The 51,514-nt window shown below is 33.9% G+C and carries 38 protein-coding genes (1 of these 38 running past the window's edge); 25 read left to right on the top strand and 13 right to left on the bottom strand.

What is annotated here, in order from left to right:
* Nucleotides 1–418 precede the first annotated feature (418 nt).
* Together Q1A01_RS15785 and Q1A01_RS15780 are read right to left on the bottom strand one after the other, a co-directional pair.
* The gene (locus Q1A01_RS15785) at nt 419–1,168 is read right to left on the bottom strand and encodes a C40 family peptidase (protein WP_299682941.1); all 750 of its coding nucleotides are present in this window, start codon (nt 1,166–1,168) and stop codon (nt 419–421) included.
* 18 nt (nt 1,169–1,186) lie between these two features.
* The gene (locus tag Q1A01_RS15780; RefSeq protein ID WP_299682939.1) at nt 1,187–2,365 is read right to left on the bottom strand and encodes an acetyl-CoA C-acyltransferase; all 1,179 of its coding nucleotides are present in this window, start codon (nt 2,363–2,365) and stop codon (nt 1,187–1,189) included.
* Between the two features lie 385 nt (nt 2,366–2,750).
* On the opposite strand from Q1A01_RS15780, the gene Q1A01_RS15775 reads away from it, so the two are divergent.
* From Q1A01_RS15775 to Q1A01_RS15765, 3 genes are all read left to right on the top strand, one after another.
* Nucleotides 2,751–4,799 (top strand): HDIG domain-containing metalloprotein, encoded by a 2,049-nt coding sequence (locus tag Q1A01_RS15775; protein ID WP_299682937.1) that lies wholly within the window; start codon nt 2,751–2,753, stop codon nt 4,797–4,799.
* A 151-nt stretch (nt 4,800–4,950) separates the two neighbouring features.
* A complete protein-coding gene (locus Q1A01_RS15770) occupies nt 4,951–5,538 on the top strand; it encodes a hypothetical protein (protein ID WP_299682935.1) in 588 nt (195 codons plus the stop codon).
* Nucleotides 5,535–6,542, top strand: a complete 1,008-nt coding sequence (locus Q1A01_RS15765) for a hypothetical protein (RefSeq protein ID WP_299682933.1) — start codon at nt 5,535–5,537, stop codon at nt 6,540–6,542. Before Q1A01_RS15770 ends, Q1A01_RS15765 begins: the two co-directional genes overlap by 4 nt.
* Before the next feature lie 69 nt (nt 6,543–6,611).
* Here the strand turns inward: Q1A01_RS15765 and Q1A01_RS15760 are convergent, their stop codons facing one another.
* The 7 genes from Q1A01_RS15760 to tsaD form a co-directional block, all read right to left on the bottom strand.
* Nucleotides 6,612–9,023: an alpha-ketoacid dehydrogenase subunit alpha/beta gene (locus tag Q1A01_RS15760; RefSeq protein ID WP_299682931.1), complete on the bottom strand. Its 2,412-nt coding sequence runs from the start codon at nt 9,021–9,023 to the stop codon at nt 6,612–6,614.
* A 225-nt stretch (nt 9,024–9,248) separates the two neighbouring features.
* Nucleotides 9,249–12,077: a metalloprotease gene (locus Q1A01_RS15755; RefSeq protein WP_299682929.1), complete on the bottom strand. Its 2,829-nt coding sequence runs from the start codon at nt 12,075–12,077 to the stop codon at nt 9,249–9,251.
* Nucleotides 12,078–12,306: 229 nt separating this feature from the next.
* Nucleotides 12,307–13,002 (bottom strand): TIGR00730 family Rossman fold protein, encoded by a 696-nt coding sequence (locus Q1A01_RS15750; protein ID WP_299682927.1) that lies wholly within the window; start codon nt 13,000–13,002, stop codon nt 12,307–12,309.
* A gap of 24 nt (nt 13,003–13,026) precedes the next feature.
* A complete protein-coding gene (gene uvrA, locus Q1A01_RS15745; protein WP_299682925.1) occupies nt 13,027–15,873 on the bottom strand; it encodes an excinuclease ABC subunit UvrA in 2,847 nt (948 codons plus the stop codon).
* 100 nt (nt 15,874–15,973) lie between these two features.
* Nucleotides 15,974–16,960, bottom strand: coding sequence for a hypothetical protein (locus tag Q1A01_RS15740; RefSeq protein ID WP_299682923.1), 987 nt, complete (start codon nt 16,958–16,960; stop codon nt 15,974–15,976).
* Nucleotides 16,961–17,164: 204 nt separating this feature from the next.
* Nucleotides 17,165–17,872 carry a 16S rRNA (uracil(1498)-N(3))-methyltransferase gene (locus Q1A01_RS15735; protein WP_299682921.1) on the bottom strand — a complete coding sequence of 236 codons (708 nt, stop codon included), beginning with the start codon at nt 17,870–17,872 and terminating at the stop codon, nt 17,165–17,167.
* A 2-nt stretch (nt 17,873–17,874) separates the two neighbouring features.
* A complete protein-coding gene (gene tsaD, locus Q1A01_RS15730; protein WP_299682919.1) occupies nt 17,875–18,912 on the bottom strand; it encodes a tRNA (adenosine(37)-N6)-threonylcarbamoyltransferase complex transferase subunit TsaD in 1,038 nt (345 codons plus the stop codon).
* Between the two features lie 125 nt (nt 18,913–19,037).
* Here tsaD and Q1A01_RS15725 point away from each other — a divergent pair, with 125 nt between their 5' ends.
* The 5 genes from Q1A01_RS15725 to Q1A01_RS15705 all read left to right on the top strand — a co-directional run bounded on the left by Q1A01_RS15725 (nt 19,038) and on the right by Q1A01_RS15705 (nt 27,030).
* The gene (locus Q1A01_RS15725) at nt 19,038–23,402 is read left to right on the top strand and encodes a translocation/assembly module TamB domain-containing protein (RefSeq protein ID WP_299682917.1); all 4,365 of its coding nucleotides are present in this window, start codon (nt 19,038–19,040) and stop codon (nt 23,400–23,402) included.
* 99 nt (nt 23,403–23,501) lie between these two features.
* Entirely contained in the window at nt 23,502–23,705 is a 204-nt protein-coding gene (locus Q1A01_RS15720; protein ID WP_299682915.1) for a hypothetical protein, read from the top strand.
* 382 nt (nt 23,706–24,087) lie between these two features.
* On the top strand, nt 24,088–25,074 hold the full coding sequence (gene pfkA, locus Q1A01_RS15715) for a 6-phosphofructokinase (protein WP_299682913.1): 987 nt from the start codon (nt 24,088–24,090) through the stop codon (nt 25,072–25,074).
* A 14-nt stretch (nt 25,075–25,088) separates the two neighbouring features.
* Entirely contained in the window at nt 25,089–26,090 is a 1,002-nt protein-coding gene (gap, locus tag Q1A01_RS15710) for a type I glyceraldehyde-3-phosphate dehydrogenase (RefSeq protein ID WP_299682911.1), read from the top strand.
* A 73-nt stretch (nt 26,091–26,163) separates the two neighbouring features.
* Nucleotides 26,164–27,030, top strand: coding sequence for an N-acetylglucosamine kinase (locus tag Q1A01_RS15705; RefSeq protein ID WP_299682909.1), 867 nt, complete (start codon nt 26,164–26,166; stop codon nt 27,028–27,030).
* 158 nt (nt 27,031–27,188) lie between these two features.
* Here Q1A01_RS15705 and Q1A01_RS15700 read toward each other — a convergent pair whose 3' ends face one another.
* Both Q1A01_RS15700 and Q1A01_RS15695 read right to left on the bottom strand, forming a co-directional pair.
* Entirely contained in the window at nt 27,189–27,569 is a 381-nt protein-coding gene (locus tag Q1A01_RS15700) for a RidA family protein (protein ID WP_299682907.1), read from the bottom strand.
* Between the two features lie 92 nt (nt 27,570–27,661).
* Complete coding sequence (locus tag Q1A01_RS15695) at nt 27,662–30,415, bottom strand: putative LPS assembly protein LptD (RefSeq protein WP_299682906.1); 2,754 nt, start codon at nt 30,413–30,415, stop codon at nt 27,662–27,664.
* Between the two features lie 185 nt (nt 30,416–30,600).
* On the opposite strand from Q1A01_RS15695, the gene Q1A01_RS15690 reads away from it, so the two are divergent.
* From Q1A01_RS15690 to Q1A01_RS15660, 7 genes are all read left to right on the top strand, one after another.
* The gene (locus Q1A01_RS15690) at nt 30,601–31,719 is read left to right on the top strand and encodes an N-acetylmuramoyl-L-alanine amidase (protein ID WP_299682904.1); all 1,119 of its coding nucleotides are present in this window, start codon (nt 30,601–30,603) and stop codon (nt 31,717–31,719) included.
* A gap of 62 nt (nt 31,720–31,781) precedes the next feature.
* Nucleotides 31,782–32,732 carry an MlaD family protein gene (locus tag Q1A01_RS15685; protein WP_299682902.1) on the top strand — a complete coding sequence of 317 codons (951 nt, stop codon included), beginning with the start codon at nt 31,782–31,784 and terminating at the stop codon, nt 32,730–32,732.
* Between the two features lie 21 nt (nt 32,733–32,753).
* Nucleotides 32,754–34,088: a (Fe-S)-binding protein gene (locus Q1A01_RS15680; RefSeq protein WP_299682900.1), complete on the top strand. Its 1,335-nt coding sequence runs from the start codon at nt 32,754–32,756 to the stop codon at nt 34,086–34,088.
* Complete coding sequence (locus Q1A01_RS15675; RefSeq protein ID WP_299682899.1) at nt 34,078–34,404, top strand: hypothetical protein; 327 nt, start codon at nt 34,078–34,080, stop codon at nt 34,402–34,404. The genes Q1A01_RS15680 and Q1A01_RS15675 overlap by 11 nt, the downstream gene beginning before the upstream one ends.
* 8 nt (nt 34,405–34,412) lie before the next feature.
* Nucleotides 34,413–34,847 carry a phosphoheptose isomerase gene (locus tag Q1A01_RS15670; protein ID WP_299682897.1) on the top strand — a complete coding sequence of 145 codons (435 nt, stop codon included), beginning with the start codon at nt 34,413–34,415 and terminating at the stop codon, nt 34,845–34,847.
* 107 nt (nt 34,848–34,954) lie between these two features.
* Entirely contained in the window at nt 34,955–35,746 is a 792-nt protein-coding gene (locus Q1A01_RS15665) for a (Fe-S)-binding protein (protein ID WP_299682895.1), read from the top strand.
* A gap of 160 nt (nt 35,747–35,906) precedes the next feature.
* Nucleotides 35,907–36,395 (top strand): ABC transporter ATPase, encoded by a 489-nt coding sequence (locus tag Q1A01_RS15660; RefSeq protein WP_299682893.1) that lies wholly within the window; start codon nt 35,907–35,909, stop codon nt 36,393–36,395.
* 12 nt (nt 36,396–36,407) lie between these two features.
* Here Q1A01_RS15660 and Q1A01_RS15655 read toward each other — a convergent pair whose 3' ends face one another.
* The gene (locus Q1A01_RS15655; RefSeq protein ID WP_299682891.1) at nt 36,408–37,868 is read right to left on the bottom strand and encodes a M20/M25/M40 family metallo-hydrolase; all 1,461 of its coding nucleotides are present in this window, start codon (nt 37,866–37,868) and stop codon (nt 36,408–36,410) included.
* Nucleotides 37,869–38,160: 292 nt separating this feature from the next.
* On the opposite strand from Q1A01_RS15655, the gene Q1A01_RS15650 reads away from it, so the two are divergent.
* A complete protein-coding gene (locus Q1A01_RS15650) occupies nt 38,161–41,082 on the top strand; it encodes a glycoside hydrolase family 3 N-terminal domain-containing protein (protein ID WP_299682889.1) in 2,922 nt (973 codons plus the stop codon).
* Between the two features lie 33 nt (nt 41,083–41,115).
* Nucleotides 41,116–42,246, top strand: a complete 1,131-nt coding sequence (gene bshA / locus Q1A01_RS15645) for an N-acetyl-alpha-D-glucosaminyl L-malate synthase BshA (protein ID WP_299682887.1) — start codon at nt 41,116–41,118, stop codon at nt 42,244–42,246.
* A gap of 68 nt (nt 42,247–42,314) precedes the next feature.
* Here the strand turns inward: bshA and Q1A01_RS15640 are convergent, their stop codons facing one another.
* Nucleotides 42,315–42,806, bottom strand: a complete 492-nt coding sequence (locus Q1A01_RS15640; protein WP_299682885.1) for a hypothetical protein — start codon at nt 42,804–42,806, stop codon at nt 42,315–42,317.
* 84 nt (nt 42,807–42,890) lie between these two features.
* On the opposite strand from Q1A01_RS15640, the gene Q1A01_RS15635 reads away from it, so the two are divergent.
* The 8 genes from Q1A01_RS15635 to Q1A01_RS15600 form a co-directional block, all read left to right on the top strand.
* Entirely contained in the window at nt 42,891–45,797 is a 2,907-nt protein-coding gene (locus Q1A01_RS15635; protein WP_299682883.1) for an FAD-binding and (Fe-S)-binding domain-containing protein, read from the top strand.
* A gap of 128 nt (nt 45,798–45,925) precedes the next feature.
* Entirely contained in the window at nt 45,926–46,093 is a 168-nt protein-coding gene (locus Q1A01_RS15630; protein ID WP_299682881.1) for a hypothetical protein, read from the top strand.
* A gap of 99 nt (nt 46,094–46,192) precedes the next feature.
* Nucleotides 46,193–48,310, top strand: coding sequence for a sensor histidine kinase (locus Q1A01_RS15625; RefSeq protein WP_299682879.1), 2,118 nt, complete (start codon nt 46,193–46,195; stop codon nt 48,308–48,310).
* Nucleotides 48,311–48,323: 13 nt separating this feature from the next.
* Nucleotides 48,324–48,974 carry a response regulator transcription factor gene (locus tag Q1A01_RS15620; protein ID WP_299682877.1) on the top strand — a complete coding sequence of 217 codons (651 nt, stop codon included), beginning with the start codon at nt 48,324–48,326 and terminating at the stop codon, nt 48,972–48,974.
* 364 nt (nt 48,975–49,338) lie between these two features.
* On the top strand, nt 49,339–50,277 hold the full coding sequence (locus Q1A01_RS15615) for a caspase family protein (protein ID WP_299682875.1): 939 nt from the start codon (nt 49,339–49,341) through the stop codon (nt 50,275–50,277).
* On the top strand, nt 50,274–50,627 hold the full coding sequence (locus Q1A01_RS15610) for a hypothetical protein (protein ID WP_299682873.1): 354 nt from the start codon (nt 50,274–50,276) through the stop codon (nt 50,625–50,627). The genes Q1A01_RS15615 and Q1A01_RS15610 overlap by 4 nt, the downstream gene beginning before the upstream one ends.
* Before the next feature lie 6 nt (nt 50,628–50,633).
* Nucleotides 50,634–51,398, top strand: coding sequence for a toll/interleukin-1 receptor domain-containing protein (locus Q1A01_RS15605; RefSeq protein WP_299682871.1), 765 nt, complete (start codon nt 50,634–50,636; stop codon nt 51,396–51,398).
* A gap of 7 nt (nt 51,399–51,405) precedes the next feature.
* Nucleotides 51,406–51,514: the 5' portion of a hypothetical protein gene (locus Q1A01_RS15600; protein ID WP_299682869.1), read on the top strand. 590 nt of this gene lie beyond the right edge of the window; the window shows 109 of its 699 coding nt (coding positions 1–109); its start codon is at nt 51,406–51,408; its stop codon lies off the right edge, out of view.

Raw genomic sequence — 51,514 nt, 5'->3', positions numbered from 1 at the left:
GCTTTTCATTGTGACAGTTTGAATTTAAAGTTAGTAAATTCGAATTTTAAACTGTCCTATTTTTAGGGAAGCCTACATTTTTAGGGAAGCCTACACAGTAGGTTAGCAATAGTTTTTAACCCTAAGACACATAACTACAAAAAGGAGGTTGTCGAAAGGTTTTATACATCAAGATATAGGAAACAATAAAAGGATGTTGGACAAACGAGATATAAAGTATTCAATTTTAGGATTCAACATATGGTATTTAACCTTGATCCCTTTTCGCGAAAGCGGAATTTTAAAAAAAGAATATAGAGAATAGAACAAAGGGAAAGAATCTCATCACTAGCGATTCTTAAAGTTTAGCGGAATTATTGTGTGTGGAGTTCTGAAATAAACTCGAGTTTAGTACATAAATCAGTGTGATGAAAAGAGATCATACTACCTTCTTAATGACACGCAATTTATGCGTATGTTTCTTTTGGTGTACATTATAAATGCCTGAATGATCCAAACGATCTATACGTACTTCACCATGAGCGTGGATGATATAATTGTCTTCCATGATCAAACCTACATGTACAATGGTACCTTCATCATTATCAAAAAAGGCAAGATCTCCAGGCTCGCTTTCTTCTATAAAACTTAGAGCCTCTCCTTGTGTTGCCTGTTCAGAGGCATCTCGTAACAGGCGATGCCCATTTAGTCTATAAACCATTTGTGTAAAACCAGAACAGTCAATACCAAAAGGCGTGCGACCACCCCATAAATAGGGTGTATTTAAATACTGTAAGGCTGTTTCTATAAGAAGGCTTTTGTCTTTTTTGCCTGCGGTGCTAGGACCATCATAGGTGCTATTCAATATAGAAAGCGTGTGTACAGAAGTACCTAAGAGAATGGTTTGTAATTGCCCGTGTGTATCTGATATAAATTGTACAGGATCAGAGACAAGTGAAGGGGTTTGTGCTTTTGCGAAAGCGTATTCCTCTTCACTGATCTCTTGATACTGTTTATTATCAATCCATCCTACATAATTGTCATGTGCCAAACGAATACGACTCCATGATTTCCTTTTTTCAGGTACCTTGAAGACCTCTCCATATAGAAGCTGATTCACCATCTCACTACGATCAGAAGGTTCTAATCGCATAGGGATGCTACTTAAATGACAAATGCCGTATTTCATATAGGAAGGGAGGTCGTACTATAGATTTTCTATTACGATGGCAGAAGCACCACCACCACCATTACATATAACAGCAGCTCCTAGCTTTCCATTGTTTTGTTTTAATACATTGAGTAACGTAATTAGTATACGTACACCGCTACACCCTAACGGATGCCCTAGTGATACAGCACCACCATTTACATTTACATTCTTATCCGTAAGTCCTAATATTTTCATATTGGCAAGACCTACCACAGAAAAAGCTTCGTTAAATTCGAAGAAATCAACTTCGTCTTGTGTAACACCAGCTTTAGCAAGTGCTTTTGGTAATGCTTTTGAAGGGGCTGTTGTAAACCATTCTGGTTCGTGTGCAGCATCTGCAAATCCTTTAATGACACAAAGAGGCGTAAGACCTAATTCCTTTGCTTTATCTTCACTCATTAACACCACAGCACCTGCACCATCATTAATAGTAGAAGCATTGGCAGCTGTTACGGTTCCTTCTTTTGTAAATGCAGGACGTAATTTTGGAATTTTATCCATACGTACGTTTGAGTACTCTTCATCCTTGCTTACAATAACATCATCTCCACGACGTTGTGGTACCGCAACAGGGACTACTTCATCATCAAACTTTCCAGCTTCCCAAGCAGCAGCACTACGCTCATATGATTGGATGGCAAATGCATCCTGATCTTCTCTTGAAAATTCATATTCGGTCGCACATTGGTCTGCACAAACACCCATTGCATTTCCATCATAGGCATCTACAAGGCCATCTTTTTGCATGCCATCTATCATTGTTTGTGGACCAAACTTATGACCATTACGTAGGTTTACGTAATGTGGGATACGGCTCATATTTTCCATTCCACCAGCAACTACGATATCGTTATCACCTAGCATAATAGACTGTGCGCCTAGCATAACAGCTTTCATTCCTGAAGCACATACTTTATTTACAGTTGTACATGGTACAGTATCTGGAATACCAGCACCAATCGCAGCTTGTCTTGCAGGAGCTTGTCCTACACCAGCTTGTACTACATTACCCATTAATACTTCATTTACAGAAGCTGGGTCTAAATTTATTTTATCCATTGCTCCTTTAATAGCAACAGTTCCTAATTTGCTGGCAGATACAGAAGAAAGGCTTCCTAAAAAGCTTCCTATTGGGGTACGTGCAGCAGCAACAATAACTACGTTTTTACTCATACTAGGTTGTGTTTATGATATGAAAAAATCACTACGCGAAAGTACTAAAATTTACCATATCTGTTTATGATTATATGCTTGATTTACTAACATAATTTCTATAGTGTTGGTAATTATTTTTTGAATGACCTTACAATAGATTAGGTGTTATTTATATGCTTTCATACTTCTACGGGCTCAGTATAAACTTCTTCGTCATTTCTCTACTTGAAAGCATATATAGATAGCATGCAGTTATGGTTGTGCCAGATAGGAGTTTTGTTTCTTTAGTACAGAAACGATTTAACACATTTACGAACTTTCTTCTTTTTGAGCGTTAGAGGGCTTGGCTTTCATTTTGGGGGTTAGGGGGAATTAGAGTACTTTAGCTCTGTTAGAAAAAACTATGGCGTCTGTTGTAAAAACATTTTATAAAAATCAAGATCTACTTTATAAGCTATTATTAATAGCTGTAAGTTCGGTATTGATTGTATATTTCTTTCCAAAGAGTGGGAAATTTCAATACGATTTTCAAAAAGGATTTCCGTGGGCAAGTGAAAACTTATACGCCGATGAAGATTTTGCCATTTTAAAAAGTGAAGAAGCATTAGTTAAAGAGCGTGAAGAAATACGCTCACAGGCATTTTTGTATTTTGATTATAATACTACTGTAGTAAATGATGTTATAACAGGATATGACACTTCATTTTCTAATGTGTTTAAAGATTCTTTAATCACCAATGAAACCAAATACCGTCTCAAGAAGTTTGGACGTACCTTACTTACAGATATTTATAAAGCGGGTATCGTAAAAGAGAAACCTGCATTCACGTCAAGTAGGCTTGCTTATTTAAAAATTGGGAGTGAAGTCACGCAAGTAAATCTAGGTCAAATTTATGAAGCTAGTGAAGTGCCTTCCTTTTTGGAACGGAAACTAAATGAAAGTAGCTATGCCGAATATAAAAACCTCTTTTTGCAGTTATTTTATGATAGTATTTTACCCAATGCGGTTTATAATGCAACGCTAACAGAAAATGCAATTACGGAAGAGTTATCACAGTTATCCCCTACACGAGGCGTGGTGACTAAGGGAAGCCGAATCATTGCTAGGGGAGAACTTGTAGAAGGGGAGGCGTTACAAAAAATGCTTTCGCTTAAAGCGAAATATGAGACGCAAAATTTTAGTGACTCTCGCTATAATTGGATTGTTGCAGGATATATTCTTCTAGTAGTTTTAGCATTGGTTATGCTCTTATTATTTATTAGAAATTATCGTCCTAAAGTATATGAGAATAATACGCAGATTACATTTATATTGTTTAATGTACTCTTAATGGTATTGCTAACTACAGCTGTTGTGAAGTATAATTCTGCTTATGTATATGCAGTGCCTTTGTGTATACTCCCATTGATTCTTAAGGCCTTCTTTGATGCTCGTTTAGGATTGTTTACGCATGTAATTACAATTTTGTTACTAGGGTTTATTGTACCCGATAGTTTTGAGTATTTCTTTTTACAAGTAATAGCAGGGATTGTTACGATTTTAAGTACACAAGAACTTTACAAAAGGGCTAATCTCTTTATTTCTGTTGGGCAGATTACTTTGATATATATCATTGCCTATTTTGCGTTTAATAGTATTCATCAAGGTGGTGTTGAAAACCTAGAGTGGGAAAACTTAGGACTTTTTGTTCTTGCAGGGTTAGCTACATTATTTGTACAACCACTGATTTACATTTATGAAAAAATCTTTGGGTTAGTCAGTGATGTGTCTTTATTAGAACTTTCGGATACGAATTCAAAATTATTAAAACAACTTGCAGACAAAGCACCAGGAACCTTTCATCATAGTTTAAATGTAGCTAATCTGTGTGAGGCAGCGGCCAATGAGATTGGGGCCAATGCCATGCTTGTTAGAGTAGGGGCTTTGTATCACGATATTGGAAAGATGAATAATCCTACTGATTTTACTGAAAATCAGGCAACGGGGGTAAATGTACATGATGATCTTTCTCCTAAGGAAAGCGCGCGTATCATTATTGATCATGTCATAGATGGTATAGAAATCGCGCGTAAGAATAAGCTTCCAGATCGTTTGATTGATTTTATACGTACGCATCACGGTACTAGTACAGTACATTACTTCTATATGAAGGAAAAACAAACCAATGAAGATGCATCTATTGCAGATTTTCAATATCCAGGACCTTTGCCTTTTAGTAAAGAGACAGCGATCTTAATGATGTCAGATAGTGTAGAGGCCGCAAGTAAGAGTTTAAAAAACCCTACGTCTATACTTATTGACTCTTTTGTAGAAAAGATTGTCAAAAAACAAATGGATGACGGCCAGTACTTAAATGCTGATATTACTTTTAAGGAGATTCAACAGGTGAAGAAGGTGCTTAAGAAAAAGCTAAATAATATCTATCATCTTCGTATCGAGTATCCTGAGTGATTTCTAGCTTTCAGGCGTGAGCTGTTAACGCATAGTCTTTAGCTGTTAGTCAGCAGTTTGTTGTCAATTTATTTCTAATGTTTCTGGGTATGTTTTCGCGAAAGCGTTTAGTAGATATGTTATAGGGAAGAGAAGTGATCTGATTTATATAATGAAAGAAAAATTTGAATTCAATCCTTTTGCTGGAGTTTTAGAAGAAGATTTGGAACAAATTATTGTTCCTGTATTTGATATAGATGCTATATCAAATCAAATAGAATGCACTGATTCATTAGCGATAGAATTTATTGGAAAACAGGGGAGAGGGAAAACAACGCATTTACGATACCTCCAAAAGCAACTCAATTCTTATCCTATTTTTTTGCTAACAAAAACAACTGCGAATCTCTCTAATATACTAGAGCATGATGCAGATGTTGTATTTGTAGATAGTATTCATCACTTATCTGTTTTTGAAAGATTACAGCTTTTCAAAGCAAAGCGAGTTGTTATATACACAACACATTGGAGTCGAAAGTATACTTGTGTATTAATTAATAAGAAGTATTATTCAATTCCCTTTAAAGGGATCACAGTAGCTGTATTACGAAGTATTATAGATAAACGACTACGACTTGCATCTAACAATAGCATACATATAGATGATGTATTTGTAAATAATGACTTGCAACTTTTAATCAAGAAATTTGGAGATAGCTATCGAGGTATTTTAAACTATTTATATGAACAATATCAATGAGTAAAGTAGCATTAGAAAGAGATATTATTATAGAAGAAAGTGACAATAACTATAGAGTCCGTGGTTATGTGTCAATTTCTTGCTCTGAAATTGTAGATGTAGAACTTATAGAAGGATTTGTCTATTTGGAGGTTAGAGGCAGAATGGCCAGTCAAAAACACCATGTTGTATCTTTTACGATCTCAGATAAAAAAAGATTACAAACTGCAGAAACGTATAAGTTTCCATTTTCATTTGAAATGCATGATTTAGATATCGGCACTTATAAAGGAAAGAACGTTAATTTTACATATAAGTGTGAAGCTAAAATACATATAGAAGATGATGATATAGATAAGATTGATAGAAGTTTTTTTTCAAAAGTAAAGTCATTTGTAACTTCAGATGATTCTCTTAAGGTGTCTACTTATTTTCATGTAGATGATAGTTTAAGTACCTATCAAATTGAAGAGACAACGACTTCGCTTGACTTTAAAACTAATTTTTTGATGTCTTTTATAGCATCACTTCTAACAGGTGGAATATATGCATTTTTGATACCAGAGTTTAATGCGCCGTATATGGTTTTTGGTGTATTTCTTATTATAGCTGTTATCATTAGTATTAAGTTACTCGTTGGAAATGCGTTAGGAGAAGTGACTATGGAAACACTAAGAGATGAAGATGCATTTTTGTGTACGATTAAAAAAACAAAGAAATTTAGCTTAGTAAATCAATATCTATATTACCAAATCATAGAAAAAGTAGTCGATGATAGAGGGACTTCCTCTAGTACTGTTCGATCAACAATATATACATCTAAAAAGGAAAAAATATCTACTAGAAATAATGATGTTCAAGTTAAATTCTCATATCCAGAAATTAAGAACATACATTCTAATTACTTAGGAGATGTATCTATTTATTGGGTAATGAATCTTAAAGGAACTACTTATTTAGGGTTTATACTTAAATATCAATGTGAATTTACAGTAAGACAACGTAGACAAGTATTGATGTCTTAATTATGAAATATATAGTTTTACTTTCTTGCCTATCAATAAGAAAGTAAACATTTAATACTGAACTCTAAATTACCTCAATGCAGGATATGTCTCAGGATCTACCTCGTGCATCATTTCATATACTTTTTCAAAAATATCTTCAGCAGATGGTTTAGAGAAATAATCTCCATCAGTACCATAGGCTGGTCTATGAGCTTTTGCAGTCAGTGTTTGTGGTTTGCTATCTAGATATTGATATGCGTTTTGATCGTCAAGTATGTGTTGTAATAAATACGCGCTAGCGCCTCCAGGCATATCTTCATCAATAACTAAGATACGGTTGGTTTTTTGTATACTTTTAACCACATCGTGATTGATATCAAATGGCAGTAAAGATTGTGCATCAATTACTTCGGCGTTAATGCCTACGGTTAGTAATTGCTTAGCAACATCTTGTACAATACGTAAAGTACTTCCATACGAGAGTAACGTAATATCAGAGCCTTCTTTTACGGTTTCGACAACACCGATAGGGGTGCGTATCTCACTTAAGTTATCTGGCATCTGTTCTTTAAGACGGTACCCATTAAGGCATTCTACGATTAATGCAGGTTCATCACTTTCTAAGAGTGTATTGTAAAAACCAGCAGCTTTGGTCATATTACGAGGTGTAAGAATATACATTCCTCTTAATAAATGAATAGCCGCAGCCATTTGTGATCCACTGTGCCAGATACCTTCTAGCCTGTGGCCTCTCGTACGAACAATAAGTGGTGCTTTTTGACGTCCATGTGTACGGTAACGTAGGGTTGCCAAATCATCACTCATGATTTGAATAGCGTACAGTAAATAATCTAAATACTGTATCTCAGCAATAGGGCGTAAGCCTCTCATCGCCATTCCTATTCCTTGTCCTATGATCGTAGCTTCACGTATTCCTGTATCAGATACGCGTAACTCTCCGTATTTTTCTTGTAATCCTTCTAGTCCTTGATTTACATCACCTATAGTTCCCGCATCTTCTCCAAAAACAAGCGTATTAGGTTGAGTATTGAAGATATTGTCAAAGTTCTCGCGTAAGATTACACGTCCATCTACCATCGTACTCTCATCTGTATAGATAGGTGCTACTTCTGAAATTTTAGTAGCGTTACTAGCTGTTTCGCTATATAAATGTGCACTATAATCAGGTTGTGTTTTTTCTATATAAGACGAAATCCAATCTTGTAGTAGGCTTTTTGGAGCTGATGATTCACCTATTACGTAATGTAATGCCTTACGAGCTGTGCGTAAAAGATCACTTTTAAGCGGTTCTTTGTTTTCAGCAAGTTCTGTATGTAAAGGTTGAATAAAACTTCCATTAGATGAAGTTTGTATTACATCTTCAAGGATCGTAAGTACTTTTTGTTGCTCTGTTTGTGTAGGGTATGAAAATGCTTTCCAAGCAGCTTTTTTACCATCACGAACTTCTTTTTTAATTCCTTTATCTATGGTGTCAAGCTCTTCTTGTGTCGCCAGTCCTTGACTGATAATCCACTCTTTAAACTTTAAGTTACAATCATGCGCTCTTTCCCATGTAAGGCGCTCTTCATTTTTATAACGTTCATGTGATCCTGAAGTAGAGTGTCCTTGTGGTTGTGTTAACTCTAGTACGTGTACAAGTACTGGAACATGTTCTTCACGTGCAATTTTTCCTGCACGCTCATAGGCTTCTATAAGCGCTGGGTAATCCCAACCATTTACGCGTATGATTTCATATCCAGCTTCTTCTTCATTACGTTGAAAACCACTTAGTATTTCAGAAATATTTTCTTTTGTAGTTTGATGTTTAGCGTGCACTGAGATTCCGTACTCATCATCCCAAACATTAATGACCATGGGTACTTGTAATACCCCTGCTGCATTAATAGTTTCAAAGAAAAGACCTTCACTTGTACTTGCATTCCCAATAGTTCCCCAAGCAACTTCATTTCCGTTATCAGAAAAGTTTTCTTTTTCTGTACTTGTTACTTGGCGATATATTTTTGATGCTTGTGCTAGTCCCAATAAACGAGGCATTTGTCCTGCGGTAGGAGAAATATCTGCACTTGAGTTTTTCTGTTCAAGTAAGTTATTCCAATTACCATCTTTATCTAGACTATGCGTAGCGAAGTGACCTCCCATTTGCTTTCCAGCACTCATAGGATCAAAATCTATATCCGTATGTGCATATAAACCTGCAAAAAATTGTTCTATAGATAGATGATCTATAGCCATCATAAAGGTTTGATCTCTATAATATCCTGATCTGAAATCTCCATTTTTAAAAGCACGAGCCCAGGCAAGTTGTGGTAATTCTTTACCATCACCAAAGATTCCAAATTTTGCTTTTCCTGTAAGTACTTCACGTCTTCCTAATAAGCTACACTCCCGACTCGTTACCGCAATTTTATAATCTGAAAGTACAGATGTTTTAAAATCTTCAAAGGAAAGCTTGGTATTTTGAGTCTTAGTTGTTGCCATAGGATGTATGTGAAAAGTTGTGCAAAATTACAAAAAACAACCCTCAAAAGCAAGGGCGTTTTGCGTTAACATTTTAAATATAATTCATTGTAGTCGCTTTTTGAGTGAGAATATTTCAAAAAAACACAAATAATTGGGTTTTTGTTAAGAAAATGACAATGAAATAACGGTGGTTGTATACGCTTTCGCGAAAGCGTACTTAGAAAAATTAGAACTCGTTGATTGTTAATACCATCTACGTTGAAATAGACGTACTAAGGTATCGATGTCTAAAGAGACGATAAAGCGTATTTTTTGGTCATAGTTAGGTTGGGCAATTTCCCATCCTAAGTTTGAATATACTGGCAGGAAAATTTCAAAATAGTCATCAAGTAGACTTACTTGAACACCTGTATCATATACAGGTTCAGGATCGAACCCTCTATTTTTTACAAGGCCTATATCACCATATGCATAAATATACTTCCAGAGTGTTGTACTAGCATTTATGGTTGTAATAAATTGATTGGCAAAAGCAGGTTGCAATCTAGATTTAAATCCTCCTTCTGCAAATATAAACTGCTGACTAAAAATCCCACTGTCTTCCGAGCGACCATAGTAGTTAAAGTCAAAGAGGTAATCTGTAGGTCTATCTAATGCAAAACTAAAGAAGTCTCCACTGTCTCTTGTGTTATTTCTTAAAAATGCGCCTGCATAAAAGCGTAAATTAAGCTGGCGATTATTTAAATATAGATGTCTGTAAAAGAAGGTGGAGGATACCTTTGCAAAATCTTTGGCTATTTGTAAATCTGCATTGTAGCTTACCGTATTAATAATAGCCCTGTCAAAGTGAGAAAAGCGTAAGTTAAATACAGAGTAATCTGGATCTTGTGATTCTTGTCTAAAGTCTTCATCTCGTTGTACACGCACAAATCGGGTTGATAAGTTAGAGCCTTTATTTGCTCTGAAGTCTCTTGGTTTAAAACTAAAATTAAGAAATGGTACAAAACGTTCAAAGAATAAATCAGGACCAAAGGAAGACCTATTTCCAGAAATTCCATAACGTACACTAAAGAGCTTACTATCTTCTAAAAAGTGTGTATACGATAATGATGCTTTTCCTATGATAGCTTTAGATCGTAGTCCAAATTGTGGTTCAAATTTATATCTAAAGTTTTTACGTAAAATGGTATTGTTATATAATTTTAAACCAGGACTTAATCCATCATAGATATTAAATTCTGCTGTAGGAATAATAAATGCCTGATTTTTAGAGGGATTCTCAAAGTCTTGAAGAAACTTAAGTTGTATCGGTTTATTAAGGCCTAAAAACCCATTAGGGTTATGGTAGCTATCTCTGAGATTATATTCAGGGATGATTTCATCATAGTTTAATATAACTTTGTCAATACTATCTGCCGCAAGGGCTACTGTTTTTGTTTTATCTATATTTTCAACCCACGTTTTAGAAACGACTTCTCCATCTTTTAATCCATATACTGAAATAGGAGCAGGGTTGTCTCTTTTATTTTTAATAGTTACTAATAGAGAGTCTCCTTCTCTTTTAGAGTTTTTAATTTTAAAATCAAGTTTACGCCTTGTGGTTACATATTCATCAAAAAACCAATCGACATCTTTGGAAGTGTTTTTTCGAATAAGATTTTCGAAGTCTTTTGAGCTTATACCTTGTTGTAAGTTATAGGTAGTATAAAACTCTTTAATAGAAGTATTAACGATATCGTCTTCTAAAAAATCACCTAAATATCTAAGTCCTGCACCACTTTTGTAAGCGTTTGCTATTTGTACATTATACTTAATAAGTGAATCATAAGGTTTAGATAATGGTTGATCTAAGTTGAGTCTCGCTATATTCATGTATAGGAGATTGTACTGATCATTAAATTCTAATTTAGAGAGATAAAACTGTCTAACTAACCAGTATTTATCTAGATTACCAACAACTTTTAAATCAGGATAAAAGGTGTCAATGTATCGCTGCATTAAGTTTACTTTAATTCCATCAATAATCCATCGATCTGTTCTAGGGTTTACAAGTAATGTATTGTCTACATATTTGTTTATGATTGTTTTTACGAGCTTAATTTCATATTTAAAACCTTCAGGGAATGGGCGAATAAAGTCTGGTAATTGATTGAGTCCATATACTTGATTTTCTTTATAATCAAGTTTAGTGATAAGTAATTTTTTATGAGGATACTTGCCAAGGTTTTTTTCCATAAAACCAGCAATACGATCTACAATAAGTGCACGAATAGGATCACCTACCATACGATCTTCTATATTAGAATGTAAGGTTAAAAAGTCAGTTTCAATTTTTTCAAAATCTGAATTTTTAGTAAGGTATACTCTTGGATTGATTCGATCTTTCCCATTAAGGATCGCTATTTTTTCTTTGGTATTATAGGAAGTATTTTCTATACGCGTTTCAAAGTCTGTAATAATTTCATATTCCTTAGGAAAGGAAAATGTAATTTGAATATCACTATTTGGATAGTATCTATCTACGAGATTTTTATTACTATAATAGTGCCATTCTCCGTCATATATTGCAGGAGTAATGTACCAATATCGTAGATTATAATCTTTAGTTTTTGTTACACCGTAATTTGTAAAACGTGTGTATGGTAATTTAACTTTATAGACGAGTTTAAGGTTATACGATGTATTAGGAAGTACTTCTTTTTTTAGGTGTATTTCAATGATATCTTGCGCTTTATCGAGTCTTTTGTATTGCAAATAAGTATTTCCATCGTAGATAGATTTAATATCTGTAAAACCTCGTTCTTCGTCTTTTGCTAAATGGAATTTTTTTTCAAAATCCTGAGCAAACCTTACAGCTAATGGGGTTTCTTTAGATGAAAAACTATGAGCCCAATCATTAAGATAAATAGTTTTTAAGGTATCCTGAGAGTTATTTTGATAAGTGATTGTCTGTGTAATTTCAATAGTATCATTATCAGGCACTAGACGTGCATTTACGCCAATGGTATTTTGTGCTATTGCACTTGTGCATAAAACGCACCAACATAAAAAAGCTTTAAAGAGATTTTCCAACAATCAATTATAATTTCAAAGGGTTACATACGATATCATTTTCTATTTTTCTGATATCATTTGATAGGGTAGCGTTAGAAGTTTTTGCTTAAAGATATGTTTTTTAGATATGATACTAGTAACTATTTACAAAAGGATACCTATCTGTCATAACATATTTTCTATTTAACAAGTTTTAAGCCAAACTGTTTTTGCTACTTCATAAAAAATAGTTAATTAAAATTATACATTAAAAATTAGGGCTTAACTCATATTTCTCATAGAAGTTATTTAATACTTCAATGACTTCGTCTGGTGTGTCTACAAGATGAATAAGATCTATATCTTTTGCACTAATATTTCCAAATTTGTCTAACAATATTGTTTTTACCCAATCTAATAGACCACCCCAAAAATCTTTACCAACTAAAATAATTGGGAATTTTTGGATTTTATGTGTTTGAATAAGTGTAATCGCTTCAAAAAGCTCATCGAGTGTCCCAAAACCTCCTGGCATTACAACAAATCCTTGAGAGTATTTTACAAACATGACCTTACGTACAAAGAAGTAATCAAAGTCTAAGCTTTTATCACTATCTATATAGGGATTGTCATGTTGTTCAAATGGAAGTTCTATATTAAGACCAACAGAAGTTCCTCCGGCTAGATGGGCTCCTTTATTTCCAGCTTCCATAATACCAGGTCCGCCACCAGTAATTACTCCGTAGCCATTTTCTGCAATTTTTCTAGATACGTCTACTGCTAATTCATAATAAGGATCTTCAGGTTTGGTACGAGCACTTCCAAAAATAGATACACAAGGTCCTATTTGACTCATTTTTTCAAATCCATTTACAAATTCTCCTACAATCTTAAATATTGCCCAAGAGTCATTTGTTTTTATTTCATTCCATCCTTTTGGTCTTGTTTCGCTATGTGTTGTCATAGTATGTTATTTTTTAAGCAACTTTTATGTAGTCACTGTTTGATTCATTTCTTTTTTTAAAAACTGAGCAGTATAGCTCTTTTTGTTTTTGATAAGTTGTTCAGGAGTTCCTTTTGCGACAACTTCTCCGCCGCCTTTTCCTCCTTCATATCCTATATCAATAATGTGGTCGGCCATTTTTACAACATCTAGATTATGTTCTATAATCAAGATCGTATTTCCCTTATTGACCAATCTATTTAATACTTCCATTAAGACACGTATATCTTCAAAATGCAATCCAGTAGTTGGTTCATCTAAAATATAAAAAGTATTTCCAGTATCTCTTTTACTTAATTCAGTGGCAAGTTTGATGCGTTGTGCTTCTCCTCCAGAAAGTGTGGTAGATTGTTGTCCTAACGTAATATATCCTAAGCCTACGTCTTTTATAGTTTTAAGCTTTCTATAAATCTTTGGAATATGTTCAAAGAAATCTGTAGCTTCTCGTATAGTCATTTCTAATACGTCAGCAATCGATTTTCCTTTATAACGTATTTCTAAAGTCTCTCTATTAAAACGTTTTCCTTGACATGTTTCACATTCTACGTATACATCTGGAAGGAAATTCATTTCTATTACTCGTAATCCACCACCTTTACAGGTTTCACATCGTCCTCCAGTTACATTAAAACTAAAACGACCAGGTTTATAACCACGAATAAGTGCTTCTGGAGTCTTTGCAAATAATGCTCTTATTTCGCTAAAAGCACCTGTATATGTAGCAGGATTAGAACGAGGAGTTCTTCCTATGGGTGATTGATTAATATCTATTACTTTATCACAGTGTTCTAATCCCTTAATACTTTTGTATGGCATTGGTTTTTTTACGCCATTAAAGTAATGCGCATTCATAATAGGATAGAGAGTTTCATTGATGAGTGTAGATTTTCCACTTCCTGAAACACCCGTTACAGCGATCATCTTTCCTAGAGGAATAGATATATTTACATTTTTAAGGTTATTTCCAGTAGCACCTTTAAGTTCTATTTTTTTTCCGTTACCTTCTCTACGTTTTTTAGGAACTGTAATTTCTTTTTCTCCGTTAAGGTATTGTGCTGTAAGTGTACTATGGTGTAATAATTCATCTGGCGTCCCTTCACTAATGATTTCACCTCCATATTTGCCAGCTCTAGGACCGATATCTATAACATGATCAGCTCGCTCAATCATATCTTTGTCATGTTCTACTACAATAACAGAGTTTCCTATATCTCTTAATGAAATTAAAGAGTTAATTAGTTTTTGATTATCGCGTTGATGTAATCCTATACTTGGTTCATCAAGTATATAAAGAACACCTACTAATTGTGAGCCTATTTGAGTAGCTAAACGAATACGTTGCGCTTCTCCTCCTGAAAGTGATTTAGAGTTGCGATGTAATGACAGATAGGTGAGTCCTACGTCTACTAAAAATTGAATTCTGGTTTTTATTTCTTTAATAATTTCAGAAGCAATTTTAAGTTGCTTTTCGGATAATTTTTTTTCTAACTGCTCAAACCATTCTTGCAACTCTAGAATATCCATGTGAGCAAGCTCTGAGATGCTTTGGTTTTCAACTTTAAAGAATAATGATTCTTTACGTAACCTTGATCCTTTACATTCTGGACAAGAAATTTTATCCATATATCCTTTTGCCCATCTTTTAAGGGAGGTTGATTCGCTACTATTAAATGTGTTTTCTATAAAATTGGCTACACCTTCAAAATCTATCTTATAATCACGCGTGACTCCTAGTTCTTTAGATTGTATCGAAAACTTTTCATTTCCTCCATAAAAAATAAACTCGAGCGCTTCTTTAGGAATCTTTTCTATGGGATCGGTGAGTTTAAAATCAAATCGATCTGCAATGAGTTGTAATTGTTTAAAGATCCAATTGTTTTTATGAGGTCCATGGGGTTCTAATCCTCCATTTTGAATAGATTTCTTTTTGTCTGGAATAATCTTATCTACATTTACTTCGTAAAGTTCTCCAATTCCATTGCATTTAGGACATGCGCCTTTGGGTGAATTGAAAGAGAAGTTATTTGGCTCTGGATTTGGATACGATATTCCTGTAGACGGACACATTAAGTTTCTACTAAAGTAGCGTACTTCTTCCGTGTCTTGTTCTAAAACCATCAACACATCATCACCATGGTACATAGCGGTGTTTATGCTTTCGCGTAAGCGTTTATCATCATCAGTACCAGCTTGAATGGCTAGACGGTCTATTACGATCTCTATATCATGTGTTTTATAGCGATCAATTTTCATTCCTTTTACAATATCTCTGATCTCTCCATCTACACGTACTTTTACGAAACCTTGTTTAGCAATTTGTTCAAAAAGCTCTCTATAATGTCCTTTACGAGAGCGTACAATGGGAGCTAAAATATTAATGCGTTTTCCATGAAAGCTATCAATAATCAAATCTTTTATTTGATCATCTGTATAGCTTACCATTTTTTCACCAGTATTATAACTATAAGCATCACTAGCTCTGGCATATAGTAAGCGTAAGAAATCATAAATTTCAGTAATAGTTCCTACGGTAGATCTTGGACTTTTACTTGTTGTTTTTTGTTCTATAGCAATTACAGGCGAAAGACCTTGAATTCTGTCAACATCAGGACGTTCTAGTCCACCTAGGAACTGACGTGCATATGCAGAAAAAGTCTCAATGTACCTTCGTTGTCCTTCTGCGTATATCGTATCAAAAGCTAAGGAGCTTTTTCCACTTCCTGAAAGTCCAGTAATCACTACAAGTTTTTCTCTAGGAATAATTACATCAATATCTTTAAGATTATGTGCTCTTGCTCCGTAAACTTCAATGATTTCTTCTGTTTGTGTCATAAATTTACCAAAAGTCGCAAAGTTACTTATTTGCCAGCAGATTAGAAAGGTTGAGACGTTTATGTATTGTTAATCTTACATATATAACGTTTTGTAGAAACTATCTGCTTGTATTTATTTCTTTTATGACAAATGGATAGATGGATAATGTCATAAATAATAAGATACTACATACAAATCCTATGGATATAAAACTAAAGAACATCGGGAGTTGAAACAATAAAATGCTTATGGGTAGAAATACTCCTAACGTAGTAAGGAGTATAAGTAAAATAAATGCAAAGTTTATAATCTTAGGAATACGTTGTTGTGATTGGATTGTAATACTGAATAGTCTAGGAATAACCTCTTCAGACATCTGTTCTCCTAATTTAGATAGTAAGTCTTCACTAAAACCCATATCTTGATAACGATGGGTGTCTAATTGAACCGCGTAGCTTAGAATTTTTTCTTGATGCCTCTCGAAGATACGGTTTACATCAAGTTCATCTTTATAAGACGCATATTTATAACCAAAATAGTACCAGATACCAGAACCACATTTATGCTCTAACCACTTCTTAAGTATACGAGGAGAATAGTTTCGAGGGTTTGAAAAAGTTTCTACTTTACTTTTTGAAGGATCATTTAATAATAGAGATTTTGCTTCTAAATATAAATTTTCAGAATCTCCATATCTATTATTTTCTTCGATATACTCTAATGCCAATTTAGATCGACCTTTGTAAAATTCTTTCATTGTAAAGAAGTTAAGATCTCCAAACTCTTTATCTATGTATTCTTTAAGCCCTGTATTCCATACGTCAGAGCGAACTAAAATATCTATGATATTTCTAAAATGATGCATTTTTTGAGTTAATGTATTTAACTCGGAACTGAGTGTATTACTACTAAAACGAATTTGATTGGTTTTATTTAGTATGAATACAAAAAGTACAATAACTAGCAGAATACTTACGATACATAAAATAAATAAAATAGTATCAACCTTATCTTGAGAGAGTGTTTGTTTAGGAGTCCAAACATGAAGACCATACACAATGATAATGCATCCCAATATGCTAACTAAAGCGGGGATGTAAGGCACAACGTATTTGATAAAATTCCTTAATTTCATCTAGATTATTCACTATCAGTAAGTTGGGCCTTTGTTCCTGTTTAAGGGAATAAGGTCGTAAATAAACAACTATAAATAAGATTCACAAAATAAAAAGGGATAATTTGTAAGAAAATTGATTAGTTTAAGTGCGGATTTGATGTATTTTTTATCCAGAAACGTAATCTTTACACCTTATTGATGTAGAAAAGCAATACTATGACAGGCAATAATACCAGCAGTTTCTGTACGAAGTCTACTGTCGCCAAGACTTATTTGTGTAAATCCAAGATCAATCGCTTGTTGTATCTCGCTTATTGAAAAATCTCCCTCAGGACCTATTAGAATTAGAATATCCTTTGAATCGGTCAATTCTTTTGTAAGGGGTGATTTTTCTGATTCTTCACAATGAGCAATACCAGAAAATGAAGTATGAGTGTTTGATTTTAGAAAATCTTTAAAACTAGTTAATGGATGTAATATTGGAAGATGTGTTTGAAGTGATTGCTTCATTGCACTTTGTAATATTTTATTAAAGCGTTCTTCCTTTATTTGTTTACGTTCGCTATGATCACATAAAATAGGTGTGATTTCAGTAATCCCAATTTCTGTAGATTTTTCTAAGAACCACTCAAAACGATCATTTCCTTTTGTAGGAGCAATAGCAATATGTAATTTATAAGGTCGTGGCTCTTGAAATACAGCACTATGTAGCTTTATACTACATTTATTAGGATTATTAGTTATAATTTCTCCTTTAAATAAGTATCCTTTACCGTTTGTAATCGTTACATGATCTCCTATTTGTTTTCTTAGTACACGCACAATATGTTTACTTTCTTCTCTAGGAAATGTATATACATCAGATGTTGGTGTAATAGATGCGCTATAAAATAATTGCATACTTATATTTTGAGGCGTGATTGTGCTTGAATTCCAGTGTCTATATAGTTGTTTTTGTCAACGAGTTCTTCTGTATATTTCAAATAGCCTACAATACCTATCATTGCAGCATTATCTGTTGTATATTCAAATTTAGGTAAATACGTTTTCCATCCTATGTTTTTTTCAGCTTCTTTAAGGGCGTGTCGTATTCCTTTATTAGCTGAAACACCGCCTCCAATAGCAATTTGAGTGATGCCTGTTTGCTTTACCGCTTTTTTGAGTTTATCCATTAGAATCCCTACAATCGTATATTGTATAGAAGCACAGATATCTGCAATATTTTCTTCAATAAAATTTGGGTTTTGCTTCACTTGTTTCTGTATGAAATACATGATTTGCGTTTTTAATCCGCTAAAGCTAAAATTAAGCCCCTCTACTTTTGGTTTAGTAAATGGAAATTTTTTAGGATTTCCTTTAGCAGCCCATTTATCTACTAAAGGTCCGCCAGGGTAGGGAAGACCAAGTAATTTTGCACTTTTATCAAAGGCTTCTCCCACAGCATCATCTATTGTTTCTCCTATCACAGACATCTGAAAGTAGCTATCTACTCGTACAATCTGTGTGTGTCCTCCGGAAATGGTCATTGCTAAAAAAGGAAAAGAAGGTTTTTCATATCCTTCTTCATCAATAAAATGAGCTAGGATATGTGCCTGCATGTGGTTTACATCAATTAGGGGTATGTTTAAACCGAATGCAAGTGACTTGGCAAATGAAGTTCCAACCAACAAAGAACCCATTAGTCCAGGTCCGCTTGTAAATGCTATGGCACTTAGCTCTTTTTTATCGATATTTGCTTTCCGTAAAGCAGCCGTAACCACAGGTACAATATTTTGTTGATGTGCTCTAGATGCAAGTTCAGGAACCACACCTCCATATTGTTCGTGTATTTCCTGAGTTGCAACAACATTAGAGAGTACTTTGTCGTTGTGCAATATAGCAGCTGCAGTGTCATCACAAGAAGATTCAATAGCAAGTAAATAACAATTTGTCGAGTTCATAATCATATTAGGCACACATATTGTAAATAAAGAACAAAGTTAAAACAATAAGCCGTATCAAGAAATTTAAAAAAATAGTAGTACGTACAATAGTTTATCTATTGCTATTCTTTGCGCTTTTGTTATTGATCTTTTCAATACCAGCAGTACAATCTAAAGTTGCTTCTATTGTAACCAACAAAGTAAATGCAAAATACGGAACCTCTATTCATGTTGATAAAGTTGGTCTGAAATGGAATGGAGATCTTAACCTCAAAGATATTTACATAGAAGATCATCATGAAGATACACTTATCTATGCACGTTCTTTGGCAACAAGTGTATTGAGTGCAAAAAAAGCAATAGATGGCAATCTAGAACTAGGAAGTATCGCATTAGATGGTGCCAAATTTTATTTGAAGTTCTATGCTGGAGAGGAGAGTGATAATATTTCTATTTTTTCAAAGAAATTTGTTCCTAAAATTCCGAATCCCAATGCACCTCCTTTTGTAATGACTGCTTCTAAAATTACACTAGAAGATGCTGTTTTCAAATATATAGATGAAGATTTGGATGATCAAGTAGTGATAGACTATAGAGGATTAGAGGGAACGCTTGATGATTTTAAGTTGGTAGATGACGTTATTGATGCGCATATAGATCATCTTGCGTTTAAAGCTAAAAGAGGATATGGGATCTCTTCTTTAGATGGAGATTTTCATTATGATACCAATGCGATTAATCTAAACGATTTTAAACTAAAGACGGAGTTTTCAGCTTTAGAGGGTACTATTGCATTAGATACTTCGGGAGATAAGATGTCTGATTTTATTCATAAGGTGGTTATTGAGGCCGCTTTCGCGAAAGCGGATATCTCCACCAATGATATTAGACCATTTTATAGCGGTTTTGCTAAGGATAAGCGTTTTTCTTTACAGGGAAATGTCACGGGGGTTCTTAATAATTTTAGCGCAGAAGGTTTAGAAGTAAAAGGATTAAATAACTCTATTATTAACGGAGATATACAATTCACAAACCTTATTGAGGGTGATGACTTTAAAATAGAAGGAAATTATAAGGAAGTACAAACCACCTATTTTGATTTAAAATCTTTATTACCCAATGTACTTTCAACATTGCCTAGTAGTATGGCAAAATTGGGAACCATAGAATTAATAGGGTTTGCAACAATTACAAATACCGTTCTTGATACGGAAGGTGTTGTCACTTCCGCCCTAGGGAACGGATATATTGATTTGTTACTTACAGATTATCAAAATACCGATGTAGCTACTTATACAGGAAATATAGATTTAGAAAATTTTAACCTTGGTAAGTTTATTAATGATCCTAGAGTTGGTAAAACATCAATGGATTTAGATGTAAACGGAAAAGGATTTATTCAAGAGTATCTTGATACCAAGCTTTCAGGAATTGTCTATAATATTACGTATAATGACTATACATACAGGGATATTAATGTTTTTGGAGATTTAAAGAGCCCAGTTTTTAATGGAGAAATCATTATGAATGATCCTAATCTGAAAGCAAAGGTAGATGGCCTTATAGATATTTCTAAGAGTATAAATAGTTATGATTTTGAAGCAGATATTGCATATGCAAATCTTGTAAATCTTAATTTCGTTACTGATAGTGTTTCCATTCTTAAAGGAAACGTAATTATGGATATGAAAGGAACAGGCATAGAAGATGCTTTTGGGAAGCTTTCATTTTATGATGCTGTTTATCAAAATAAAAATGACACATACTATTTTAAAGATTTTGATATAACGTCAGTTTTTGATGATAAAAACGTTAGAACGATTGCTATTAATTCTTCAGATATTATTGATGGTTCTGTAAGTGGTGTTTTTAAATTTAATGAAGTAGTTCCATTATTTAGAAATGCATTAGGAAGTTTGTATACAAACTATCAACCAGAAGTATTGACAGAAAATCAATTCATGGATTTTGATTTTACCATCAATAATAAGATTGTTGAAGTATTTATTCCTGAAATAGAGTTTGAACCAGAAACGATTATCAAAGGAAGTGTGGTTTCTGATGATTCTGAGTTTAAACTTACATTTAAATCACCTAGAATAGAAGCTTTTGGTAATATGGCACAAGCTATAGAAGTAAAGGTAGATAATAAGAACCCTTTATTTAATACCTATATCGCTGCCGATAGTGTAGATGCAGGGTTTTATGCAGTTTCAGATTTTAATTTAATTAATGTAACCTTAAAGGATACGTTATTTATGAAATCTGAATTTACAGGAGGAACACGTAATGATGACAGTTATGATTTATCATTATATCACACGATTAACGAAGATGGGAATTCTGTGGTAGGGTTTAAGAAATCTCAAGTTGTTTTTAAAGATAACCGTTGGTACATTAATAAGGAGAATAATAATCGTAATCGTATTGTTTTTGACAACAACTTTAAAGATATAGATATACAGACTATTGTATTAAGTCATAAGGATGAACGAATAGATCTTAAAGGCGTTGTAAGAGATAGTACATATAAAGACATTAAAGCACAATTTACTAATGTAGATCTCGCAAAGATTACACCAGCTATAGATAGTTTAGACTTACAAGGTCGTGTTAATGGAAAACTAGATATTCTTCAAAAGGAAGGTGCATACTATCCTAATTCTACAGTGGCAATAGATCAATTTACAATTAATGACTATCTATTGGGACAATTTGATTTAACGGTCCAAGGAAATACCTCCTTATCTTCTTATGAGATCAAATCTAAATTAGAAAATCAAGAAGGAGCTCCTTTGGTGGCTAATGGAAATATCATTGTAGGTGATGGAAGTGATGCAACTATAGATTTAGATGTAGCACTCACTAATTTTGATTTAGCGCCATTTGATCCTTTAGGGGAAGGTGTTATTACACGAATAAGAGGCTTTGTAGATGGAAATGCTACAATCACGGGTAATTATAAAAATCCTGATATAAATGGAGATTTAACCGTCCTAGATGGCGGTCTTAAAATACCCTACTTAAATACAGACTATGATTTTAGAGGTGTTTCTAGTGTAACCCTAGAAAAGCAGAAATTTATTTTTAATGCCATCCAATTGGAGGATGTAAAGTATGAAACCCTTGGTGCCTTAAACGGAACTATTTCTCATAATGCATTTAGTGATTGGAAACTTGATTTAGGGATTAGTACAGATAGATTGGTAGTTTTAGATACCGAAGAAGATTTAGAGTCTCTATATTTTGGAACGGCATTTATAGCTGGCGAAGCTATGATTAAAGGCCCTATTGATAATTTGGTGATAGACGTTTTTGCCGAGACAGAAGAAGGTACCGTATTTAATGTGCCCATAGACGACTCAGAATCTATAGGAGATAGTTCATATATACACTTTTTAAGCCCTGAAGAAAAAGAAGCTAGAATTAATGGAGTTGTGTCAGAGCTTACAGAGATAAAAGGACTTTCTGTAAATTTTGATTTAGATGTAGATGCAGATGCACTTATCGAAATTGTAGTAGATAAAGAAAATGGCAGTACCTTGAAAGGTAGAGGAGGAGGAACTCTTTTAATACAGTTAGACACCAATGGGAAGTTTGATATGTATGGAGATTTTATTGCCTATGAAGGAACCTTTAACTTTAAGTACAAAGGACTTTTTCAAAAAGAGTTTAAGTTTCGACCTGATGGTAATATACGTTGGGAAGGAGATCCAGCAGGCGCTTTATTAGATATAAGTGCAGTATATAAAGCAGAAGCAAATCCAAGTATTCTATTAGAAAACCCATCTGTAAACCGTAAAATCCCTGTAGATGTAATTATAAATTTAGAAGGAGAACTTTTAAAACCAGATATTACATTTGATATAGAATTTCCAGCAGCGACAAGTACCGTTGTTTCTGAGTTAGAATATCGTCTTAGTGATAAAAACGCTAGAGAGCTTAATGCAATCTCATTAGTTTCTCAAGGTGTTTTCTTAAGTAATGCTTCTATTTCTACGGCAGGAGCGGTAAATAACTTATTTGAAACTACATCTTCCTTTCTTTCTGATCTCTTGTTTAATGATGATGATAGTATTTTTGATGTAAACCTCGACCTTGTTCAGGCAGATAATACACCAAATCTTCAATCTGCAGGACGTGTAGGAATTACACTCTCTACACAGATTAGCAATAGAGTTCTTATTAATGGAAAAGTAGGTGTGCCTACTGGGGGTATTAGTGAAAGTGTGATTGTGGGTGACGTAGAGATAGACTTTCTATTAAGTGAAAATGGTGCTTTAAGAGCAAAAGTATTTAATAGACAAACCGATATTCAATTTATTGGAGAGACCGAAGGATATACACAAGGCGCAGGTCTTTCCTATGCTGTAGACTTTAATTCTTTCAAAGAACTTATCAGAAAGATATTTAAAGGAAAATCTGAAGAAGCAATAGAAACACTTAAAGAACAACAGCAAACTACTTCAGAAAAAATCGGTCCAGACGGCGTTACGTTTAAAAACTAATATCAATATACTTTTTATAACAAATTATTAAAGAGAGTATTAACAGTTTTTTATGCTTTGAATATGTATATTTAAAGTAATTAATTAAAAACAGTTTTTATGAAAAAATTAAAAAAATTAGGAAACGTTTTAACGTCTAAAGATTTAAAAAAAATTAATGGAGGTGCATTATGTGATACAGGCTTTGCTTGTATGTGTAGTTTCCACTTTGTAGGTTGCTTTACAAGTATGGGAGCTTGTGAACATCAATGTGAATCTAGTTTTCCAGATGGTCATGGCGGAGTTCCCTTAATTATTCTATAATGATATATAATTTCATTAAAACACCTCTGTTGAGGTGTTTTTTTTTGCTCTTTTTTATAAAGTACTTGCTTAGAAAAATAAACCTAAATGACATTACGTATCAAAGTAATGAAATTATCAACTTATTAATTTGCCTATAGAAAAATCTACTATTTTGGTAAATTATGAAATTTGCCCTCTCTTTATTATGGATATTCTTAAAAAGTACGCTTTCGCGAAAGCAAAAAAAGCCATTTTCTCCTCTTTTTTATCCCGAATATCAAACGACTGAAAAAAAGTTGTTAAACGAAAACGTTTGAAATTGTAAATAGTCGAAAATGAGGATGAAATACTTGAATAATCTAGGCTAAGTTTCCTAAATTTATTTTTTATTTGTTACCATATGAGCCAAAATATTAAGAAAATCGCAGTTTTAACATCAGGGGGAGACTCCCCTGGAATGAATGCTGCTATTAGATCTGTAGTACGTACATGCGCCTATCATAAAATATCTGCTGTAGGAGTTTATAGAGGATATGAAGGACTTATTGATGGTGATTTTATAACACTAGATGCACGTAGTGTAAGAGGTGTTATAAATAAAGGAGGAACATTTCTTAAATCAGCAAGAAGTAAGCGTTTTATGACCAAAGAAGGCCGTAAAATCGCCTATGATAAATTACGTGAAGAAGAAATTGATGCGATTGTCCTCATAGGAGGAGACGGAACGTTTACAGGAGGACTTGTCTTTAATGCAGAATATAATTTCCCGGTAATGGGTATTCCCGGGACTATTGATAATGATATTAATGGTACCGATAGAACATTAGGATATGACACCGCTTTAAATACAGCTGTAGATGCGATAGATAAGATACGTGATACGGCACACTCTCATGACCGTTTATTCTTTGTTGAGGTGATGGGGCGTGATGTAGGACATATTGCATTAAATGCAGGAGTAGGAGCTGGAGCCGAAGAAATTCTGATCCCAGAAGAAGATATGGGAATTGATAGACTTGTAGAATCGCTAGAGCGAAGTAAAAAAAGTGGCAAATCTTCCAGTATTGTTGTCGTAGCAGAAGGTGATAAAATAGGAAAAAGTGTATTTGAACTTAAAGACTATGTAGATCAAAATTTAGAAGAATATGATGTGCGTGTATCTGTTTTAGGACATATGCAACGAGGAGGGTCTCCAACTTGTTTTGATCGTGTTCTGGCAAGTAGAATGGGTGTAAAAGCAGTTGAGTCTCTTCTCGAAGGGAAAAGTAATTATATGGTAGGGACTATTCATGATAGAATGGAACTTACCCCGCTTGAAAAAGCAATAAAAGGAGAATCAAAAATTAATAAAGAATTGATACGTGTGTCAGATATAATGACCACATAATTTAATACAAACACATGGGAAATTTAAAATTAGGAATTAATGGATTTGGCCGTATAGGTCGTATCGTCTTTAGAGCAACTGTAAAACGCAGTAATGTAGATGTAGTTGCGATTAACGATTTACTAGATGTAGATCATCTAGCTTATCTATTAAAATATGATTCTGTACATGGACGTTTTGATGGTGATGTTTCTGTAAAAGATGGAAACCTTATCGTAGATGGAAAAACAATACGTGTAACCGCAGAGCGCGATCCTAAAAATTTAAAATGGGATGAAGTTGGAGCTACTGTCGTTGCAGAATGTACAGGAATATTTACAACCTTAGAAACAGCAGATTACCACTTGCAATCTGGAGCAAAGAAAGTAGTGATTTCTGCACCTTCTAAAGATGCTCCTATGTTTGTGATGGGTGTAAATGACGAGAAGCTTACCGCAGCACATACAATTGTATCTAATGCATCTTGTACAACAAATTGCTTGGCACCTGTTGCAAAAATTGTAAATGATAATTGGGGTATTAAAGAAGGATTAATGACAACTATTCATGCTGCAACCTCTACACAACTTACAGTAGATGGTCCTTCTAAGAAAAATTACCGATTAGGAAGATCTGCTATAAACAATATCATTCCTACATCAACAGGAGCTGCAAAAGCAGTAGGAAAAGTAATTCCTGAAGTAGATGGGAAATTAACAGGAATGGCATTTAGAGTACCAACAGCAGATGTTTCTGTAGTAGACTTAACGGTAAGTACAGAAAAAGAAACTTCATTAGAAGAAATTAAAGCCGCTTTTAAGAATGCAGCAGGAGGAGCTCTTAAAGGAATTGTAGGATATACAGATGAAGGTGTTGTATCTCAGGATTTTGTGAGTGATGCTCGCACAAGTATTTTTGATGCAGATGCTTCTATAGAATTAAGCCCAACATTTTTCAAATTAGTTTCTTGGTATGATAATGAGTTTGGATATTCAAATAAACTTGTTGATCTAGCCGAAAAAGTAAATGAACTATAAATAACAGATGTTTTCTTATACGAATCCTCTGTGGATTCGTATAAGAAAATGATTTGATAAGTATTCATACTCTATGATTTTAGTAGTTGATAGCGGGTCTACCAAGACCGATTGGATTGCCCTTAGTGATGAGGGTACTATGTTATTCCAAACACAAACGTTGGGATTAAATCCGCAAGTATTATCACAAGAAATATTAACAGAGCGTATTGTAAATAATTTTGAGTTATATAAACATAGAAATGAGGTAAGTCGTCTTTATTTTTATGGAGCTGGTTGTGGTGTAGAAAAGCCTCGAAAACTAATAAAAGAAGTCTTTGAAGAGTTTTTTAAAGAAGCACAGGAGATTATTATTAAAGAAGACACGTATGCTGCTCTGTATGCAACTATAGACACAGAACAAGCAGAAAAAGCTATTGTATGTATATTAGGAACAGGTTCTAATTGTAGCTACTTTAACGGAAGCGAAATTGAACAAAAAGTAATTTCACTAGGATATATCTTAATGGATGATGCCAGTGGAAATTACTTTGGAAGGCAATTATTGAGAGATTATAAATTCAATAATATTCCAAGTGATTTGTCTGCCAAGTTTGGAAATGCATATGATCTAAGTTCAGAAAATATAAAAAACCATTTATACAAGAACCCTAATCCAAATACCTACTTAGCAACCTTCGCACGTTTTTTAATAGAAAATAAAGATCATGATTACTGTCAGAAATTGATACGAAAAGGACTTTCTTTATTTATAGAAAATCAAATTTTCCAATTTTCAGATGCAAAAGAAGTGCCTATACATTTTGTAGGTTCTATCGCTTTCTATTTAGAGAAAGAGCTTGTAGCGTTGTTAGATGAGTATGGATTGATAAAAGGTAAAATATTAAAACGTCCTATAGATGGACTTGTATTACATCATAAAGATCATATTCTTTATTAATGTAATATCGTAAGAAATATGTACATTTTTGTATGTATACTAGGTGTTAGAAAAAATCCCATTCAATATAATGAATGGGATTTTTTATTTTACAGAATTTTAAAACTCTTTATTGGATCACTAAAGGGTTTTACACTTTAAAGCATGCCTTAGGCAGTTTATTTAATTGCAATTACAGAGATTTCTACATTTACATATTTAGGTAGATTTGCAACTTCTACAGTTTCTCTAGCAGGGGCTGTTGCATCATCAAAATAAGCTCCATATACTTCGTTAACTGCTGCAAAATCATTCATCTTGTTTACAAAAATGGTAGATTTTACAACGTCTTCAAAAGTCATGTTAGCGGCAGCTAATACTGCTTTTAGATTCTGCATTACAAGTGTTGTTTCATCTTTAATAGTTCCTTCAAAAAGTTTTCCTGTCTTTGGGTCTATGGCAATTTGTCCAGATGTATATAAGGTATTTCCAGAAAGTACAGCTTGATTATAAGGTCCGATAGGAGCAGGAGCATTTGGTGTTGAAATTATTTTTTTCATAATAGTATTTCGCGAAAGCGGAAATTTTATAATTAATTATATGTGTATTATCGTTGTTTAGGATTACAATCTAATATAGTAAAGATACTGAATTAGAGTCGCTCATCTGGTGCACGACGCTTATCATATTTTATATCACTGAGTAAGTTTCCTTTAATTCCTATAAAGAAATTCCAAGAGGATCGTGTACTGAAAGGAACCCAATTAAAACGTAAATTCCAACTTTCTAAGTCTCTACCAAATTGTAACGAAGTAAATGTAAATCCAGGATTTGCTAAGTCATATCCTGAGGAACCCCCAACAGTCCAGCGTTTTCCAAGTTCTATATCTCCACTAAAAACGAGAGAGTGTGTGCCAATTTGATTTTGTCTGGCACTATTGACATAACTTACCTCATATGAAACTCGTAAGTTCCAAGGAATTTTAAAATTATAAAACTGTATTTCTTGTTCTTCTTGATCTTCGTCATCTTCAGGTAATCCATTGCTATTTCCTGTGATATCTACACCGCCACCAAATAAATCATCAGGTCTTCCTCCAGCGGCAAAAGTTTGGTTTTGAGTTCGATTTGTATTTTTATCTCTCCCTTTTTCAAAATCTTTACTTGAGAAACTGTACCCGAAATTTGCTCGAGCACCTGTAATTCTGAAAAGACTCCCCCCATTATTGATATTAAGCGTGTTGATACGTGTATTATTACTATTTAAAGCATATATATCTAAGGAAGCACTAAAGTTAATTTCAAGTTTGTTTTCTACAATAGGAATCGCTCCGCTTACAGATATAGGTGATAGTCTCAAACTATCTGCTGTGATATTATAGGAAGTTCTAAAGTTTAGATTTCGTAGTAAAGCAATCTTTTTATAATCTTCGGTGGCAGCAGTATCTTTATCTCTTACTTTTGCTTCTATAACATTACTGACCCCTAATGACAGAGAGGCATTTTCTCTATTACTCGGAGCTCCTAATAAACTCCCTTCAAACCTAGAAAACTCAACAGTTTCTGTAAGATCTGTAGCAGTAGGGTCATTAGGATCTGTACGTTGATAGCTCTCAAAAAACTGATCAAAAGCAGGCGTATAACTAATGGCTATATTGGGACGAATAACATGACGAATAGATTCAATTTTGCTTCCTTTTTTAAAATTAAAAAAGCCATAAAGAGTCGTTCCTAAACTAGCACTTGTACCATAGGTTCTATAAGAAGCTATGCCATTAACAGTATCTCTTACAACCTCATTATTCTCCTGATCAAAAGATTGGTCTATAGTCCTAAAAACAGTATTCTCCGTGTAATTAGCACCTAAAGTAGCACTAATGTATTTAGCAACTTTGAAATTGGTAGAAATAGGAATGGTTTGCTGTATACTTGAACGGCCATCTCTAAACATTTCTGAAGTAAAGAACAGACTATCTGTAGTTACATATTGATTATTAGCTCTTAAAGAGTAATTAAAGTTTATGTTTTGTATAATCCCTTTTTTAGACCCGCTTTTAGGGGCAAATGGGAATATACGATCTACATTTACTTGTGCAGATGGAAGTGTTAAATTGATCACTTCTGTTTGAGAGTTCTGAGAGTGTGTTGCAGCGACTGTTACATTTACAGGCGTTTTACCAGGAAATGTACGAGAGTATGATACAGAAGAACTAAAGTTGTTTGTTAAGAAGTTACCTGTATTACTTTGATTTATAGATTGCTGGAAGAAATCACTGCTTCCTAAGTTTACAGAAGCAGAAAACCTACTATTAGGACTTGATTTTTGATCTTGTGTATGATTCCAACGTATATTGTAAGTGTTTGTTTCAGAAAAATCAGGAAGCCCACGTTCACTAGCTAATATTTTCTCAAAATTGAAACTTAATCGTCCGTTAAATTTATAACGTAACCTATAGTCAGAGTCTGCCCGTAATGCATAACTACCATTGGTATAATAATCTCCAGTAATCGCAAGATTGTAATAATCACTAAGTGCAAAGTAATACCCTCCATTTTGTAAAAAATAACCTCTCTGTCTTGTTTCTCCGGGGCTTGGAATAAGGAAACCTGAAACACTTTGTTGTTTATTTAGAGGAAAAAAAGCAAATGGTAATCCAATTGGTGTAGGTACATCTGCAATATACATATTAGTAAGCCCTGTAACGAGTTTCTGACCAGGTACAAACTTTACTTTACGCGCATAAAAATAATACTCAGGATCATCTAGGTTTTTACTTGTTGTAATTTTTACATTACTCATAAATACCACAGAATCATTAACACGCTTACTTATTTCTGATTTTAAATTAATTTCTTGCCCTCCTGCGCCTTCAACTCTAGAACCATAGATTAATGCCTTTTCAGAGTCAAAATTAAATTTAATAGAATCTGGCATTACTTCATTAAGTCCTTGTTTAAAAATAGGAATCTGAGTGTATACGCCACTAGTATCTTTTATTCCTTTGGCGAATACAGTGTTTTTTTCATAATCTAGAATAATTTCACCAGCATTTATTTGAATATCTTCATAAATAACTTCGGCTTCATTATACAGAAATATCTTTTTCTTGCTTCTGCTTATGCGTTCGTAATCGGTAGCTTTGTACGTTACTTTATCAGTAAGCGGTTCTTTTTTGGTTCGAACAGAATCAGGGCGTATAGTGTTTCTTACATTAATCGTTGTGTCTTTAAGGGTTTGCTTTCGCGAAAGCGTATCAAGCGATTGTTCAATAACCTTGGAAGAATCTGGATCTTTCTCTGCGGGTATGGCATTATTCTTGGATGGAAACTCCTGTGCGACCATTAAAAATGGGCAAAGCAAGAATAAGCAAATGAATAAAGAAAGGTGTACAGTTTTTGTTTGCAATGCGATTAATCCTATTTTTGTGTGACAAGCATCATTTAAAGTGCCAAAATTACATATATTTTTCGGGTTGAAACCTAATTCTTGTAATTTTGAAAATAACTAGTAAATAATTTACGTTAGATATGGTATATTCTATTAATAATACTGCTAACTAACGCTTAAAAGATTAGATTTTGATAAAAAGGATGCGTAATTTGATTTCATTTAGTATTTATTTAACGCTACTCTTTAGTTTTGTTAATGTAAATGCGACTTCTTTAACACAAATACCCTCTAAGAAAAAGTTTAAAGTGGTGCTTGATGCAGGACATGGAGGAAAAGATCATGGGAAACCTTCAAAAGCAGGATCTCCAGAAAAAGATATTGCTCTTAAAATAGTACTGGCACTTGGAAAACAGTTAGAGAAGAATAAAGATATAGAGGTGATCTATACCCGAAAGACAGACATATTTATAGATTTACACGAAAGAGGCAAAATTGCCAATAAAGCCGAAGCTGATTTATTTATATCGGTACATTGTAATGCACATACATCACAAGCTTATGGCGCAGAAACGTATGTATTAGGATTACACCGTAACGCCACAAATCTTAATGTAGCAAAAGCAGAAAACGCTGTGGTTTTTTTAGAAGAAGACTATGAAGAAACCTATGCACAATACGATTTAAACTCTCCAGAGTCTGCTATAGGTTTAGAATTAATGCAAGAAGAGTTTTTAGATCAAAGTGTATTTTTAGCTTCCTTAGTTCAAGATAATTTTAGAGAAAAACTAAAACGTAAAGATCGCAGTGTAAAACAAGCTGGATTTATTGTACTACATCAAACAGTGATGCCTAGTATACTTGTTGAAACAGGTTTTATTACAAATACTAAAGAAAGAAAGTATTTAAACTCTTCTAAAGGACAACTAGCACTCGCAAATTCAATAGCATCTGCTGTAAGAACATATAAGTCAAAAGTGTTTAGTTATCTAGATAATGAAGCGATAGCAGGAGCAGAGACTGTCGTTACAGAAGTAAAAGATGAAGAACCAGATAAGATTGTAGAAGGAGTAACCTTTAAGGTGCAATTGGCTGCAAGTAAACGTAAGTTAGATACAAAACCCTATAATTTTAAAGGTTTAAGAAATATTTCAAGACTGAAAAAAGGAAAAGTATTTAAATATTATTATGGTGCTACCTCAAATTATACAGAAATAAAGAAAAAATTAGAAGAAGCAAAAGTAAAAGGCTATACTACAGCGTTTATTGTTTCTTTTGAGAAGAATAATATTCAAGTCCCATTAAAACAAGTGTTAAATTAATAGTTCCTTAAAGCCAAGGTTCTTATTAAATTCCTACATTTGTCTCCTGTATAAAACATTATATGCTTAAAATCTCTAAAGAAGTCAGAACGGGAATACTAGCAATCATTGCTCTAGTGATTGTTATAGGAGGCTATAACTATCTTAAAGGCCAGAATTTATTAGATAAGAACAGAAGTTTTTATGCGCTATACGATAATGTAGAAGGACTTACTCCTGGTGCTAATGTAACGATCAACGGACTTACCGTTGGAAAAGTGATCTCTATTAAATTTGCGGATAAAGCAGGAATGTTAAAAGTACATTTTAATGTAGTAAGTGACTTTGAGTTTTCAAATAAGAGTATCGCCAAGGTATATGGTATAGGCTTTATTAGCGGAAAGAACCTTGCTATTGTTCCTAATTATGATGGAGAACTAGCAAAAGATGGTGACACGTTACCTTCAGAGATAGACAATGGTATTATGGAGCTGGTTACTGAACGATTAGAACCACTACAAGCTGTCATAGAATCTGCTATTAATGATACAGACTCTCTTGTGAAGTCTGTTAATACAGTACTAGATAAAGATACGCAGCGTAATTTGAAAGAAGCAGTTGCTAATTTTGCTGTAATTTCTAGAGAGTTAAAAACAACTTCTAGATCTATGAATGGGCTTTTAGCAGACAATAAAGAGAAGCTTACAGGTACTATTTCTAATTTTGAAGAGATATCAACTAATTTTGCAAAGTTATCAGATTCTTTATCTCAAATTGAAATAGGGACTTTAATATCAAATTTTGAAAACTTGGCAGCAGATTTTGAAGGAATCGCAAATAATCTTAAATCTGGCAAAGGAACGGCTGGAAAGCTTTTGCAGGATGACCAAGTTTATGTAAATTTGGAGCGTACCACAAAACAGATGGAATTATTGTTACAGGATATGAGATTACATCCTAAGCGATATGTACATTTCTCTCTGTTTGGCAAAAAACCAAAGGAGTATAATCCGCCTAAAGATTCGTTACGTTAGGTGGAATACTAACTAACGATTATGCAATACATACCTAACATTCTATTTTTAATAATCCTTGTTCTAGGGATTGGTTTTTTTACAAAAAACATTAAGAAGTTATTTCGCAATATCAAACTTGGAAAAGATATTGATAGAACAGATAACAAGCCATTGCGTTGGCGTAATATGGCAAAAATTGCTCTAGGGCAATATAAAATGGTAAAACGTCCAGTTTCTGGAATACTACATGTTGTTGTCTATGTAGGGTTTATCATTATTAATATAGAAGTATTAGAGATCATTATAGATGGTCTTTTTGGTACTCATAGAATTTTTGGATTCTTAGGAGGTTTCTATGATTTTTTAATTGGAAGTTTTGAAATACTAGCATTTCTTGTTTTTGTAGCGGTTGTCATTTTTTGGATTCGTCGTAATGTAATACGCCTTAAACGTTTTTTAAATCCAGAAATGAAAGGATGGCCAAAAATGGATGGAAATCTAATTCTCTATTTTGAAATGGTGTTGATGACATTATTCTTGGTCATGAATGCTGCCGACTTACAATTACAAACCATAGGAGCAGATCATTATGCTTCTCAAGGAGGTATTGTAGGCGCTTTTCCTATCAGCCAGTATATAGCTCCTTTATTTCAAGGGATGTCAGAATCATCTCTTGTTATTGTTGAACGAGGTGCTTGGTGGGTACATATTATTGGAATTTTAGTTTTCTTAAACTATCTATACTATTCTAAGCATTTACATATTTTATTGGCATTTCCAAATACATGGTATGCAAAGCTAAAACCTAAAGGGCAACTAGATAACTTAGATGCAGTTACTAAAGAAGTGCAACTTATGATGGATCCAAATGCAGATCCATTTGCAGCACCAGCAGAAGATGAAGGAGATCCTGAAAAATTTGGAGCTAGTGATGTATTAGATCTAAACTGGGTACAACTTATGAACTCATATAGTTGTACAGAGTGTGGGCGTTGTACAAGTGAATGTCCAGCTAATCAAACAGGAAAGAAATTATCTCCTCGTAAGATTATGATGGATACCCGAGATCGTTTAGAAGTTGTAAGTAAAAACATAGATAAGAATGGAAGCTTTCAGCCAGATGGTAAGCAACTTTTAGATGATCATATAAGTAAAGAAGAGTTATGGGCGTGTACTACTTGTAATGCTTGCGTAGAAGCCTGTCCTATTGGAATTGACCCTCTAAGTATTATCTTGGATATGCGTCGTTATATGGTGATGGAAGAGAGTGCTGCTCCAAGTGATCTTAATAATGCAATGACTAATATAGAAAATAATGGAGCTCCATGGCCATTTAATCAAATGGATAGAGCCAATTGGATAAATGAAAGCTAAACACATTGTCATACTATTTCTCTTAAGTTTCCCTTTTTTAGGAAATGCACAACGTAGTTGGAGAGAAGATAGTTTACAATTTAAAGTATATACAAGGATTTATTTTAACAAACAAAAACAAATAGACTCCGTAAAAGTACAAAAGATCACTTGTGATTATTGTTCTCAAGAACAAGTGTTAGCTTTATCTGAAGAAGCATTATTTAGAACAAGAATGGATCTTAATGATCCTAATTTAAAAAAGAAAGGAGTCCACGTACAGGCTCATTATATACGAATAAGTAAAAAAGATTTTCAATCAATTAACAACAATTAATCTAAGAGATGAAAAAGGAAGACGTAGAAAAATTATTAAGTGAAAAGTTAGAAGATGGTGAACACGTAAGTCCAGTATTGCCGGATGGAATGAAGAATTATCTCATAGATATAGATGGAACTATTTGTGATGATATTCCTAATGAAGAGCCAGAAAGAATGCTTACAGCACAGGTGTATCCAGATGCATTGAAAACATTAAATAACTGGTATGATCAAGGGCATATTATTTGTTTTTTTACTTCTCGTACAGAAGAACATAGAGGATATACAGAAACATGGCTAAAACAACATGGATTTAAATACCATAGCTTATTAATGGGAAAACCTAGAGGTGGAAATTACCATTGGATAGATAACCATTTAGTAAAAGCTACTAGATATAAAGGAAAGTTTACAGAATTAGTAGACAAAGAAGTTACCATTCAAGTTTTTGAAGATTAGAAGATAATAATTTCGCTTTCGCGAAAGCGAACTTGTGAGACTTGCCTGCCTACTGGTATGCTCACGACCACAGGGGAGAGCGAAGCGTTAATGCAGAAACATATACTATGAGTGAACCACTAAGAGTACCTACCATGGCCGAATATATGGCGCAAGGCAAGCAACCAGAAATTTTATTTTGGGTTGGTTGTTCAGGTAGTTTTGATGATAGAGCAAAAAAAATAACAAAAGCCTTTGCTCGTATCTTAAATAAAGCCAATGTAGATTTTGCAGTATTAGGGGCAGAAGAAAGTTGTACGGGAGATCCAGCCAAAAGAGCTGGTAATGAATTCCTTTTTCAGATGCAAGCTGCCATGAATATAGAAGTACTTAATGGCTATGAAATAAAGAAGATTGTAACCGCATGTCCTCATTGTTTTAATACCATTAAAAATGAATATACTTCATTAGGCGGAAACTATGAAGTAGTACATCATACGCAGTTTCTAAAATCTCTATTAGAAGACGGTCGTCTTAAAGTAGAAGGCGGTAAGTTTAAAGGAAAACGTATTACATTTCATGATCCTTGTTATTTAGGTAGAGCAAATAATGTGTACGAAGCACCACGCGATTTATTACGTAAGTTGGAAGTAGAGCTTGTTGAAATGCGTAAATGTAAAACAAATGGGCTTTGTTGTGGCGCTGGTGGAGCACAGATGTTTAAAGAACCAGAACCTGGAAATAAAGATGTAAATGTAGAACGTACAGAGCAAGCTTTAGAAGTAAAGCCAGATATCATTGCTGCTGGTTGCCCATTTTGTAATACAATGATGACAGATGGTGTCAAGAATAAAGAAAAAGAAGATAGTATAGAGGTATTGGACGTTGCAGAGATGATTGCTTCTGCCGAAGATTTATAAAACCAATAACTATATGGAGCCTTCTAATCGTAAGAAAAGATTTTCTATTATTGATTTTATCTCTATTCCAGGAGGGCTTGTTATCTTAATTGTTATTATTAGACTTTTGTATCGTTATTTTGTATACGATTCATTTAGTCTATTTTAAAATATAATATACGTGTTAGCAGATTTTAATACACTTCCTGCTCAATCTAGAGTATGGATATATCAAAGTGATAAAAAGTTTACAGAAGATCAGGTCGTACAGTTACGAAAAGATCTCTCAACTTTTCTCACTTCATGGACCGCTCATGGAGCTAATTTAAATGCTGGATTTGAGGTTAAGTATGATCGGTTTATTGTTATTGCATTAGATCAGTCACAAGCCTCTGCTAGTGGATGTTCTATAGATAGTCAAGTACGTTTTATACAAGCTATACAAGAAGATTTAGGAGTCGATTTATTAGACAAAATGAATGTGACCTATTATCAAAATGATCGTATTCATTACAAACCTCTTGTTGATTTTAAGAAAATGGCAAAAGATGGAGCGATAGGTAAAAAAACAGTGGTGTTTAATAATCTAGTGACTAATTTAGAAGAATACCTTCATCATTGGGAAGTGCCTGCTATTGAAAGCTGGCATAGCCGTTTTTTAAAAAAATAAGCGCTATTCAATTTAGCGAACTATCAATTTCTTTACAATAGGAGTATTACTATTTTCTGTAGTAATAGTAGCAATATATATACCTGTACTTAATGTTGGTAATGCAACTTGATCTCTATCAGAGATAGCAGTTGTCGCAAATACTTCTTGCCCTTTAATACTATATAATTGGATGCTTTTAACTTCTTTTTGAGAAGACGTTAAATCATACGAAAGCATACCATCATTTATTGTTAAGTAAATAGAAGAAGCTAACACATCATTTACAGAAAGAGCTTCATTGTTTTTTGCAACTTCAATTAAAAATTCAGCACATAGTTTTGCAAATTTAGTAGCATGACTTGCTGTATTGGTAAGACTAAACATATCTCCAGTAGAGTGAATATTCCCATTATGCTGTCCGAAATTAGCTTCAAATGGAAATGCAGCTAAATACCCTTGTCCTGTCCAGCTTGCATGGTCTGAACATCCATAGTTACATACAGATGTACTGTAGGTTACCTGATGATCTCCAGAAGCATTGTAATGATCTAAAAGACTCATCATGTAATTAGTAAGCGTTCCGCTTGTAAAATCAGTGATAAACGAAACATCATTAGAAGAACCATTAAAGAGGGTCATGTCAAATTGAGAAACCGCAACTACATTTACGTCATTGGAGGCATATTCACTCGCAATTTCATTAGATCCTACTAGACCAATCTCTTCTGCAGCGTATGCCATAACTTCTATAGTTCTTTTAGGAACAAAGCCTACTTCAAATAATGCTCTTGTAGCTTCTGTAATGGTTGCAATTCCTGAGGCATCATCATCAGCTCCTGGTGCATTATCATTTCCTTGATTGGAGGTAGAATCTAAATGTCCACCTACAATCACATATTCTTCTGGAATTTCAGCACCAGTAATGGTTAAAATAACAGATGGCATTTGCGTATTTGAATGTTCAAATAAACGAACACTCACATCAGTTCTGCCATATTCGGCAGCCATTTCCTCCCATTTTGCTTTTAAATCTACTGCCGCTTGTGTAGCCGAAGCTCTATTATGATATCTTGTGCCATAGTTTTCTAATTCAAGAATATGGTCTTCTATATTTTGTGTTTGTATAAGATCTAACGTCGGAATTACGGTTGCATCTTCCGTAATTGAAAAATTTAATGCTGCTCGAGTATTATTTTCTAAGATATTTTGAGGGTTCTGAATGGCAGTAATTGCTTCTTCTTCAGAATTCCTATATATATACCCAGGACCATGCGTAAGAATTCTATCGTGTAGCTTATGACTTCCTGTTTCTGTCATCCAAACAGCAACCTCATTACGGAACGTTGATAAAATCTCAATATCATTAGGAGCATCTTTTACAAGTGCTTTTGCATGATGCAATGACATGGTAGCATAAAACCCATCTTGATGTTGCGCAGTGACGTTTAAAGAAATTAAAAGACAAATTGATAGAGTGTAAAAATATTTCAAAGCTTTTTTTTACTAAAATATTAAAATTGCACACTAAAGGGGTATACTTTTATAATAATTAACGTTGCGATATACGTTTTAGGGATTTTTTACGCTATAAGGTATGGTTAATAATATTTTGTTAACTTTTTATATGCTTTCGCGAAAGCGTATGCAATCTTAGTAAATTCGTAATACAGGTAATATGTTAACGTATTGCATGTAGTACACCCAACTTACTTCTTCATGGCATTATAATTGTTTTTAAAGAGGCGAGTACTAGTAATGAGTCGTTTTTAATAGTTATTGATATATGCAGTTTAGGAAATACCTTCTTTTTCTTAGTTTTATTTACATTTCGCTTGGTGCTGTTGCACAGCAATCATATCCACTTTATACCAATGATATAGAATCTCAACGTACATGGGTTGATAGTGTGTATACTTCCATGACGGTAGAGCAACGCATTGGACAGCTATTTATGGTAGATGTTTTTTCTAGTGATCCAAAAGCAAAAGTTGATAAAATACGCGCACTTATTAAAGAACAACATATAGGAGGAATTATTTTTTCTAAGGGAGGCCCTATGCGACAAGCCAAATTGAATAATGAATTTCAAGAACTGGCTACGACACCTTTATTAATTGGAATGGATGCAGAATGGGGATTGTCTATGCGATTAGATAGTACCTATGCCTTTCCTTGGAATATGACTTTAGGAGCGATACAGGATAATCGTATTGTAAAAGATGTGGGAGCACGTGTAGGAGAACATTGTAAACGTTTAGGCGTTCATATTAATTTTGGACCTGTCGTAGATATCAATGTAAATCCAGCAAATCCTATTATTGGAAACAGATCTTTTGGAGAAGACAAAGTAAATGTTACAGAGAAAGCAATTGCCTTTTTAGAAGGAATGCAAGGTGCTGGTGTTTTAGGAAGTGCCAAACATTTCCCAGGCCATGGCGATACAGATCAAGATAGTCATAAAACATTACCAACATTAGATTTTACATTAGATCGTCTCAAAAATATTGAAATGTATCCCTATAAGCCTATCATAGAAGCAGGGGTTGCAAGTGTGATGGTCGCACATTTGAATGTGCCTAATCTTGTTCCAGAAGATGGGTACCCAACATCTATTTCACCAACGGTAGTGACAAGTGTTTTAAAAGATAGTTTGCAGTTTCATGGACTGATCTTTACAGATGCTCTTAATATGAAAGGAGCTTCTAATTTTAAGGAGCCTGGTGAAATTGACCTCGCAGCTTTTAAAGCAGGAAATGATATTCTTTTGATAAGTAATGACGTACCGTCGGCAGCAATAAAAATTAAAGCAGCATTAGAAAACAATGAAATTACAGAAGAACGTTTAGCACATTCTGTAAAAAAGATTCTCTATGCCAAGTATAAAGTGGGGTTATCTAATTACCAGCCAGTAGCAACAGAAAACCTCGTTAAGGATTTGAATACTACGTTAGATGATATTGTATATAGTGAAGCGATTGAAAATGCAATCACACTTACAAAAAATGAAAAGTCCTTACTTCCTGTAAAAAACTTAGATAATAAAAAAATAGCTTATGTGTCTTTAGGAGACGACTCTGGAAGTCATTTTTTAAAGGAGATGCGTAAGTATACCAATATCTCGCATGTAAAAGCGACATCACTTGATCAGATGATCACAAAACTTAAAAAGTATAATTATGTCATTGTAGGATTTCATAGGTCTAATGCAAATCCTTGGAAATCTTATGCTTTTACAGATGAAGAAAAAACATGGTTGTATGAGATCGCTCGTACAAATGATGTTGTATTAGATCTTTTTGTACGTCCGTATGCAATGCTAGATTTATTGTCTACTACAAACATAGAAGCGGTTGTTCATAGTTATCAGAATAGTAAGATTGCACAGCAAAAAAGCGCACAACTTATTTTTGGAGCGATCCCAAGTAAGGGAAAACTTCCTGTTTCGTTAAAAGAAACACCTATGGGGTCGGGTTTTGAATCTGGAACCTTACGAAGACTTTCGTACGGAATTCCAGAAGAAGTAGGGGTGAGTTCAGATAGTTTGAGTAAGAAAGTAGATGCTTTAGTACGATCAGGGATTACACAAGCAATGATGCCAGGTGCACAAGTGCTTATAGCACGTAAGGGGAAAGTGATTTACAATAAAAGTTTTGGATATCATACATACAATAAAAAGCGAAGAGTACGCCCTGATGATGTATATGATGTTGCCTCTATGACAAAGATTTTAGCATCATTGCCATTACTTATGGAGTTGCGAAGCCAAGGTTCGATTACATTAGATGATACACTAGGAGAATTGATTCCAGAATTAAAAGGAACCAATAAATCTAATATTACTTTACGTAAAGCATTATCACATTATGCACGTTTTAAAGCATGGATTCCTTTTTATTTAGCGACACTAGATACGGTTACTAAAAAACCGTCACAAGAATACTATAGAAAAGCCTACTCAAAAGACTTTAATATTAAAGTAGCTGATGAGTTATACTTACGAAGTGATTATACAGATTCTATCATCAAACGTATTGGTGAGAGTGATCTGAGAGATCGACTTTCTTATAAGTATAGCGATTTACCATACTACCTAATGAAGAAGTTCTTAGAAGATTATTATGGTAAAGATTTAAATAAACTTACCTCAGAACGTTTTTATACCTCATTGGGGGCAAATAGAACGGGGTATAAACCATTAGATCGATTCTCTAAAAAATCGATTGTTCCTTCAGAAAATGACACCTATTGGCGTAATCAAAGAGTACAAGGATATGTACATGATATGGGGGCAGCAATGCAAAGTAATATAGGTGGACATGCAGGATTGTTTAGTAATGCCAATGATGTCGCAAAACTCATGCAAATGTACCTTCAAAATGGCTATTACGGGGGTAAACGATATATATCTAAAGAAACGATCGAAGAGTTTAATACCTGTAATTACTGTAATAAGAATGTGCGAAGAGGTGTAGGGTTTGATAAACCCCAACTCTCTGGAAGTGGCCCTACCTGTGGTTGTGTATCAATGGCCAGTTTTGGACATAGCGGATTTACAGGGACCTATACTTGGGCAGATCCAGAACAAGATCTTGTCTATGTATTTTTATCAAATCGTACATTTCCTACAATGGAAAATCGTAAATTAGTCACGTCGGGATTACGTACCAGAATTCAAGAAGCGATCTATGAATCTATAATTGACTAGTACGCTTTCGCGAAAGCTAAAAAAGAAAACTACATGAAAATTGCTATAGTTTGTTATCCTACATTTGGTGGTAGTGGCGTTGTTGCTACAGAACTCGGGATAGCGCTCTCTAAAAGAGGACACGAAGTTCACTTTATAACCTATAAACAACCAGTTAGATTGGCGTTACTGAATGAGAAAATTCATTTTCATGAAGTAAATGTACCAGATTACCCTTTGTTTCATTATCAACCGTATGAGTTAGCACTTTCGAGTAAATTGGTACGTATTATCAAGAAACAAGGTATCGATATTTTGCATGTGCATTATGCAATACCACATGCATATGCAGGCTATATGGCTAAAGAGATGCTGAAAGAAGAAGGTATTCATATCCCAATGGTGACTACGCTGCACGGAACAGATATTACACTTGTAGGAAGTCATCCATTTTATCGTCCAGCTGTTAGTTTTAGTATTAATAAGAGTGATGTGGTAACTTCAGTTTCTGAAAGTTTAAAAAAAGATACATTACGCCTTTTTGACATTACAAGAGCGATAGATGTCGTTCCAAACTTTATTGATGTAGATGGCTCTAATAATGGCTTTACAGATTGTCAAAGAGAGTTAATGGCCAATGAAGATGAGCGTATTATTACACATATTAGTAACTTTAGAAAAGTAAAACGTATTCAAGACGTTATTGAAGTCTTTTATAGGGTACAATTAGAATTACCTGCAAAATTACTTATGGTAGGAGAAGGACCAGAAAGAGAAGGAGCAGAGCAACGAGTAAAAGAATTAGGAATAGAAGATAAAGTTCGTTTCTTAGGAAATAGTAATGAAATAGATAAAATCTTATGCTTTTCAGATCTTTTCTTATTACCCTCTGAAGCAGAGAGTTTTGGATTAGCTGCATTAGAAGCAATGGTTAACGAAGTTCCGGTAGTCTCTAGTAATGCAGGAGGAATTCCAGAAGTAAATATAGATGGTATTACAGGGTATCTATCTAATGTAGGAAATATAGCAGATATGGCACAAAATGCCATACGTATTCTACAAGATGATGATACGCTAAATACATTTAAAAAGAATGCCAAGCAAGAAGCAAGAAAGTTTGACATACAAAATATCGTACCATTGTACGAAGAACTCTATGAAAAAGTATTAGTAGGGAAAGTTTAATTCTCTAGTTCTAAAATGTATAAAAAAACCGAGGCATATGCCTCGGTTTTTTTATACATTTTTTCTAATTAAAATTGATATCGAATACTTAAAGCGATATCAAACTCTAGACTGTCATCTATATCATTTAAGATCCCTATTTCAGGTCTAAAGTCTAATGATAATAATAAAGGAATATCAAAATTATATTCTATACCTATCGTTCCTGCAGCATTTAGAAAAAACTCATTGATATCTTCATCTCCTCTAAAACCATCATCAAAATCAAAAGAACCTCCAGCAGCTCCAACGCCTGCATACCAGTTAAAATTCCCGTCTAGTCGCCATACCCATTGGTAAATACCTGTAAGGCGTATGGCATTAAAGTTATTGGCACTTCGCCATCCAAGCCCTAATTCTAAGCGATTATTATCCCCTAATCCGCGTTGATAATTAACCTCTGTTCCAAATCCATCATTATCACCTACACGTATCCCTATAGCGTTTTGGGAGATTTCTTGAGCTTGAGCAACAGCTATAAATCCTAAAAATAATAAGAAACTAAAAAGCGTCTTCTTCATAAAGTTGAGTTTTAAATTGATATTAGTAAGTTATGTTGCTATAACGTAAGATACACCATAAAATTTTGATGTATTTTTGATTATATGCTTATGTCCTTTGAACAATTATCACGCCAACTTTCTGGAGAACTTCACTCAGATGCATTACATAAACGAATTTATGCAACAGATGCATCCGTGTATAGAAAAGTTCCTCAAGCAGTAGCGTTTCCAAAAGATACGAGCGATATACAGCGTTTGGTTCTTTTTGCAACAGAAAATAATACAACGCTTATTCCTCGTACAGCTGGGACTTCGCTAGCTGGACAATGTGTAGGCGACGGTATTATAGTAGATGTTTCTAAACATTTCACTAAGATTATTGATTTAGATATAGAAAAACGTCAAGTAACAGTGCAACCTGGTGTGATAAGAGATGAGTTAAATGAATATCTAAAACCACATGGATTATTCTTTGGCCCCAATACCTCTACGGCAAACCGATGTATGATAGGAGGAATGGTTGGAAATAACTCTTCAGGGACTACTTCTATAAAATATGGAGTAACCCGAGATAAAGTAGTTCGATTAAAAACAGTACTTAGTGATGGGAGTGAAGTTGTTTTTGAATCAATGTCAGATATACGCTTTCGCGAAAAATGCCAATTGTCTACTTTAGAAGGGAGTATCTATAAAACACTCAAAGAATCCTTATCATCATCAGAAGTACAAGACCAAATCCATGCTGAATTTCCAAAACCAGAAATCCATAGACGTAATACAGGGTATGCTATAGATGCGCTTATACATCAACAACCATTTTCAGAAGAAGGAAATCTATGTAATCTCTGTTCTTTATTAGCAGGTAGCGAAGGGACACTAGCTTTTACTACAGAAATTACACTTCAACTTGATGAGTTGCCACCTGATCAAGGAGTGTTAATTGCCGCTCACTTTGAAACGCTTCAACAATGTTTAAAAGCCGTTTCATTAACCATGCAGCATGATCTGTACACTTGTGAAATGATGGATAAGGTCATTCTAGATTGTACAAAAAATAATAGGACACAATTAAAAAATCGATTCTTTATAGAAGGTGATCCTGCTGCGATCCTTACGTTAGAAGTTCGAGATTCTACTATAGAAAAAGCACGTGCTCAAGCAAATGCTTTAGTAGACGATATCCAAGCTTCTGGTCTTTCTTATGCCTATCCTATATTAGAAGGAAAACAGATTGATCAAGCAATGGAACTCCGTAAAGCGGGTTTAGGCTTATTAGGAAACATTATAGGGGATCGCAAAGCGGTCGCTTGTATAGAAGATACTGCCGTTGCACTTGAAGATTTAGCATCCTATATAGATGAGTTTACAGCAATCATGGATGCTTATAAACAAGAAGCCGTGTATTATGCACATGCAGGAGCAGGAGAGTTGCATTTGCGGCCTATTTTAAACCTTAAAGAGTCTAATGATGTTGTTTTATTTAGAAAAATCACCACAGAAGTAGCCCAACTTGTAAAGAAATATCAAGGCTCAATGAGTGGAGAGCATGGAGACGGTATTGTACGCTCTGAGTTTATTGCCTATATGATAGGAGAAAAGAATTATGAACTCCTAAGGAAAATAAAATACACATTTGACCCAAAATCTATATTTAATAAAGGTAAAATTGTGGATCCATTATCTATGGACACCTCTTTACGTTATGAAATAGACAGAGAAGAACCTGAGATAACAACACTTTTGAATTTCAATGATCAAGAAGGTATTTTACGATCTGCAGAAAAATGTAACGGAAGTGGTGACTGTCGTAAACTTCCTAGTGCAGGCGGAACAATGTGTCCTAGTTATAGAGCTACTCGTAATGAAAAAGATACCACAAGAGCTAGAGCCAATGCTTTACGAGAGTTTTTAACAACATCAGAAAAAACAAACCCTTTTGATCATGAAGAACTTAAAGAAGTATTTGATCTTTGCGTAAGTTGTAAAGCCTGTGCCAGCGAATGTCCTAGTAATGTAGATGTGGCAACGCTAAAAGCAGAATTTGAATATCAATATCAAAAGTCACACGGAAGTTCACTGCGTACTAAGTTATTTGCACATACAACAAGAATCAATAAATTAGGAGCTAAAGCCCCTGCGTTATATAATGGATTACTTAAAGTAACTGGTGGTCTAACTAAAACAACTCTTGGAATTGCAAAGGAGCGTAGTCTTCCGTTACTGAATCCTTATAAAAGGAATACAAATCCTGAAATAACCTCTTCAAATAATACTATTAAAGATGTTATTCTTTACGTTGATGAGTTTTCAGAATATTTGGATGGTGATATTGCGCATGATGCCACAGCACTTTTAAAAGGTCTTAATTATCATATTACTATTTGGACAGGGAAAGAAAGTGGCAGATCCTATATTTCAAAAGGTTTTTTAGAAGAAGCAAGAGTATTAGCAAATATTATGATAGCAGATTTTAATCAGCTTTCTGATGAAAATATACCTATTTTGGGAATAGAACCTTCTGCAATACTTAGCTTTAGAGACGAATATCTACGACTTGCTGATGATGTAGAGAAGGCGAAAAAACTATCTAAAAGAGCGTTCTTGATAGAAGAATTTTTACATCAAGAAATTAAATTAGGAAATATTAAAACTGAGCAATTTTCCGCGGAAGCGAAAAAAATAAAAATTCACGCTCATTGTCATCAAAAGGCTCTTTCTTCCGTTGAACATACGTTTGCGATATTAAACTTACCAATAAACTATAGACCAACCGTCATTCCTTCTGGCTGTTGTGGGATGGCAGGAAGTTTTGGATATGAGAAAGAACATTATGATATCAGTATGCAAATGGGAGAACAAACCTTATTTCCTGCAATTCGTAAAGCAGATGATACCGTTATTATAGCTGCCAATGGCACAAGTTGTAGGCATCAAATTAAAGATGGAACACAACGTACTGCCTTACATCCAGTCACGATCTTAAAACAAGCCTTAATTACAGATTTCTAAAAGAACCAATATTTTCATCGCATCGATATCTCCTTAAATACAAGGAGAAAAATGCACTTGATATTAACGATTGACTAGCAAATGTCTTATCAAGAAATTTGTCATCTAATCATTAAATATTTAGAACTATGAAAATTACAGGAACCATTGAATTTGATTATGAATACGAAAATGTAAATCTGATGCATCCATCTGATGATCCAAAAGAAGATCCACGACCAGATGAGGAAGATGAAACTGTCAATCCACAAACTCAAAACGGAGAAGAAGGGGAGATAAAAGAAAAAGGTAAGTAATTTATAAAGAAAACATTACATTACTCGAAGGCTTTACTATCTTTAAATACTAAAGAGAAGTTAAAGCCTTTTGTGTTTTAGTTCTTCAATACGTAAACTATGAAATTTAAGAGAGCCATATGTTGTTTTTTACTACCTTTTGTAACCTTTGTTATGTACGGGCAGAAACGAATGCAAATTGATAGTTTGCAGAAAGTCATAGTTAATCAGTCAGGAATAGAAAAAATACATACGCTTAATGAATTAGCTTGGGAGTTACGTAGAAAGAAAGACTCTACGGCTATTCATTATGCACTTGAAGCATTGGCATTAAGTAAAGAGTTTGCATATACCAAAGGAATTTCTGATGCAATAACTCGATTAGGGGACATATCTAGAAGTCAAAAGCTATTTTCTGATGCTAAAAATTATTATTTAGAAGTCTTAAAAATTGACCAGAAAAATGGATACACATCAGGAATTGCCCGAGCAAATAATCAATTAGGCCTCATTCATAAAAAAGAGAGTAATCATGTACAAGCTCTTGCATACTTTTTAGAAAGCCTAGATGCTTATGAAAAAATTAAAAATTATAAAAACGCCCTAATAGTATCACGTAATATAGGAGAGCTATATGCGTCATTTGAAGATTATGGAAATGCCTTAAAATATTTTTTAAAAGAAGTAGCATACGCAGAGGAAGTTAACAATAAAAAAAATATTGCAATTGCTTATACAAATTTAGGAGCATTACAAAAAAAGCAGCGTAACTATAATGAAGCCTTTGCTTATTTTGAGAATGCTAAAAAAATCTATCAAAATCAACAACTTCATAAAGAAGAAATCGATGTTAGAATACGTATAGGAGCTGTATTAGATTATTTAAATCAAGACACAAAAGCAATACAAACCTATGATACTGTTTGGAAACTTATCAATACCTATAAAGTAGGCGATCGAAGCGCATTTCATCATAATCTAGCAACCTTTTACAAAAAGAAAGATAAATTTGATTCAGCACTCTATCACTTTCAAAAAAGTAAACACCTTTTTGAAAAAGAAAACAATCAATATGGCCTGGCAACCTCTTATAATAATCTTGGAAATTTGTATTATGAATTGAATGACTTTCAGAAAGCATTATACTATTTAAGAAAAAGCCTCACACTGCAAAAAAAAGATAAAAAGGTTGCTCTTTCGGAAAAAACATATGCATCAATTGCCAAGGTTTACAATACTATAAATAAACCTGAACAAGCATATGCTTATAAAGATTCTGCGTATACTATCAGTAAAGAAACTGCTTCAAAGATTAAAACCTCTGACCGTAATGAAGTCTCTTATTTAAATGAAAAACGAATAGTCGCTGCATTTAAAAATAAGCAAGATTTAGCCGAAGCTAGTGTACGTCAAAAAAATACTATTATTGTAAGTTTACTTACAGCATTAATACTTTCTACAGTATTATTTTTTTACGTTTATAAATCTAGAAAACAAAAACAACAGCGCATTTTAGCTGAAGAACGTCTCCAAAAGCAAGAACTTATCGCATTGCAAGAACGTAATGTGCAGGAACAAAAAATGCAACAAATACTCAAATCACAAGAAATGAATGCTATTAATGCCATGATTAATGGTCAAGAAGAAGAACGTAAGCGTATTGCTCAAGATTTACACGATAAATTAGGAAGTATGCTTTCTGTAGTAAAAATACATTACCAATCTGTAGAAGAAAACATGGAACGCATACAAGCAGATTCAAAGTTACAATACGTAAAAGCAAACCAACTCCTAGATGATGCCTGTAAAGCTGTGCGGGAAATTGCTCATAATATGGTATCTGGAACCTTAGCGAGATTTGGATTAAAACCCGCGTTGGAAGAATTAAAACAAACCCTTGAAGAAGCTAGCGAGCTTAAAATTAATTTAGTAATTCATAAACTAGAAAATCGATTAGATACTAAAAAGGAAATGCAAATCTATAGGATTATTCAAGAACTATTGAATAATATTATAAAACATGCGCAAGCCACAGAAGTAACTATACAATTACTTAAAAACAAAAAAGGAATTAATATCGTAGTAGAAGATGATGGAACTGGATTTGATATTTTTCAAACCCAAGATGGATTAGGACTTAGAACAGTTGCTTCACGGGTTGCTGAGATGAAAGGAGCACATTTTATAGATTCAAGTGAAGGCAATGGGACTATTGTGACTATAGATGTACCCTTATAACAAGAAACAAATCATGACAGAAAAAAAGAACATACGTATTATCATAGCCGATGATCATCAATTATTTATAGATGGATTAAAATCACTATTAATACACCAACCCCACATAGAGGTAATAGGAGAAGCTGCAAATGGGGTAGAAGCCATACAGTTAGTTAGAGAACATGAAATTGATATTGCTGTTTTAGATATTAATATGCCAGAATTAGACGGCACAGAAGCGACCAAAGTTATTAAAAAAGAATTCCCACACGTTAAAACCTTAATCCTAACAATGCACGATGAGAGCTCTTTTATACGTGAGTTAATGGTTGAGTTAAGTGCCGACGGCTATATTTTAAAAAACAGAGGAAAAGAAGAATTTGTAGAAGCTTTAGAAACCATTGCTTCTGGTAAAGAATACTTAAAAGGTGAAGTGCTAAGCACATTGCTCAAAGGTGTAAAAACACCACAGGTTCAAAACATACATTTGACCAATAGAGAACTGCAAGTACTCCAACTCATTATAGAAGACCATACCTCAGGAGAAATCGCTGCCAAACTGAATATAGCTGTAAGTACCGTAGAAACCTATCGTAGAAACCTGATCGAAAAAACAGGCGTAAAAAGTTCTATTGGATTGGTAAAATACGCTTTAGATAATGATTTATATAAAAATGAATAATATGTATACGCTTTCGCGAAAGCATATACAATAATGACACAAATAGGTGTGACTCATCTCATTTTGAAAGGTATTCACAATATAGTTCATAGCAATAAAACATTTTTATAGAGGGATTTCAAAAATAGAGTAGTACTCTAAAATAGAGTGTTACTCTATTTTTATACTATAGTTATACCTGTAGATAAGCGCTCTATTTTTCTGGATCTATATCCTATGTTTAGGATAGTATAGCGGTATTTTACTTAATTTCCTGCATGCCAACTCCTTAAATCTAAGGAGATAACCCACTCCATAATATTACGGTTTTTTTGTGCCTCACATTCCTGCACCTTTGGAACTATAATCCACTAAAAACCAAGATATGAAAAGAGCATTACTCGTTGGTATTAATGACTATCCTAAAAATCCATTAAAAGGATGCGTTCCAGATGTATTACGAATGCAAGAAGTGCTTGCAACCCATGAAAATGGAGATGAAAACTTTAATTGTAGTTTACTGATATCTTCAGAAGAAGTAGTAACCCGTCCGCTATTAAGATCTAGTATTGAAAAACTATTTAATCATGACAAAGGAACAGCCTTACTCTATTTTTCAGGACATGGTGCTACTACAGTATCAGGGACATTCCTAGTAACACAAGATCGCGAAAAGAATGATGTAGGGATCAGTCTTCATGAAATTATCACAATGGCTAATGATTCCAAAGCAGATGAAGTAGTTATTATTTTAGATTGTTGTTATGCAGGTGGCGCGGGTAATGTGATAAGTATCAAAGATCGGAAAGCTGTATTAAGAGAAGGAGTTTCTATTCTAGCCGCAGCTGGAGACAAACAATATTCTTATGAAATAAATAAGAAAGGAGTTTTTACCAATATCATTTATGAAGCCATGAAAGGTGCTGCGGCAGACCTACGAGGAAAAGTAACCCTTTCAGGAATGTATTACAGTGCAGATACTATCCTTAATGCTTGGAAACAACGCCCAGTTTTTAAATCACATGTTTCTAGTATGATTTCTTTAAGGAATTGTAAACCTAAAATACCACTAGATATTTTAAGAAAACTTCCAGCATATTTTTCAGGACAAAAAATAGGAATAAGACTCTCTCCTAATTTCTTAAAAGAAGAACATGCATTGTCTAAAATGATGGAGCATTTACTACACTACAATACCAATGGATTACTCATGCCAGTAGGAGCGAGTTCACTTCAAGAAGCTGCCAAACAAGGTAAAGAATGTCAACTCACCGCACTAGGACAATTCTATAAAGAACTTGCTAGTAAAAACCGATTAACATGAAAGACCTCGTAATAAATTATGGTGCTGGGATAGGAATCCCAAAACTTGTTTTTGAATTACTTACAGCTATTGATAAAAACGGAGGAGCTGCAGCAATGACATCAAGTTTAAAAAATATATCACTTGATGTTGGAATGGAAGAAGGAATAGGTGTCTTTGTTATCATGGGACTTGTAAGCCATGCCATTACTTCACACTTTGTTGCCCACTATTATAAAAACAAAATAGAAAACGATAGACTAGTAAACAGATATAAAAATACAGATGAAGTTCTCGCAAAAATAGACATCTATCCCATATCAAAAGGCTTGAAAAATAGATTAAAAACCAAATATATATTACCTAAATAACAACTTATGAGTCCAATAGAAAAATACCGTTTAGTACAAGATATTTATTTCTCTTTACAAACGTCCCATAGTCCAGAAGAAATACTACGAATCTTAAAAGGATATGGAATCGAATACATTCCATCTAAAGCATACCAACAAGATGAAATTAAAGAGTTGATAAATGCTACAGAAAACAATACCGTATTATTAATAGCAGACGATTTAAAGCTAGATACTTCTGGATATACAGTAAAACCATCAGGCAGGAAGAAAAGCCCAACAAAGCAAACCTTTCTAAAAAAAGTATTTATCAGCCATTCACATGAAGATGAGGCTATTGTTAGGCTATTTATCCAGATGATAGAAAAAATAGGAATCTCTTCAGATGATATCTTCTGTACTTCTTTAGAGGGATATGGTACGCCTTTAGGTCATGATTTTATGCAGACCATCAAAAAAGAAATCAACGATGAGGTATTAGTATTCTCCATGTTATCAGATCATTTTTACAAATCACCTATGTGTTTGATAGAAATGGGAGCTTCTTGGATTCAAACAAAAGATCATATTTCTATAGCGATTCCTCCTTTTGGATTAGGAGAAATAAAAGGGGTTTTTCAACATTTTCAGGGAATTCGAGTCGATCTAGAAAACCATATGGATTTATTGAAAGATACCTTAGAATCTAAATTTGAGATCACACCCATACGTCACTTACAATGGACACCTACTAGAGATACTTTATTAAAAAATATTCATCAAGAATTAGATCATAGACGTCATGGTTAAATGATATATGGTTAAAGTTGTATACGCTTTCGCGAAAGCATATATAAAAGAATTCCTACATAAAGAATCATACAATTCACTAGAAATTATACCTCACATGCTCACCAATTATTTTA

Origin of the sequence: uncultured Dokdonia sp., assembly GCF_947492815.1 — a bacterium.
Taxonomy (GTDB): Bacteria; Bacteroidota; Bacteroidia; order Flavobacteriales; family Flavobacteriaceae; genus Dokdonia.
This window is presented reverse-complemented; position numbering and strand designations above follow the sequence as displayed.

Bases quoted from the DNA above. Each gene is read 5' to 3' on its own strand.
- pfkA (WP_299682913.1), top strand. From the start codon at position 24,088: ATGAGCCAAAATATTAAGAAAATCGCAGTTTTAACATCAGGGGGAGAC.
- Q1A01_RS15680 (WP_299682900.1), top strand. From the start codon at position 32,754: ATGCAATACATACCTAACATTCTATTTTTAATAATCCTTGTTCTAGGG.
- Q1A01_RS15665 (WP_299682895.1), top strand. From the start codon at position 34,955: ATGAGTGAACCACTAAGAGTACCTACCATGGCCGAATATATGGCGCAA.
- Q1A01_RS15785 (WP_299682941.1), bottom strand. From the start codon at position 1,168: ATGAAATACGGCATTTGTCATTTAAGTAGCATCCCTATGCGATTAGAA.
- Q1A01_RS15605 (WP_299682871.1), top strand. From the start codon at position 50,634: ATGAGTCCAATAGAAAAATACCGTTTAGTACAAGATATTTATTTCTCT.
- Q1A01_RS15700 (WP_299682907.1), bottom strand. From the start codon at position 27,569: ATGAAAAAAATAATTTCAACACCAAATGCTCCTGCTCCTATCGGACCT.
- Q1A01_RS15640 (WP_299682885.1), bottom strand. From the start codon at position 42,806: ATGAAGAAGACGCTTTTTAGTTTCTTATTATTTTTAGGATTTATAGCT.
- uvrA (WP_299682925.1), bottom strand. From the start codon at position 15,873: ATGACACAAACAGAAGAAATCATTGAAGTTTACGGAGCAAGAGCACAT.
- Q1A01_RS15625 (WP_299682879.1), top strand. From the start codon at position 46,193: ATGAAATTTAAGAGAGCCATATGTTGTTTTTTACTACCTTTTGTAACC.
- Q1A01_RS15635 (WP_299682883.1), top strand. From the start codon at position 42,891: ATGCTTATGTCCTTTGAACAATTATCACGCCAACTTTCTGGAGAACTT.
- Q1A01_RS15620 (WP_299682877.1), top strand. From the start codon at position 48,324: ATGACAGAAAAAAAGAACATACGTATTATCATAGCCGATGATCATCAA.
- Q1A01_RS15650 (WP_299682889.1), top strand. From the start codon at position 38,161: ATGCAGTTTAGGAAATACCTTCTTTTTCTTAGTTTTATTTACATTTCG.
- Q1A01_RS15610 (WP_299682873.1), top strand. From the start codon at position 50,274: ATGAAAGACCTCGTAATAAATTATGGTGCTGGGATAGGAATCCCAAAA.
- Q1A01_RS15775 (WP_299682937.1), top strand. From the start codon at position 2,751: ATGGCGTCTGTTGTAAAAACATTTTATAAAAATCAAGATCTACTTTAT.
- Q1A01_RS15760 (WP_299682931.1), bottom strand. From the start codon at position 9,023: ATGGCAACAACTAAGACTCAAAATACCAAGCTTTCCTTTGAAGATTTT.
- Q1A01_RS15765 (WP_299682933.1), top strand. From the start codon at position 5,535: ATGAGTAAAGTAGCATTAGAAAGAGATATTATTATAGAAGAAAGTGAC.
- Q1A01_RS15675 (WP_299682899.1), top strand. From the start codon at position 34,078: ATGAAAGCTAAACACATTGTCATACTATTTCTCTTAAGTTTCCCTTTT.
- tsaD (WP_299682919.1), bottom strand. From the start codon at position 18,912: ATGAACTCGACAAATTGTTATTTACTTGCTATTGAATCTTCTTGTGAT.
- Q1A01_RS15750 (WP_299682927.1), bottom strand. From the start codon at position 13,002: ATGACAACACATAGCGAAACAAGACCAAAAGGATGGAATGAAATAAAA.
- gap (WP_299682911.1), top strand. From the start codon at position 25,089: ATGGGAAATTTAAAATTAGGAATTAATGGATTTGGCCGTATAGGTCGT.
- Q1A01_RS15770 (WP_299682935.1), top strand. From the start codon at position 4,951: ATGAAAGAAAAATTTGAATTCAATCCTTTTGCTGGAGTTTTAGAAGAA.
- Q1A01_RS15630 (WP_299682881.1), top strand. From the start codon at position 45,926: ATGAAAATTACAGGAACCATTGAATTTGATTATGAATACGAAAATGTA.
- Q1A01_RS15690 (WP_299682904.1), top strand. From the start codon at position 30,601: ATGCGTAATTTGATTTCATTTAGTATTTATTTAACGCTACTCTTTAGT.
- Q1A01_RS15685 (WP_299682902.1), top strand. From the start codon at position 31,782: ATGCTTAAAATCTCTAAAGAAGTCAGAACGGGAATACTAGCAATCATT.
- Q1A01_RS15780 (WP_299682939.1), bottom strand. From the start codon at position 2,365: ATGAGTAAAAACGTAGTTATTGTTGCTGCTGCACGTACCCCAATAGGA.
- bshA (WP_299682887.1), top strand. From the start codon at position 41,116: ATGAAAATTGCTATAGTTTGTTATCCTACATTTGGTGGTAGTGGCGTT.
- Q1A01_RS15670 (WP_299682897.1), top strand. From the start codon at position 34,413: ATGAAAAAGGAAGACGTAGAAAAATTATTAAGTGAAAAGTTAGAAGAT.
- Q1A01_RS15735 (WP_299682921.1), bottom strand. From the start codon at position 17,872: ATGCAATTATTTTATAGCGCATCTATTACACCAACATCTGATGTATAT.
- Q1A01_RS15705 (WP_299682909.1), top strand. From the start codon at position 26,164: ATGATTTTAGTAGTTGATAGCGGGTCTACCAAGACCGATTGGATTGCC.
- Q1A01_RS15615 (WP_299682875.1), top strand. From the start codon at position 49,339: ATGAAAAGAGCATTACTCGTTGGTATTAATGACTATCCTAAAAATCCA.
- Q1A01_RS15720 (WP_299682915.1), top strand. From the start codon at position 23,502: ATGAAAAAATTAAAAAAATTAGGAAACGTTTTAACGTCTAAAGATTTA.